This is a genomic window from Klenkia sp. AC732, assembly GCF_979256525.1.
On sequence record NZ_CEEDOS010000001.1, the window covers coordinates 1 to 57671 of the forward strand.

A 57671-nucleotide genomic window follows, 5' to 3' on the forward strand; every position below is an offset into this window, starting at 1 on the left:
GTCGTGGTGGTGCCGGTGGTGGGGGCGCCGGTGGTGGGGGTGGTGATGCCGGTTCCGGTGCCGCCGAGGCCACCGATGCCGTTGCCGCCGATGAGGACGGGGGCCGCGACGTCGATGCCGCCGTCGGTGCCGGCCGCGGGAGCGGCCGGGGTGGTGGGGGTGGTGCAGGTGGCGGTGGCGTCACCCAGGACGCCGATGCCGTTGCCGCAGGCGGTGATCGGTGCGGTGACGGTGATGCCGTCACCGGTGCCACTGCCGGTGGTGGTCCCTGCGGTCGGGGTGGTGGTGCCGGTGGAGGTGGCGTCCCCGCCGATGCCGACGGCGTTGCCGACGATGCTGACCGGGGCGGTCACGTCGATGCCGGAGCCGGTCGAGCCGGTCGAGCCGGTCGAGCCGGTCGAGCCGGTGGAGCCGGCCGGGGCCGGGGCGGTGGTGCCCCCGGTGGAGGTCGCATCACCCAGGACGCCGACGGCGTTCCCGCCGACGGTGACCGGGGCGGTGATGTCGATGCCGCCATTGGTGCCAGCTGCCGGGGCGGTCGGTGCCGAAGGGGTCGTCGAGCCGGTGGTGGCGGCCTCACCGAGGACGCCGATCGCGTTGCCTCCGACGGTGATCGGGGCGGTCACGTCCAGGCCAGAGCCGGTAGATGCGTTCGGGGCCGGTGCGGTGGTCGACCCGGTCGACGTGGCGTCACCGAGCACGCCGATGGCGTTGCCGCCGATGGTGACCGGCACGGTGACGTCCAGCCCTGATCCGGAGTCGGCGCCGGAGTCGGCGGGGACGGGGGTGGCGGTCGGGGGTCCGGTGTAGCCGGTCTCGTCGGCGATCTGCGCGCCACCGGTCACGTCCGGCGCCGGCGCCGGCGCCGGGGCGGGTGCGGGGGTGGTGCTGCCGCCGATGGCGGCGGTGTTGTCCCCGACGGTGATCGGGACCGAGACGCTGGCGGGGCCCAGGTCCAGGGTGAGGTCGGCGTCCAGGGCGGGCAGCTCCAGGCCACTGGTCGCGGTGGCGTCGGTGAGGACGCCCAGGGTGTTGTCGGTGACCGTGACCGGGACGGTCACGTCGATGTTGTCGTCGGCTGAGGCGATCCCGCTGCCGACGGCCAGGAGGCCGCCGGTGAGCAGGGCCGTCTGGAGGCCGCGCTTGACCCACAGGTTCATCACGAGAGTTCCTTCTCCAGGAGTGGTGCTCGACTGAGGTGGACCAGCACCCGCACGAGAGGCGAGGGGCTGGGGACTGCCGGGCTCAGCGCGCAGAGGCTGAGCGGGCGGCGGTGTCAGTCGGGGGAGAAAGAGGGGTCGAACGCGGTGTTGCCCGCAGCGTCGCGGGCGGTGTCGGCGACGGCGGACAGGCCCGCGCCGAGGGCGGCCAGGGTGGCGTCCGACAGGTCGGCCGCCGTCTGGTCAGAGGAGGGAGAACCGCCGGCGGCCGAGCCGTGCAGCGGGGAGACCGGGGCGGCGGGGGCCGGAGCCGACGGCGCGGGGACCGCACCAGCAGGCAGGGTTCCGGCAGCGGCAGCGGCAGCGGCAGCCGCAGCGGGGACGGCGATGGCGGACCCGAGAGCAGCATCGGCCGGCGACGCGCCGGGGGCGGGGGAGGACAGGGCGACGGGGCCCGCGGTGCGAGCCGTCACGAGCTCGATGGTGGACCCGTCAGCAGGGGCGGCCGGGGGAGCGAGGACCACGGCCAACGACCCGATGACGGGGGCCAGCGACCCGAGAACGGGGGCCAGCGGCCCCACGACCGGCCCGACCACCGGCGCCAGCGCACCCGTCACCGGCGACAACGCGCTGGTCACCGGCGAGAGCGCCGACAGGACCGGCGCGAGGGCGTCGGTCACCGGGGAGACGAGGTCGACCACCGGGACGAGGACCGGGGCGGTGACGGGGGCGAGGGAACCGGCCACCGGTGTCACCACCGGCGCCGCGGCCTGCACGACCGGCGTCACCACCGGTGCCGCGGCCTGCACGACCGGCGCCACCACTGCGGCGACCGGCGCCACCACGGGCGCAGCCACCTCGGCGACCGGCGCCACGACCCGCGCCACCGGAAGTGCCACCTGCGTCACCGGTGCCGCGACCTCCGCGACCACGGGGGCGGCCACCGGAGCCACCGGGGCAGCCACCTGGGCCACCACCGGCGCCACCGGCGCCACCGGCGCCGTCACCGTCGTCACCAGGTCAGCGACGGGTGCCGTCACCCCGGCCAGCGCGGAACCCAGCGAGGGGGCCTCATCGGCCTGCGCGGTCGCCTGACCGGCCAACCACACCCCCACACCCAGCCCAGCCACGGTCAGGGCCCGACCGGCGACCCGGGACAGACGCACACCACGACGAGAAGACACAGCGCACACCTCCACCCAGGGTCACGGACGACGACACCCAGTACAACGGAACCAAGGGGTTCCAGGCACGGGGGCGGACGTCCTCCGATGGGGTGGACCGGTGGAACCGGCCGGTCACGTTCCGTAGGCCCCCCGGTGGATCAGCTCCTCGGCTTGGCCATCTGCTTGTGCAGCGCGGCCTTCACGGTGTCCGGCACGACGGCGTTGACGGCCCCCATCACGCGCGTCGGGATCGACGCGGAGAAGACCTTCTTGCGGCCGGCCATGAGCGCCTCGTAGCCGTGCCGGGCGACGTCGGCCGGGTCGTCCTTGGGTCCCTGGCCCATGCCGGTGCCCAGCAGCCCACCGCGGCGGAAGAAGTCGGTGTCCACCGGTCCGGGCATCAGTGCGGTCAGCGTGACCCCGGAGTCCGACAGCTCCGACTGCAGCGCCTCCGTCCAGGACTGCACGAACGACTTGGACGCGTTGTAGACCGCCTGGTACGAGCCGGGCATCGTCGCAGCGATCGAGGACAGCACCAGCACCCGGCCCTGCCCCCGCTCGACCATCGCCGGCAACAGCAACCTGGCCAGGTGCACGGTCGACCGGACGTCGAGGTCGACCACCGAGAGCACGTCCGCGAGATCCTGCTCGACGAACGCGCCGCCGGCCCCGATCCCCGCGTCCAGCACGAGCGCGTCCGGGGGGCGGTCCCCGACCGCGGCCGCCAGCCGTTCGACCTCCGCACCGCGGCGGAGGTCGCCCACCACCTCGGTCACCTGGGCGCCGAGCGCCGTCAGTCGGTGCGCGGCGGTGGACAGCCCGGAGGCGTCATCGGCGGCGATGAGCAGGTCGTGGCCGTGCCGGGCGAACTGGTCGGCGAGTTCGAGGCCGATGCCGGAGGAGGCGCCGGTCACCAGGGCGAGGGTCTTCGTGGGAGTCGTCATCCCCGGCGCCTACCCGTCGTCCCCGACGTCACGACCGCCGTCGGCAGGTTGGCCCGCCGGGGTCAGCCCTCGATGCGCAGGTCGACGAGCCCGGCTCACCACCTGGATGCGCTCGATGCGCGCCGCCGTGGTGGGCAGGTCCTCGTCGGTCGTCCCGCCGTGCCAGGTGGCGGAGAGGTGACCACTCAGCCGGGCGATGCCCAGCGGGGGCGGTGGCCCGGACCCGACCCAGGTCGCGCAGAGGTCGCGCCCGTCCAGGTGGCGGGCTGACCCGGACAGCGCCGTCACCGTCCACACCGTGTCGACGGCGTCCCCGGCGCCCTCGTCCGGGTCGGTCGACAGCAGCAAGCTCCACCCGACCCGGTCGCCGATGCCCAGCGGCCCCCCGCAACAGGACAGCTCGACGTCGTGCACGTCGACCTGCACCCGGTGGACCGTCACCGCAGGTAGGAGGCGCCGTTCACGTCCAGCACCGCTCCGCTGCACCACAGCGCGTCCGGGCCGGTCAGGAACGCGATCGCGGCGGCGATCTCCGGGGGCTCGCCCACGCGGCCGAACGGGCTCTGCGCGCGGATGCCCTCACCGACGGGGCCGGCCAGCAGCGTGGTGGCCATGTCGGTGGCCACGAACCCGGGGGCGACGGCACTGACCCCGATGCCGTGCCCACCCAGCGCGAGCGCGAGGGACTGGGTGAGGGAGTGCACTGCCGCCTTGGACGCCCCGTAGGCCATCGCCTGTGGCTCCCCGCGGAACGCCCCGCGCGAGCCGACCGTGACGATCCGTCCTCCCTCGGGACCCTCGGGCCGGTCGAGCAGGTGCCGGACCACCTGCCAGCTGACGTTCGCCGTCCCGAGGACGTTGACCGACAGCACCCGCTGCCAGGACGCCTGCCACTGGTCGTAGTCGGAGTCCTCGACGACCAGGTGGTCGTGCGCCGCGGCGTTGTTCACCAGCACGTCGACCCCGCCCAGCCCCTCGACGGCCGCGGCCACGAGGTCGGCGACGGCGGCCGGGTCGGCCAGGTCGCCGGACACCAGCACGTGCCCGTCGCCGGGCAGCCCGGCAAGCACCTCGCGGGCGGCGTCGGCGTTGCTGCCGTAGTGCACGGCGACCCGGTCGCCTCGAGCGGCGAGGGCGTGCGCGACGGCGGCGCCGATGCCGCGGGAGGAACCGGTGACGAGGGAACGGGTCCGGGGAACGGTCACCCGGGCACCGTATCCAGCCGGTGGCCTCGCGCGTCCGCCACCGGGGGTGTCGGGGCGCCACTAGGGTCTGGCCTCGTCCACCGTCCCCTCTCCCGTCCGGAGTGGCATGCCGCGCCGTCCCCTCGTCATCGCGGTCCTCACCTACCGCCGTCCCGAGAAGCTCGGCCACGGTCTCCGGCTCGTCGTCGAGCAGGCGGGTGCGCTGTCGGCCGGCGACCGGGGCGTGGACGCGGTCGTGGTCGTCGTGGACAACGACCCCCTCGCCAGCGCCCGGGAGACCGTGGGCACCTGGGCCGACGACGGCGTGCGCTACGTGTGCGAACCGACGCCGGGCATCGCGGCCGCGCGCAACCGCGCCCTCGACGAGGCGGCCGCGGCCGACCTGCTCGTCTTCATCGACGACGACGAGTGGCCCGAACCCGGGTGGCTGGACAGCCTCGTGGCGACCTGGGAGACGACCGGTGCCGCCGCCGTCATGGGGCGCGTCCTGTCCCGCTTCGAGCACGCCGTCCCGCCCTTCGTCGAGGCCGGGCAGTTCTTCCGCCGTCGCCGCATGCCCACCGGCACCCCGATCCCCGTCGCAGCCGCCGGCAACCTGCTGCTGGACGTGCGCCAGGTCCGGGCCAGCGGCGTCCGGTTCGACGAGTCCCTCGGGCTCGGGGGAGGGGAGGACACCCTCTTCTCCCGGCAGCTGGACCGCGCGGGCCTGGCCATGGTGTGGTGCGACGAGTCGGTCGCCGTGGACTTCGTGCCGCCGGACCGGCTCACCCAGCAGTGGGTCCTCATGCGCGCGTGGAGCCACGGGCTCAACACCAGCCGCTTCGACCTCCTGCTGGCCGACGGCCCACGTGCACGTGCCGTCGCGGCCGTCCGGGGCGTCGTCCGGGGCGCGGTGCGGGTCGGCGGGGGGACCGCGCGGTGGGCCTGGGGTCGGGTCTCGGGCTCCATGACGCACCGGGCCCGCGGTCTCCGCGCCGTCCACCGCGGGCGCGGGATGGTCGCCGGTGCCCTGGGCCGGACCTTCGAGGAGTACGCCCGGGGTGGGGCGGCGTGAGGCGCAACCCGCTGCACCGCGTCCTGCGCTCGATGGGCCCGGCGGGTGCGCCGGTGGGGTCGGTCGTCCGGGTGCGCACCGACGAGGCGTCCGTCGTCCTCACCTTCGACGACGGTCCGCGCCCCGGCAGCACCGAGGCCGTCCTCGAGGCGCTGGCCGCAGCGCAGGCCACGGCGACCTTCTTCGTGCTCGCCGGGCGGGTGCGCCGCGCCCCCGAGCTGGTCGCGCGGATCGTCGCCGAGGGCCACGAGATCGGGCTGCACGGCCAGGACCACCGGCCCTTCCCCGACTTCGGCCGGGCCGACCTGCTGCAGCGCACCCGGGACAGCGTGCACGTCCTCGAGGACGCGTCGGGCCGCCCGGTCCGCTGGGTGCGCCCGCCCTACGGGAGACAGACCGTCGGCACCTGGCTGGCCCTTCGCTCCGTCGGGCTCACCCCGGTGCTGTGGAGCGCCACCCTGTGGGACTCCCGGGACATCCCGGACTCCGATCGGCTGGCCAGGGCGACCCGGGGAGTGGGTGCCGGGGACGTCCTGCTCGCCCACGACTCCTTCGCCGACCACACCGACGGCGCCGACGACGGTCCCGAGCCCCGGGTGGACCGCGGCGCCCTGGTCACCGGGCTGCTGGAGGCCTACCGGTCGGCGGGTCTGGCCGGGGTCTCGCTGGAGCACGCCCTCCGCCGTGGGGAGCCGGTGCGCCGGGCCTGGTTCTCCAGCTGAACAGCCGCCCGCCGACCCCCTGACCGACGACGACGGGCGGCCCTCCCGGTGGGGAGGACCGCCCGTCGCGGGTCGGGTGCGGCCGTCAGCTGCGGGCGCCGCCCACGGGGGCACCGTCGGCGACGTCGAGCGCGCCCTGGACGTCGTCGGCGTCAGCGGCCTCGAGGCCGCCGGTCTGGGACACCTCGAAGTCCGGGCCGAGCTTCTCCAGCGCGAGCCGGCCGTAGACCTGCTGCTGGGTGGCCACCCGCTGCGCGCGGCCCTTGCCCAGGAAGGACACGATCCAGCTGAAGGTGGTCACCACGCGGCTCTTGAAGCCCACGATGTAGACCAGGTGGACCAGCAGCCACATCGCCCAGGCCAGGAAGCCGGTGACGTTGAACTTCCCGAGGTCGGCGACCGCGTGGTACCGGCTGATGGTGGCCATCGAGCCCTTGTCGAAGTACTGGAACTTCTCCTTGGCCTTCTTGCCCGAGACCGTGGCGGCGATCCGGTCGGCGGCGAAGCGCCCACCCTGGATGGCGACCTGGGCGACGCCGGGCAGCTTGTCCAGGCTCATCATGTCCCCGACCACGAAGACCTCGGGGTGACCCGGGATGGTCAGGTCGGGCTGGACCTCGACCCGGCCGGCCCGGTCGATCGTGACGTCGGACTGCTGGGCCAGCAGCGCACCCAGCGGCGAGGCCTGCACGCCGGCGGCCCAGATCTTGGTGGCCGCCACGATCCGGCGGGTGGCGCCCGAGGTGGTGTCCTTGACGTCCAGGCCGTTGGCGTCCAGGCCGGTGACCATCGCGCCCAGCTGGACCTCGACGCCGATCTCGTTGAGCTGCCGGTGCGCGTTCTTCTGCAGCTTCTCCTTGAACGGCGGCAGCACGACCGGTGCGGCGTCGAGCAGGATGACCCGGGCGGTCTTCGGGTCGATGTTGCGGAAGTTCTTCTTCAGCGTGCGGCGGGCGAGCTCGGCGATCTGGCCGGCCATCTCCACCCCGGTCGGGCCGGCGCCGACGACGACGAAGGTCAGCAGCCGGTCGATCTCGGCCGGGTCGGTGGCGACCTCGGCCATCTCGAAGGCGCCCAGGATGCGGCCGCGCAGCTCGAGGGCGTCGTCGACGCTCTTCATGCCGGGGGCGTACTGGGAGAACTGGCTGTTGCCGAAGTAGGACTGCCCGGCACCGGCGGCCACGATGAGGTGGTCGTAGGGGTGCTCGGTCTCCCGGCCCAGGAGCCAGGAGGTGATCGTCCTGGCCGACAGGTCGATGTCGACGACCTCGCCGAGGACGACCTTGGCGTTGGCCTGGTTCTTCAGGATGTCCCGGGTGGGCGGGGCGATCTCGCCCTCGGACAGGATCCCGGTGGCCACCTGGTAGAGCAGCGGCTGGAAGAGGTGGTGGCCGGTCTTGGCCACGAGGGTGACGTCGACGTCGGCCTTGCGGAGCCGCTGGGCGGCGAAGAGCCCGCCGAATCCGGAACCGATGATGACGACCCGCGGTCGGTGGCCGGTGGTCTGGTTCGTGGGCACAGCAGCTCCGGATGTCGTCATGATGTCTCCATCGTCCCACGCCGCGCGTGGCGGCACGGGACGTGTGCGACCTGCGCGTCCACCGTGCGTGCGACGTTGCGCACAGCCTGCCCCGCCGCGGTGTGTCGTGCCACCGTCCGCTCTGGTTCCGCCGGTCGTCTAGATTCTCCCCCAGTGACTTCGGGCCACCTCGAGACAGCGGGGCGGGTTCGTGCGTGTGGAGGACTGCATGACCGGCGGGGAGCCCGTCGTCGACGGGTCGGTGGACTTCGGGGACATCCTGGACTCCGCCAGCGACAGCGCGGACTTCCTGCAGCAGCTGCTGCAGAGGGCCGTGGAGACCACGCCCGGGGCCGAGGCCTGCGGGTTGAGCCTGGAGAGAGCCGGCCGGGGCGAGACGATCGCCTACAGCGGTGAACTGGCACGTGTCGGTGACGAGCGGCAGTACGAGCTCGACGCCGGCCCGTGCCTGGAGTCCCTCCGCACGGGGGACATGGTGAGCGTCGCGGACATGGCGACCGAGACCCGGTGGGTGCCCTACCCGGAGCGGGCGGTGCAGGCCGGCATCCGGTCGACGCTCTCGCTGCCGCTGCAGATCGGCAGCACCGCCCGCGGGGCGCTGAACCTGTACGCGACCCGGCCGCGGGCGTTCACCGAGGCCGACGCCTCGGCCGCCCAGGCCTGGGCAGCGCAGGCCACCGGCGCGTTGTCGGTGGCGCTGCGGATGAGCGACCACGACGCCGAGGTCGACCACCTGCAGAAGGCGCTGGTCAGCCGGCAGGTGATCGGGCAGGCCGTGGGCATGCTGATGGAGCGCGCCCGGTGCAGCTCGGACACCGCCCTGATGGCGCTCAAGCGGCAGAGCCAGGAGAGCAACGAGAAGCTGCGTGACCTGGCCCAGCGGCTGGTCGACGCCCACGAGCGTTCGGTGGCCTCCACCGAGCGACGCCGGGGGACCTGGACCATCGGCCCCGGGTGCTGCGGTGCTGTGGTGGGTGCTGCGGCGCTACTTCGCGCGGCGGTCCAGCACGGCCTGGGTCAGCAGGCCCAGGCCGATGCCGAACATCCAGACGTCCTTGGAGACCGGCAGCCCGTCCTGGGTGGGGGCGACCGACTTGCCCGGCTTGGTCATCCCCGGGGTGCGCAGGTAGAGCCCGAGCAGGCCGCCGGAGAAGGCGGTCAGCGCGGCGCCGGCGACGGCGGTGGGCACGAACGGGGTGAGCAGTGCGGCGCCGATGGCGATCTCCGCCGTCGACAGGGCCTTGGCGAAGGTGGCCGGGGCGACCTTGGACAGGAACGGGTAGGTGCCCGTCGCGAAGCCGTGCAGGCCGGCCGCGGTGCCCTCGTCGGCGTTCCGCTTCCCGAGGCCGGAGTTGAGGATGAACGCCCCGGTCGCGATGCGGGGGGCGATCTCGGCGGGGGTGATGGGCAGGCGCATGGGACCTCGTTCAGCAGTGGTGGATCGTCGGGTCCGAGTCTCCCGCACCCCGCAGCACACCGCCCCACGGACCGGAGCGGTCCGCGGGGCGGTGTGGGTGGTGCGGTGCGTGCGTCAGCGGCTCGCGCGACGCGAGCGCCCGGCGGGCTGCTGCCCGGCGCGGGCGGCGAGCTCGGCGCGGGTCCGGGCCGGACCCGAGGAGCGGCCCTGGCCGCCGCCGGAACCCGAGCCGCCGGAGCGCCCGCCGGAGCGGGCACCGGTCGCGCCGCCACCGGCCGGGCTGCGACGTCGGCCGCCGTTGCCGCCACCGCCGCCGCCCTGGGGCTGCTCGACGACGGGCGCCGGCTCCACGTAGGGCGCAGCCGGGCCGGTCAGCGCGACGATCTCGCGGGCGCCGGGCTTGACCGCGGTAACCTCGGGGGTGATCCCGGCCTGGCGGGCCAGCAGCCGGACCTCGCCGGCCTGGTCGGGCGTGGCGATGGTGACGACGGTGCCGCCGGCGCCGGCCCGGGCGGTGCGCCCGGAGCGGTGCAGGTAGGCCTTGTGCTCGGCCGGCGGGTCGACGTGCACGACGATGGCGACGTCGTCCACGTGGATGCCGCGGGCGGCGATGTCGGTCGCGCACAGCACCCGGGTCGAGCCGTTGGTGAAGGCCTCGAGGTTGCGCTCGCGGGCGTTCTGGCTCAGGTTGCCGTGCAGGTCGACGGCGGGCACACCGCCGGCGGTGAGCTGCTTGGCCAGCTTCTTGGCCTGGTGCTTGGTCCGGGTGAAGAGCACCACCCGGTCCAGCCCGGAGGCCAGCTCCTTGACGACCTGGTTCTTGTCCAGGGTGTCGACCCGGAACACGTGGTGGGTCATGGTGGAGACCGGGGCGACGGCGGGGTCGACCGAGTGCGTCTTCGGGTGGTCCAGGTACCGCTTGACCAGGACGTCGACGCCGTTGTCCAGGGTGGCCGAGAACAGCAGCCGCTGACCGACCTTCGGGGTGCGGTCCATCAGGCGCTTGACGCCGGGCAGGAAGCCCAGGTCGGCCATGTGGTCGGCCTCGTCGAGGATGGTGACCTCGATGGCGGACAGGTCGCAGTGCCCCTGCTTGATGAGGTCCTCGAGCCGGCCGGGGCAGGCGATGAGCACGTCGATGCCGCCCATGAGGGCCTGCACCTGGGGGTTCTGGCCGACGCCGCCGAAGACGGTGGTGGTCTTCATGCCCAGGGCGCGGGCCAGCGGGTCGACGACGGCCGAGACCTGGTTGGCCAGCTCGCGGGTCGGCACCAGGATCAGCGCGCGCGGCTTGCGGGGCTGGCGCTTGGCGGTGGAGCCGGCGAGCCGGGCCACCAGCGGGATGGAGAAGGCCAGCGTCTTGCCCGAGCCGGTGCGCCCGCGCCCCAGCACGTCCTTGCCGGCCAGCGTGTCGGGCAGCGTGGCGACCTGGATCGGGAACGGCGAGGCGATCCCGCTGGCGGTCAGCACCTCGACCAGCGGGGCGGGGACGCCAAGGGCGGCGAACGTGGTGTCGGTGGGCAGCACGGTGGCGTCGGCGCCGGCGGGCACCGTCTCCACGCGCGGCTGGACGACCGGCTGCTGGGCGCGCGGGTTGGCCACCGGCGCCTCGGCCGGCGGCGTGGTCGCGGCCTGCGTGCCGGCGCCCTGCTCGGCGGGGGCCGAGCCGGCGGCGTTCCCGCGACCCCGGCCGCCGCGACGGCGACGGCCGGTGCCCGGCTCGCCCTGCACCTCGGGCCGGTGCGGCTCGTGGGTGGTCACCAGCGGCTGCGGCCGGGGGGCCGAGGGCGCGCGGAAGGCGGGGGTGGTGCGGCCGTCGGCGGTGCCGGCGGGGCGGGTGGCGCGGCGGCGGGGGCGCTCGCCTGCGGGCTGTTCTGCGTTCACGTCGGGGGTCCTCACCGTGTGGTGGCCACCGTCCGTCGCCAGGGCGGGGCCCGCGGTGGTCACACCTGGGGCCGCACCGTCCGGTCGGACGTCGGGTCGCCGGCGCGCCTCGGTGGCGCAGCCTGTCGCGCCGACGTCGAGTCCACCTGCTCTCGGATGAGCGGGGGGCAACGCCGGTGATCACCACTCTGCCACGCCCGGGACGCCGGACGGCCCGGTGCGGGGCGAGTCGGTGGTCACACCCGAACCGCCCGAGTCGTCCGCACCGCCGTCGCGGCGTAGAACGGCGGGGTGAGTGCAGCGTGAGCGCGTCCCCCCAGCAGCAGGACCGGCAGGACCCGCCCTACGAACCGGACCCCCGGCGGTGGAAGGCGCTCTCGGTCACCCTGGTCGTCGGGTTCATGACCCTGCTCGACGTCAGCATCGTCTCCGTCGCGCTGCCCTCCATGCAGGACGCCCTCGGGACGACGGCCTCGGGCGTGCAGTGGGTGGTGTCGGGTTACGCGCTGACCTTCGGGTTGGTGCTCGTGCCGGCCGGGCGGCTGGGCGACGCGTTCGGACGACGCCGGATCTTCCTGGTCGCCCTGGTGGTCTTCGTGCTCTCCAGTGCCGCCGCCGGTGCCGCGCCCAGCGTGCTGATGCTGGTGGTGGCGCGGCTGGTGCAGGGCGTGGCCGCCGGCTTCCTGGCCCCGCAGAACTCGGCGTTCATCCAGCAGCTGTTCCGCGGGCCCGAGCGCGGCAAGGCGTTCGGGCTCTTCGGTGCCACCGTCGGTGTCTCCACGGCGATCGGCCCGGTCGTCGGCGGGCTGCTGATCGGGCTGTTCGGGGAGGACCTGGGCTGGCGGGCGATCTTCTTCGTCAACGTGCCCATCGGCGTCGTCGCGTTCGTGCTGGCCACCCGGCTGCTGCCCAAGGCGGAGCCCACGGGCACCAACACCGACATCGACGTCGTCGGGGTGCTGCTGCTCGGTGTCGGCGCGACGTTCGTGCTGCTGCCGCTGGTGCAGGCCGAGTCCGGCGGCATCGCCCGGCTCTGGTGGCTCTTCCTGCTGGGAGCGGTCGCGCTGGCCGCGTTCGCCGTCTGGGAGCGGCGGGTGGTCGCCCGTGGCCGGGAGCCGGTCTTCGACGTCCGGCTGCTGACCGAGACCCGCGGCTACGCCTCCGGGGTCGCCGTCGGCACCGTGTACTTCATCGGGTTCAGCGGGATCTGGCTGGTGTTCGCGCTGTTCTTCCAGACCGGTCTGGGCTGGACGCCCCTGCAGTCCGGGCTGGCGGTGGTGCCCTTCGCGATCGGCGCGGCCGGGTCCGCGGCACTGGCCGGGCGGCTGGTCAGCCGGTTCGGCCGGCTGCTGACCGTCATCGGGCTCAGCGTCGTCTCCACCGGACTGGCCGCCACCGCGGTGGTCGTCTGGCTGGTGCCCACCGAGATCCTGGGCTGGGTCGTGGTGCCCACCCTCTTCCTGGCCGGGCTGGGCGGCGGCTTCGTGATCAGCCCGAACATCACGCTCACCCTGCGCGACGTGCCGGTGCGGATGGCCGGGGCGGCCGGTGGTGGGCTGCAGACCATGCAGCGCTTCGGCGCCGCGCTGGGCTCGGCGGTGCTGCCCGGGCTGTTCTACGTGGTGCTGTCCGGCTCGGGGGAGTACCCGGTCGCGGCCGGCGTCGCCCTGGGGACGGCGGTGCTCGGGGCGCTGGCCGCCCTGGTCATCGCGGTGCTGGACTGGCGCCGGGACCGGCCCTCCCTGCAGCAGCAGGAGCAGCAGGAGCAGGCCGACCGGCGGGAGGACGAGCACGCGCACGGCCACCACGTCCACTGACCCAGTCCACCGACCACGTCCACGGACGAGGTGCACCGACCCTCACCTGCCCGTGGCGACGCTCCCGCGGAACGTGCGCCGGTAGGCCAGCGGGGCGACGCCGATCGCGGCGTGCAGGTGCTGGCGCAGCGAGGTGGCGGTGCCGAAGCCGGCCTGCTCGGCGACCCGGTCCACGCTGGCGTCGGTGGTCTCCAGCAGGTGCCGGGCCAGGTCGACCCGCTGCTGGGTCAGCCACCGCGACGGGCTCAGCCCGGTCTCCTCGCGGAAGCGGCGGGTGAAGGTCCGCACGCTCATCGCCGCGTGCCCGGCGAGCTGGTCCAGGGTGAGGGGCTGGTCCAGCCGCCGGGTGGCCCATGCCCGGGTGGCCGCCGTCCCTGGGCCGGTGGGCTCGGGGACCGGCCGGTCGACGAACTGGGACTGCCCGCCGTCCCGCCAGGGGGAGACCACCCGCCGCCTCGCCACCCGGGTGGCCACGGCGCTGCCGTGGTCCCGGCGGACGACGTGCAGCAGCAGGTCGATGCCGGCGGCGTTGCCGGCGCTGGTGAGGACGTCGCCGTCGTCGACGTAGAGCACGTCGGGGTCCAGCCGGACCCGCGGGTACAGCGCGGCGAAGCGCTCGGCGTGCATCCAGTGCGTGGTCGCCGGGCGCCCGTCGAGGCGGCCCGCGGCGGCCAGCACGAAGGCCCCGGTGCAGATCGACACGAGCCGGGCGGGCCCGTGCAGGGCGGCGGTCAGCTCCTCCGGCAGCCCCTCGCCGCGCATCGCCGGCCCGCCGGCCACCCCGGGGACGACGACGGTGTCCGCGCCGCCCAGCAGCGAGAGGTCGCCGTCGGGGAGCACCCGGTACCCCGCGCTCGTGGTGGCCGGGCCGCCGTCGACCGTGGCGGTGACGACGTCGTAGAGCGCGGCCTCGTGCTCGTCGCGGGCGCCGGCCAGGAAGGCGTGCGGGAGGCCCAGCTCGAAGGCCACGGTGTTCTCCAGGGCCAGCACGACGACCCGGTGGACGGACATGGCCGGATCCTTGCACGTGTTGGCTGTCCGGCCACTGGTCGTGCGGCGTCCCCGGCCGTCATGCTCTCCGCCGTGACCACGCAGGAGACCGCCCCGCAGCAGCGTGCCCGCCGGGTCCACCCCGCCTGGTGGGTGGCCGCGGTGACCTTCCTGGCCCTGGTGGGCGCCGCCGCGTTCCGGGCCGTGCCCGGCGTGCTGATCGAGCCGCTGCAGGCCGAGTTCGGCTGGTCGACCTCGACCATCTCGGCCGCCGTCGGGCTGAACATGGCCCTCTACGGGCTCACCGCGCCCTTCGCCGCCGCGCTGATGGAGCGCTTCGGCATCCGCCGGGTCGTCGTGGCCGCGCTGCTGGTGGTGGCCATCGGGTCGGGGCTGACGGTCTTCATGACCTCTGCGTGGCAGCTGGTCGTGTGCTGGGGACTGCTGGTGGGGCTGGGCACCGGGTCGATGGCGATGTCGCTGGTGGCCACGGTGACCGGACGCTGGTTCGTGCAGCGGCGCGGCCTGGTCTCCGGCGTCCTGACCGCGGGCGGGGCCGCCGGGCAACTGGTCTTCCTGCCGATCGTGGCGCAGGTCAGCCAGGCGTACGGCTGGCGCCCGGCAGCGCTCGGGACGACGGCCGCCGCCCTCGTCGTCACCCCGTTCGTGGCCTGGCTGCTGCGCGACCGGCCCAGCGACGTCGGCGCCGTGCCCTACGGCGGGACCGCCGCCGACGAGCCGCCCCGGGTCACCGGCAACGCCGCGAGGACGGCGCTGGCCGGGCTGGCGCTGGCCGCACGGACCCGGGTGTTCTGGTTGCTGGCCGCGGGCTTCGCCATCTGCGGGGCCACCACCAACGGCCTGGTCCAGCCGCACTTCATCCCCGCCGCGCACGACCACGGCATGCCGGTGACCACGGCGGCGTCCCTGCTGGCGCTGGTCGGGCTCTTCGACATCGCCGGCACCATCGCCTCGGGCTGGCTCACCGACCGGGTGGACCCCCGGTTGCTGCTGGTCGCCTACTACGGCCTGCGCGGGCTGTCGTTGTTCCTGCTGCCGCCGCTGTTCGGGTCGGACCTGCAGGCCTCGATGATCGCGTTCATCGTCTTCTACGGCCTGGACTGGGTGGCCACCGTGCCGCCGACCCTGGCGCTGTGCCGGCAGCACTTCGGGGCCCGGGCCCCCGTCGTCTTCGGGTGGGTGTTCGCCTCCCACCAGGTCGGCGCGGCGATCGCCGCTTACTCCGCGGGCGTGGTCCGCGACGTCACCGGCACCTACGACGCCGCCTGGTACGGCGCCGCGCTGCTCTGCGTCGCCGCCGCGGGCCTGTCCTTCGCCATCGCGAAGAGCCGGACCCCCGCGCCTGCCCCGGCGCCCGACCCCGAGCTGGCCGCCGCGGAGGACGCCGTCACCCGCGGGTGAGGCCTCAGCCCATCGTCCGCCGACCGTCGATCGACTCGCGCAGCACGTCGGCGTGCCCGGCGTGCTGCGCGGTCTCCCCGACCAGGTGCAGGAGCACCCGCCGCACCGAGCGGCCGGCCCCGGGCGGGAACCACGGCGCCTCGGGCAGGGGGTGCTCGGCGTCCAGGTCCAGCGTCGCGGCGAGGGAGTCGGTGTGCTCGGCCACCTCGGCGTACCGGGCCAGCACGTCGGCCAGGGTCTCGCCGTCGGCGAGGTCCCACTGGTCCTCGCGGTCGTCGGTGGTGTCGGCCATCCCCGCCGCGCCGTCGGTCATGAAGCGGGCCCAGCCCGCCTCGGTCCAGGACGTGTGCTTGACGATCCCGGCCAGGCAGAGCGCGCTGGCCGTCGGCCGCAGGCTCGCCTGCTCGTCGGTCAGGCCCTCGACGGTGCGCAGCAGGAACCAGCGGTGGGTCTGCAGCGACTCGACCAGGTCGGCGCGTTCACGGGTGGTCATCGACGGTCCCTCCCCAGCTCGGTGCCGCGACCGTAGGACACCAGCGGTGTGCTCACCAGGGGATCGGGCCGTCGTCGTCGGAGTACGTGCCGGTCGGTCCGCCGTCGGGGAGGGTGGCCAACCGGATGGGCGTGCGCGCACCCTCCTCGGGGGTCCGGGTGCCGCGGAAGCCGTTGAGGTCGGTGGCCACGAAGCCGGGGCAGCCCGCGTTGACCAGGACGCCGGTGCCGGCCAGCTCCTTGGCGTACTGCACGGTGATCGCGTTCAGGTAGGTCTTGGACGGGGAGTAGGCCGCCGACAGCGGGCCGGTCGTGCCGTCGTCGGCGCTCTGCCGGGTCAGCGACCCGACCCCGCTGGACACGTTCACGATCCGTGGGGACGGCGAGCGGCGTAGCAGCGACAGCACCGCGTTGGTCAGCCGGACGACACCCCAGACGTTGACCTCCACGGCGGCCCGGACGGCGTCCATGTCGACCTCGCTGGGGGTCTGCACCCCGCCGCCGGTGACGCCGGCGTTGTTCACCAGCACGTCCAGCCCGCCCCGCTCGGTCAGCAGCGCGGCCGCGGCCGCGACGCTCGCGTCGTCGGTGACGTCCAGCGGGACGCCGAACGCGTCCACCCCGGCCTCCCGCAGCCGTGCCACCGCGGCCTCGCGGCGCTCGTCGTCCCGGGCACCGATGCCGACGGCCCAGCCCAGCCGGCCCAGCCCCGCGGCGATCTCGTAGCCGATGCCCTTGTTCGCGCCGGTGACCAGCGCGGTCGTCTGTGTGCTCACGGGCTCCAGCGTCGTCCCGTCCCGGCCGGGGGGCCAGGACCGGTCCGGTGCCCACCGATGCCCTGTGGGTATCGGTACCGTCGAGGACGTGGAGACCCGGGAGCTGCGGTACTTCGTCGCGGTCGCGGAGGAGCTGCACTTCGGCCGTGCCGCCCAGCGGCTCGGGATGGCGCAGCCGCCGCTGTCCCGGGCGATCGCCCAGCTGGAGCGCAGGCTGGGCGGCGCGCTGCTGGAGCGCACCAGCCGGGTGGTCGCGCTGACCCCGGCGGGCGCGGTGTTGCTGAGGGAGGGCCGAGCCGCCCTGGCCGCCGTCGAGGCCGCCGAGCGTCGCACCCGGCGGGCCGCCCCCGGCCGGGCCGAGGTCGTGCTCGCGGTCAAGGCCGGGGCGTCGGCCGAGCTGCTGGCCGAGCTGCTGGACGCGCACGCCGCCGAACCCGACGCCGTCCCGGTCGAGGTGCTGCTGGTCGGCGTCGGCGAGCAGGGCGCGGTGCTGCGTGACGGTCGGGCCGACGTCGCCCTGCTGCACCGCCCCTACGACGACCTGACCGGCCTCGACGTGGAGGAGCTGGGCACCGAGGGGCAGGTCGCCGTCCTGCCGGCCGGGCACGCGCTGGCCGGGCGCACCGACGTGGTCCTGGCCGACCTCGCGGACCTGCCCGGGCTGCCCGCCCCGCGCTGGTCCGGGCCGGCCGGGCGCCCCGACGGGTCCGGCCCCGAGGTCCGCGACCACGCCCAGCTGCTGCAACTGGTCGCGCTGGGCCGCACCTTCGCGGTGTTCCCGGAGTCGGTGCGCTCGCAGCTGGGGGAGGGCCTGACCACCGTGCCCGTGCTCGACGCCGAGCCGGTGACGACGGTGGTCGCCTGGCCCCCGCACAGCCGGTCGCTCGCCGTCGCCGGGCTGGTGCGCACCGCCCTGCGGCTCTGACCCGTCGGCCGCCCCCTCGGCGGCATGGGAAGCTCTACACCCCCGCGGGGGGCGATGAGGGGGTGTAGAGCTTCCTCTGCCCCGGGCAGGGGGCGCAGGGTGCGGCGACCCTCAGCGGGTCGTGGCCGCGCTCCGGGCGCCCAGGGACGCCGCCACCAGGTCCGCGCCGCGTTCGGCGACCATGATCGTCGGGGCGTTGGTGTTGCCGCGGACCAGCGTCGGCATCACCGAGGCGTCGACGACGCGGAGCCCGGCGACGCCGCGCACCCGCAGCTCGGGGTCCACGACGGCGTCCTCGTCGGTGCCCATCCGGGCCGAGCCGACCGGGTGGTACAGCGACTCGAGGGTCTCCCGCACCCTCTGCCGCAGCGCGGCGCGGGTGGAGACGGTGCCGCCCGGTGACCACTCGTCGGCCAGCACCCGCGCCAGGGGTCCGACGGCGGCGATCTCCCGGGCCTTCTCCACCCCGGTGACGAGCGCCTCGAGGTCGCTGTCCTCGGTGAGGTAGCCCGCGTCGATGGCCGGTGCCCAGGTCGGGTCGGCCGAGCGCAGGGTCACCGACCCGCGGGAGGCCACCCGGACCAGCACCGCGCAGGCGGTGAAGGCGTCCACGTCGGGGTCGACGAGGGCCTGCTGCCAGTACTTCACGGGCAGGAAGTGGTACTGCAGGTCGGGCTCGGCGAGGCCGTCCTGGGAGCGGGTGAACAGCCCGGCCTCGGCCAGGTTGGAGGTCAGCGGGCCGCGGCGGGCGGCGAACCACTGCGCGTACCCGGCGGGGGACTCGCCGCGGAACAGCGACTTCCCGCTCCGGACGTGCCAGATGGTCGGCACCAGCGGGTGGTCCTGCAGGCCCTGGCCGACCCCGGGCAGGTCGTGCCGCACCTCGACGCCGACGGCGCGCAGGTGCTCGGCGGGCCCGATGCCCGAGAGCATCAGCAGCTGCGGGGAGTTGATCGCGCCGCCGGAGAGCACCACCTCTTCGGCGTGCACCTGGTGCACGGACCCGCCGGAGCGGTACTCGACGCCGGTGGCTCGCAGGTCACCGTCGGCACCCTCCAGCAGCACCCGGGTGGCCTGGGCGCCGGTGCGGACGGTGAGGTTCGGCCGGCCCAGCGCGGGGCGCAGGTAGGCGTCGGCTGTCGACCAGCGCCGGCCGCGCTTCTGGGTGAGCTGGTAGAGCCCGGCGCCCTCCTGTGCGGCGCCGTTGAAGTCGGTGTTGCGCGGGTACCCGGCGGCCACCGCGGACTCCACGACGGCGCGGCTCCACGGGTGCGGGCTGCGCGGGTCCTCCACGCGCAGCGGTCCGCCGACGCCGTGGAAGGCGTCGGCGCCGCGGGCGTTGTCCTCCATCCGGCGGAAGACCGGCAGCACCTCGTCGTAGGACCAGCGGGGGTCCCCGGTCAGCTGCGCCCACTCGTCGTAGTCCGCCGCGGCACCGCGGACGTAGATCATCGCGTTGATCGAGCTGGACCCGCCCAGCAGCTTGCCGCGCGGCCAGAACACCGACCGGCCGGCCGCAGCGGGCTGCGGCTCGGTGCTGTAGTTCCAGTCCCGCCGGGTGCGGAAGGTCTTGTAGAGCGCGGCCGGCACCTGCACCTCGAGGACGTCGTCGGACCCGCCGGCCTCCAGCAGCAGCACCTGCAGCGACGGGTCCTCGCTCAGCCGCCCGGCCAGCGCGCAGCCGGCCGAGCCGGCACCCACGACGACGACGTCGAACCGGTCGTCGCTCACCGGTGGCGTCCGTGCACCAGGCCCATGACCCGGGCCAGGGCGTCGGCGGCCGACGCGGGCCGGCCGAAGCTCATCAGCGCCACCGGCAACGGGAAGCGCTGTCGGGTGATCGCCTTGGCCCGGGTGAACTCGCGCAGCCCGTCCTCCCCGTGGATCCGGCCGAAGCCGCTCTCGCCGACGCCGCCGAAGGGCAGCGCGGGCACCGAGGCGAACGTGATCACCGAGTTGACCGACGTCATGCCGCTGCGCATCCGCCGGGCCAGGTCCATCCCGCGCTCCGCGGAGCCGCTGAACACCGAGCCGCCCAGGCCCAGCGAGGTGCCGTTGGCCAGCCGCAGCGCCTCCTCGGCGTCGGCGACCCGGGTGATCGTGATCGTCGGGCCGAAGGTCTCCTCCTGCACCGCGGACGAGGACTCCGGCACGTCCAGCAGCACGGTGGGGGAGACGTAGCCGCCGTCGACGGTGCCGCCGACGACCGCCCGCCCACCGGTGGCCGCGGCGTCGTCCAGGTGGCGCTGCACGACGTCGGTCTGCGCGGGCATCGTCATCGGGCCGTAGGAGGCGCCGTCGTCGGCGCCGGGGCGCAGGCCCTGCACCTGGGTCGTCACGGCGGCGACGAAGGAGTCGTAGACCGCCGACGTCGCGTAGACCCGCTCGATGCCGATGCAGGTCTGCCCGGCGTTGCTCATCGCGCCCCACACGGCCGCGTCGGCCGCAGCGGTCACGTCGGCGTCGTCGTCGACGATCATGGCGTCCTTGCCGCCGCACTCCATGAGCACCGGGGTGAGCGTCTCGGCGCAGGTGGCCATCACCTTCCGGCCGGTCGCCGCGGACCCGGTGAAGGCGATCTTGCCGACCCGGGCGCGGCACAGCGCGGTGCCGGTGGCGCCGAGTCCGGTGACCACCTGGAAGGCGTCCGCGGCATCCGGGACGGCGGCCGACCAGGCCTGCGCGAGCCACGCGCCGATGGCGGGGGTGAACTCGCTGGGCTTGAAGACCACGGCGTTGCCGGCGGCCAGCGCGTAGGCGATCGAGCCCATCGGGGTGAAGACCGGGTAGTTCCACGGCCCGATGACCCCGACGACGCCCAGCGGCTGGTACTCCAGCGTCGCCTGGTGGTTGGCCGCGAGCAGGCCGGGGGCGACCGACCGGGGACCCAGGGTCTTCCTCGCGTGCGCCGCGGCCCAGGCCAGGTGGTCGACGGCGAGGGTGATCTCCAGGATCGCGTCGGCGTGCGGCTTGCCGTTCTCCCGGTGCACCAGGTCGGCGAGCTCGTGCATCCGGCGCGCGAGGTAGCCGCGGTAGGCGGCCAGCCGCTGCTTGCGCCCGGCGAAGCCGAGGGCGGCCCACCGATCGGCAGCCACCCGGGCCCGTGCGACGACGGCGTCGACGTCCTCGGCGGTGTGCACCGGGAACTGCCCGACGCGGGCGCCGGTGGCGGGGGAGGTGGACTCGAAGGTGTCGGTGGCGGCGCTGCCGACCGGCGACTCGACCAGGGTCATGCCGCGGGAGACTACGCCGGTTGTTACCGGTCGGTAACCCGGCTCGCGGCTCGCGGCCCCCTCGCCGCACGGAAGGCCTCCAGGTGCCGGGCCCCCGCCTCGGCCCAGTCCCTCCTGCCCAGGTCGGGCGTGCCGGTGCGGGGTCGGGCGCGCACGTCCGCGAGGGCGGCTGCCAGGGCCCGGGTGTCCAGCTCGCCGGCGAAGCGGAGGACCCACTGCTGGCCCACCTCGTCGGCGAGGGCCCGGTTGAACTCGGTGTCGGGGACCAGGACCGGCCGGTCCAGCGACAGCGCTGCGAGGACGCTGCCCGAGTTGTGCATCTCGTGGTAGGGCAGGACCACCAGCTCGGCCTCGCCCACCTCGCGGACCAGGTCGGCGTCGTCCACGTAGCCCAGGTCCAGGCTGACGCGGGGGTCCCCGGCGGCCAGCGCCACGAGAGTGGCGGCGAGCTCGTCGGTGGACGGGCTCCCGGCGACGTGCAGGGTGGGGACCGGTGCGCCGTCCGGGGGCAGCGCGGTGAACGCCCGGACCAGGCCCTCGACGTTCTTGTACCGGCGCACCCGGCCGATGAACGCCACCCGCCCGGGCGCCGGCTCGGGCCGGGGGTGCTGGGCGAACCAGTCCCGGTAGTGGCCGTGCTCGACCAGCACGCTGCCGGGCCCCGCCGGGGTGAAGGGGTTCAGGACGATCCGGGCCCTCGTCAGCCGCTCCGTCCAGGCGAGCAGCAGGAGCTCGGTGCGGGACAGCCCGGACGGCAGGTCCACGTTGTGCACGGTGCGCACGACGGGGGTGCCGGTGACCGACAGCCGCAGCAGGACCAGGGCGAAGAGCAGGCGCCGCCCGGCGGTCGACACCACGCCCCGGCGCTCGATCAGGGCCTCGGTCCAGTGCGTGTGGAGGACGTCGTACCCACCGCGCAGCGCGGTGCCCCAGCTCCAGCACCGCACCTGCGTACCCGGCGTCGCCCGCAGCGAGGCCAGCAGCTGGGTGATGTAGGGGTTGGTGGAGCTCTTCGGCTCGGCGAAGGACTCCAGCACCCGGACCAGGTCCGGCTCCCGGCGTGCGGTCGCCCGGGCCACGCCCGGCCGCTGCGGCACGGGGCGGCCGGCGGCCAGCGCGTAGGCGGCCAGCACGCCGCGGCCGTACCCGCGCCACGGCCGGCTGCTCTGCAGGAACTGCCGGCGGCCACCGGTGAGCAGCGTGCCCCACGCCGTCCTCGGCACCTGCCGGGTCCACCGCCTGCGGTCCGCGGCTGGCAGCCACTTGCGCGCGTAGAGCAGCCGGTTGCGGATGTTGTACCGGTAGTAGGCCTCGGACTTGGCGCGGTCTCCGCGGCCCCCGGGCTGGGTGCCGCCCTCGGCGTGCCCGGCGACGACCGAGGTGTCGACCCGGACGCGGCCGCCTGCCTCCTGCACCCGGCGGCACAGGTCGACGTCCTCCCAGTAGAGGAAGTAGTCGTCGTCGAAGCCGCCGGTCGCCGTCCAGAGGTCCGTGCTCATCACCATGACCGCACCGGAGACCCACTCGAGCACCGCGGCACCGGGCTGCCGGTGCCGACTGGAGCCGACGGTGCCGTCGTGCAGGCGCAGGTCCATCGTGCCCGACATCCACGGTGCCCCGCCGGCGTCCAGGATCCGCGGGGCGACGAGCAGGGACCGGTCGTCCTCGGCCTGGTCGACCAGGCGGTCCAGGGCCTCCGGCTCGATCCAGGCGTCGGGGTTGAGCAGCACCAGGGACGTCGCCCCCTCGGCCACCGCCCGCGCCGCGCCGGTGTTGCACCCGGTCCCGAAGCCGGTGTTGGTGCTCGGGGTCTCGACGAGCCAGCCGTGCCGCCCGGCCAGCTCGAGGACGGCGTCCCGTTCGGCCTGGTCGGTCCAGCTGTCGACGACGACGACCAGCGGCACGTCCCGGGCGCTGAGGGTCAGGTTGCGGGCCAGCAGTGCGCTGCTGCCGTAGTTGACGACGACCAGGGCCGGTCTCCGGGTGGTTCCTGGGACGGCGTGCGGCACGGGTGCCACGGGACCTCCTGGCGGTGTCGGGACGACCGCAGCGGGGCCGGCGGGGCGCGGCTCCCGCGTCGGTCGAGGCGGCGGCGGACCGTGCCGCCGCGCGGGCAGGCTATCGCCGGGGGAGCGCGGGGTGGGCGGTCGCGCGGTGGCACCCGCCCCGTCCGGGTGACCCGGGCGCGGCCGTGCCCTCGGGCGCCCTCAGGCGCCCTCAGGCGCCCTTGCGGGCCGCCCGCGCCGCCTTGCGCTCCATCGCCGCCCGGTACCGGGCCCGCTCCTTCTCCCGCTTGCCCGAGTTGGCCTGCCGGGCCTCGGCCCGGCGGCGGGCGCGCACCAGTTCCCGCTCCTCGTAGGAGGAGGCGTCCCCCCAGGTGCTGGCGACGTGGCCGATGGTCACCAGGATGCCGCCGAAGACCAGCACCGCGGCGCCCAGGATCGGGTCCAGCAGGAAGGCCCCGACGGTGAGGACGACCCAGGTGACGGCGCCGGTCAGCACGCGCTTGCTCATGCCCTCGAGTATCCGCGCTCCCCGGCGGGCACGTCGGCGGGGACTGCGTGACGATCAGGACATGACCAGCCCGACCGACGGCCCCCCGTTCCGCGCCGACCACGTCGGCAGCCTGCTGCGCCCGGCCTCGCTGCTCACCGCGCGGGCCCGGTTCGCCGACGGCGAGCTGGACGCCGACGGCCTGCGCGCCGCCGAGGACGAGGCCGTCGACGAGGTGGTGCGCATGCAGGCCGACGTCGGCCTGCAGACCGCCACGGACGGGGAGTTCCGCCGCGCGTCGTGGCACATGGACTTCATCTACCGGATCAGTGGGATCACGAAGGTCACCGAGAACATCACGGTGCACTTCCAGAACGCCGACGGGTCCCTGGACTACACGCCGGCCGGGCTGCGGGTCGAGGGTCCGCTGTCGATCGACGAGCCGGTCTTCGCCGACGACTTCGCCCACCTGCAGGGCGCGGTGCAGCCCGCCCAGACGGCGAAGCTGACGATCCCCTCGCCCTCGATGGTCCACTACCGGGGCGGTGCCGCGGCGATCGACCCGGCCGTCTACCCCGACGAGGACGCCTTCTGGGACGCGCTGTCGGGTGCCTACCGCCAGCAGGTCGCCGGCATCGCCGCGCAGGGCTGCCGGTACCTGCAGCTCGACGACACCTCGCTGGCCTACCTCAACGACCCGGCGCAGCGGGCCGAGCTGGCCGGTCAGGGCCGGGACGCCGAGCACCAGCACGAGCGCTACATCGCCCAGATCAACGCCGCGCTGCGGGACCGGCCCGAGGGGCTGACGGTCACCACCCACATGTGCCGGGGCAACTTCCGGTCCAGCTGGGTGGCCGAGGGCGGCTACGACTTCGTCGCCGAGGCGCTGTTCGGCGGGCTGGAGGTCGACGGCTTCTTCCTGGAGTTCGACGACGCCCGCTCCGGCGGGTTCGAGCCGCTGCGCTTCGTCCCCCCGGGCAAGCGGGTGGTGCTGGGCCTGGTGACCACCAAGCGCCCGGAGCTGGAGCGCAAGGACGACCTCAAGCGGCGCATCGACGAGGCCGCCCGGTACGTCCCGATCGAGCAGCTGGCGCTGTCCCCGCAGTGCGGGTTCTCCTCCACGGTGGAGGGCAACGCGCTGACCCACGACGACCAGCGGGCCAAGCTGGAGCTGGTGGTGGAGACCGCGGCGGAGGTCTGGGGCTGATCTGCCGTCGCCGGGGGTGACGGTGCGCGCACTGCTGGACACCGGGTCGTGAGGGGCCCTACGGTCCTGTCCAACGGTTGAGTCGCCAGCCGTCGTCGGGTAGTCCCCGCGGACCGGGTCGGACGACCCGGGGCTCCGCGTCAGTGGAAGCAGTGACCTCATGACGGCTGTACCTGGCCCCCGGACCGTCCCCGGACCCGTCGTCGGTGCGACGACCGCCATGCGTGTCGACGTAGAGGGTGCCGGCGAGGACCTGGTGGTCGTCGTCTCCGGCGAGGTCGACTCGATGACCGCGCCGGGGCTGCGCGAGAGCCTGGCCGAGGTGCTCGCCCGGCCGGGTGCCGTCCGGGTCGTGGTCGATCTGGCGGCGGTGACGTTCCTGGACTCCGCGGGCCTGTGCGCGCTGGCCGCCGCGCACCGCGACGTCCGGTCGACCGGACGGACCCTGCTGCTGCGCGCGGGGGACAACCGGGCGGTGCTGCGCCCGCTGCAGATCACCGGCCTGTGGGACGTGCTGGGCCACACCGCGGACTGACCGACAGGATGCGGGGGTGACCACCCCGCTGCCCCCGCACCTGCACGCCCTCGCCGACCGGCTCGGCCCGCTGCTGGTCCCCTCGGCACGCGAGGTCGGCCTGGACGCCGCGCGCGCCCGGTTCGCCGAGGTGCTCGCCCTCGGCACGGCCGGCGCCCCCGCGGTGACGACGACGGCGCTGGACCTCGGGGACGGGCCGGCCGCCACGCTGACCCGACCGGCGCAGCGGGACGGCGCGACGGTCGTGTTCTGCCACGGCGGCGGCTGGACGGTGGGCACGGTCGCCGAGTACGCCGGGCTGGTCGCCCGGCTCGCGGTGGGGCTGTCCGCCGACGTGGTGGCCGTGGAGTTCCGGCGGGCCCCGGAGCACCCGTTCCCGGCCGCCGTCGACGACGTCGTGGCTGCTGTCCGGTGGGCCTTGGCGCACGCCGGTGAGCTGGGCGGGGACGCCGGACGGGTCGTGGTGGCCGGCGACAGCGGCGGGGGCAACCTGGCCGCCGTCGCCTGCCAGCTGCTCCGGGACGCCGGGGGACCGCAGCCGGCCGCACAGCTGCTGCTCTACCCCTCGGTGGGGGCCGGCGCCGACTGGCCCTCGGTCGCCGAGTGGGGCTCCTCGCCGTTCCTGGCACTGGCCGACATGGGCTTCTACAGCCGCTCCTACGTGCCGCGCGGCACCGCGCTCACCGACCCGCGGATCAGCCCGCTGGAGGGCGACCTGGCCGGGCTGCCCCCGGCGCTGGTGGTGACCGCCGCCGTCGACGCGCTGCGCGACTCCGGGCGCGCCTACGCCGAGGGGCTCGCGGCCGCGGGGGGCGCGGTCACCGCACTGGAGCTGCCCGGCGTCCCGCACGGGTTCGCGCACCTGACGGCGCTGGACCCGGCCTGCGCCGCCGCCCTGGAGACGACGCTGGCGGCCGCACGCGAGCTGCCCGGGGTCCGCTGAGCGACCGCACGTGCTCCACCCGAGACGGCCCCGTGCCGTCACTCCGTCGTGGATAACGGGCGCATAACGAAACACCCCTCCGGATGCCGAACGGCGCGTCGGGTCTTCCGCTCCGTCACAGGTGGCACTTAGTGTCCTGCCTCACGCCGACCCCGTGAGTCACCTCACAGCGTCGGTGCGTGCACCTCCATCGACGAAGGGCGGCACGTGCTCGCAGTCAGCAACCTCGAGGTCGTCTACGACGACGTCGTGCTGGTGCTCCGGGGGGTGAGCCTCGAGGTCCCGGAGGGACAGGTCGTGGGCCTCCTGGGCGCCAACGGCGCCGGCAAGACGACCCTGCTCCGGGCCCTGTCCGGCCTCCTGGACATCCACCACGGCTCCGTCACCCGCGGGCAGGTGACCCTGGACGGCGAGCGGATCGACCACCTCGACCCCCAGCAGGTCGTCGCCCGCGGGGTCAGCCAGGTGCTCGAGGGCCGCCGGGTCTTCGGGGAGTTCTCCGTCGAGGAGAACCTCCGGGTCGGCGCCCACACCAAGCCCAAGGACCGCGCGGCCAACCTGGAGCGCGTCTACACGCTCTTCCCCCGACTGCTCGAGCGCCGCACCCAGGCTGCCGGCTACCTCTCCGGCGGTGAGCAGCAGATGCTCGCCATGGGCCGCGCGCTGATGAGCAACCCGCGTTACCTGCTGCTGGACGAGCCCAGCCTGGGTCTCGCGCCGCAGCTGGTGGCCAACATCCGCGACCTGATCACCACGATCAACGAGCAGGGCACCACGGTGCTGCTGGTCGAGCAGAACGCCTCGATGGCGCTGTCGATCTCCGAGCACGGCTACGTGCTGGAGAACGGCCGCGTGGTGATGGACAAGCCGGCCGCCGAGCTGCTCGACGACGACGACATCAAGGAGTTCTACCTCGGCCTGGGTGCCGAGGGCGCAGAACGCAGCTTCCGCGACGTGAAGCACTACCGACGCCGGAAGCGGTGGCTCTCATGACGCACGCGACCACCGAGAACGTGCTGGAGGTCTCCGACGTCACCCTGCGGTTCAAGGGCGTCACGGCGATCAACGGGGTCTCCTTCACCGTCGGCCAGCAGGAGCTCTTCGCCGTCATCGGCCCCAACGGCGCCGGCAAGACCTCGATCTTCAACGTGCTCTCGGGCGTCTACCGCCCGCAGGAGGGCAGCGTGCGCTTCCGCGGCGAGGACGTGCTGGGGCAGCGCCCGCACGTGCTGGCCGGCAAGGGCCTGGCGCGCACGTTCCAGAACATCGAGCTCTTCGAGAACCTGACCGTCGTCGACAACCTCATGCTCGGCCGGGCCCACCAGGTCTCCTACGGCGTCTTCAGCGCCGCGGCCTGGTTCGGCAAGGCCCGCCGCAGCGAGCTGCGCGACCGGGCCGCCGTCGAGGACATCGTCGACTTCCTGGAGCTCGCGCCCTACCGGCGGATGCCCGTGGGCCTGCTGCCCTACGGCGTGCAGAAGCGGGTGGAGCTGGGCCGCGCGCTGGCCATGGAGCCCACCCTGCTGCTGCTCGACGAGCCGGTGGCCGGGATGAACCTGGAGGAGACCGAGGACATGGCCCGGTTCATCCTCGACATCCGCGACGAGCTGGCCATCTCGATGGTCATGGTCGAGCACGACATGGGCCTGGTCATGGACCTGGCCGACCGGATCATGGTCGTCGACTTCGGCGTCCCGATCACCACCGGCGTCCCCGCCGAGGTCCAGCGCAACCCCGACGTGGTCAAGGCCTACCTGGGCGAGGACCACGACACCGGCGGCCGGCGCAAGAAGAACGCCGCCGAGCCCGTCCCGACCGGAGGCGACCAGTGACGGCCACCCTCGACACCACGACGCAGGGCACCACCACCTCCATCGTCACCCGGGTCCGCGACCGGGCCCGGCAGACGCCGACCGGCGTGGCCATGCGCAGCAAGCAGCTGGGCCTGTGGCGGGAGACCTCCTGGGCGCAGTACTGGGACGACGTGCAGGACGTCGCCCATGCGCTGATGGCCCTGGGCGTCGACCGCGGGGACCGGGTGGCCATCCAGTCGGAGAACCGCCGGGAGTGGCTGGCCGCCGACCTCGGCACCGTCGCCGCCGGTGCGGTGACCGTCGGGCTCTACCCGACCAACCCCGCGGCCGAGGTCGTGCACGTGCTCGCCGACTCCGGCGCGGTCGTGCTGGTCGCCGAGGACCAGGAGCAGCTGGACAAGGCCCTGGAGGTCGCCGACCGCACCCCGGCCCTGCGGCACCTGGTCTACCTGGAGCACCGCGGCATCCGCGGCCGCTACACCGACCCGCGGCTGCTGCACTGGGACGACTTCCTGGCCCTGGGCCGGGAGCACCGCGCCGCCCACCCCGACGCCGTCGACCGCTCGCTGGCCGCCACCGCGCCCGGGGACCTGATGACCCTGATCTACACCTCGGGGACGACGGGGCTGCCCAAGGGAGCGATGCTCTCGGTGGCCAACGCCGAGGCCACCATCGCCTCCTTCACCGGGGACGGCGGCCTGCTCGACCCGCCGGCCGGCCCCAAGGACCTCACGCTGTCCTACCTGCCGCTGTGCCACGTGGCGGAGCGGATCTTCACCACCTGGAACAACGCCGCCACCGGCATCCAGGTGAACTTCGCCGAGTCCATCGACACCGTCCCGGAGAACCTGCGGGAGATCCAGCCGACCTTCTTCTTCGCCGTCCCGCGGATCTGGGAGAAGCTGCTGGCCACCGTGCAGGTGCGGCAGGCCTCGGCCAGCCCGCTCAAGCGCAACGTCGGCAACGCCGGCCTCGCGCTGGCCCGACGGGTGGGGGAGACCCTGGTCCGCACCGGCGGCACGCACACCCTGGGCAGCCGGGTGCAGCACGCGCTGGCCTGGGTGCTCGTCGTCCGGGCGCTGCGCGACCGCCTCGGCCTGCGCCGGGTGCGCTGGGCCGGCTGCGGTGCCGCCCCCGTCGCCACCGACGTCCTGCAGTTCTTCATGGGCCTGGGCGTCCCGGTGCACGAGGTGTACGGGATGACGGAGAACACCGCCTCGGCGACGGCCAACCGGCCCGGCCGGATCCGGCTGGGCACCGTGGGGGAGCCGCACGACTCGGTCGAGCTGCGGATCGCCGAGGGCACCGGTGAGGTGTTGACCCGCGGGCCGGCCACCTTCCTGGGCTACTGGCAGCGCCCCGACGCCACCGCCGAGGCCGTCGACGCCGAGGGCTGGCTGCACACCGGGGACGTCGGCGTCCTGGAGGACGGTCGGCTGCGGATCACCGACCGGATGAAGGACATCCTGATCACCGCCGGTGGCAAGAACATCGCCCCCTCGGAGATCGAGAACGCGGTCAAGGTGAGCCCGTTGATCAAGGAGGCCGTCGTCATCGGCGACCGGCGTCCCTACCTGGTGGCGTTGATCGGCATCGAGCCCGACACCGTCTCCGACTGGGCCCAGCGGCACAAGATCTCCTTCACCACCTACCGCGACCTGACCGAGAAGCCCGAGGTCGTCGCGCTGGTCCAGGAGCAGGTGGACAAGGTCAACGCGACCCTGGCCAGCGTCGAGCAGATCAAGGCGTTCCGGCTGCTGCCCAAGCTCCTCGACCACGAGGACGGCGAGCTCACCGCCACCCAGAAGGTCCGTCGTTCCGCACTCGCCGAGCGCTTCGGTCCCCTCGTCGAGGGGATGTACGTCGGTGCTGCAGCCACGAGAGGTGCCGCCCGATGAGGGACGTCCTGCTGACCACCATCCGCGGGCTGGGCTTCGGCTCGGTCTACGCGATGCTCGCGGTCAGCTTCGTGATCATCTACAAGTCCTCCAAGGTGATCAGCTTCGCCCAGCCGGCGCTCATGCTGGCCGGTGCGGTGCTCGTCTCCTACCTGGCCGGACCGGTCGGCTTCTACCTCGCCGTGCCGCTGGCCGCGCTCGGCATCGCCGCCCTGGGACTGGGCCTGGAGCGCACCACCATCCGGCCGATGATCGGCCGGCCGGTGTTCGTCGTCGCGATCATCACCCTGGGCCTGGACATCGCGATCCGGGTCGTGGTGAACGTCTTCATCGGAACCGACGTCCGCAACGTCGGTGACCCGTGGGGGCTGGACACGGTGAGCGTGGCCGGGCTCCCGATCCAGGAGCGCTACATCGCGATGGTCGTCGTGCTGGTCGTGGTCGTCGGCGCGCTGTTCGCCTTCTTCCGCTACAGCCGCTACGGCCTGGCCATGCGTGCCGCCTCGCTGGACCAGGAGACGGCGCTGGTGCAGGGGGTCTCGGTCGGTGCCATGACCGCCCTGTCCTGGGCGATGGCCGGCGGTCTCGCCGCGGTCGCCGGGGCCTTCGTCGGTGCCGGTGGTGGCGTGGACCAGTCCACCTGGGTCATCGCGCTCAAGGCGCTGCCGGCGATCATCATCGGCGGCCTGGACTCCATCGAGGGCGCCGTCGTGGGCGGTCTGCTGGTCGGCGTCGTGGAGTCCTTCTTCGCCACCTACCAGGGCGAGTACCTGCCCTGGCTGGGCCAGAACTTCTCCCTCGTCTCGCCCTACGTGCTGCTGCTGGTCGTGCTGCTGGTGAAGCCCTACGGCCTCTTCGGCACCCGAGAAGTGGAACGCGTGTGACCGCCCACCTGACCCTGACGCTCCCCGGGGGGACCGCGTGACCACCACCGACGACCGGCCGACGACGACGTCGCCGTCGCGCTCCGCCGCACCGGGTGCCAAGGGCCGCCGGCCCTGGGGCCGCCCGGCGCTCTACACCGGCTACGGCCAGGACATGGCGCTGCTCAACACCGGTGCCAAGAAGGCCGCCCTCGGCGTGCTGATGGTGGTGGCGCTGCTGCTGCCCTTCGTCCTGGAGGACGACCTGCTGCGGCTGCTGGCCACCGGCGCCGTGCTGGCCATCGGCGCGATCGGGCTGAACCTGGTCACCGGGTACGCCGGGCAGGTCAGCCTGGGCCACGCCTTCTTCCTGGGCATCGGGGCCTACACCGCGGCCGTGGTCAGCGGCGAGACCGGCGACGAGGACCTCTACGGGTTCGGCATCACGTTCCTGCCGGTGTGGCTGCTGGCCGGTGGCGCCATGGCAGCACTGGTCGGGCTGGTCGTCTCCCCGCTGGCCTCCCGACTGCGCGGGCTGTACCTCGCCATCGTCACCCTGGGCCTGGTCTTCCTCGGCGAGCACGTCTTCCGCGAGTGGGACGCCGTCACCGGCGGCGTCGGCGTGGGCCGCCCGGCCGCGGACCCGGTGCTGTTCGGGGTGGACCTGTCCCGCAGCACGGCGTCCTTCTCCGCCGACCAGCAGCTGTACCTGCTGATGACCGGGCTGCTGGTGCTCTTCGCGCTGCTGGGGCGCAACATCGCCCGCTCGGCCATCGGCCGCAGCTTCGCCGCCGTCCGCGACCGGGACATCGCCGCGGAGGTCACCGGCGTCGACGTCCGCAAGGCCAAGCGGCTGGCGTTCGTCATCTCCGGCTTCTACGCCGGTTGCGCCGGGGCGCTGCTGTACTCGATCTCGGGCTACCTGGACCCCAGCTCGTTCGGGCTGCTGGTCAGCGTGCAGTTCGTCGCGATGGTGCTCATCGGCGGGGTCGCCACGATCTCCGGCTCGATCATGGGCGCCTACTTCATCGCGATCCTGCCGCGGCTGACCCGCGAGCTGCCGGAGTACCTGCCCTTCCTCTCCTCCTCGGCCACCGAGTTCCCCAACGTCTTCCAGGTGGAGACGCTGCTCTACGGGTTGCTCATCGTGGCCTTCCTGATCTTCGAACCCCGCGGCCTGTTCGGCGTGTGGGTCCGAGCCCGGAACTACTGGAAGTCCTGGCCCTTCTCCTACTAGAAGGACCCCCTCGCCCCCCGCGACGTGCTCCGCACGCCGCGGGACCCTGCGACGGGGCCGCCCCTGAACTCCCTCTCGGCGACGACGCCGGGAGGGTCACCCGACCGGCACCGACGCCGGCACGAAGGGAGCACGACAGATGAGCAGCACCACGACACGCCGGCGGGTGGCGGCGGCCTCCCTGGCCGGTCTCGCCGTCTTCGCCGCGGGCTGCCGCGGCGGCAGCGAGGACCCGGGTGACGGCGGCGGCGAGGGCGGCATCGCCACCGACGTCGGCGTCACCAGCGAGGCCTGCCCCGAGGCGGTGAACCCGGACAACGGGTGCATCTACCTGGGCACCCTGTCCGACCTCACCGTCGGCCCCTTCGCCGCGGCCGGCCCGACGATCGTCGCGGGCCAGGAGGCGTTCTGGGCCCGGGTCAACGAGGCCGGCGGCATCGGTGGCTACGACGTGGACGTCAGCGAGTACGTGCGGGACAACCAGTACAACCCGCAGGTCACCAACCAGGTGTACCAGGAGATCAAGCCCGACATCCTGGGCCTGGCGCAGACCCTCGGCTCGCCCCCCACCGCCTCCATCGTGGAGGACCTGGCCGCCGAGGACATCGTCGCCGCACCCGCCGGCTGGACGTCGCTGTACCTCTTCCAGGACGTCATCTTGGAGTCCGGCCCGACCTACTGCGCCGAGGCCATGAACGGCGTCGACTACGCGGCCGAGACCTACTCCGCGGAGTCGGTGATGGCCGTGCACTACGCCGGTGACTACGGCGGGGACGCCGCCGCCGGTGCCTCGGTCGCGGCCGAGGCCAACGGCCTGGAGTTCGCCAACGTCGAGACGACCGCCGGCACCGACAACCAGTCGGCCGCCGTCGCCGCCATCGTGGACCAGGCCCCCGACGTCGTCGTCGTCTCGACCGGCCCGGCCGACATGGCCACGATCGTCGGCCAGTCCGTCGCCGCCGGCTTCCAGGGCCGCTTCCTGGGCTCTTCGCCCACCTGGAACGTCGCCCTGCTGCAGAGCCCGGCCGCCCCGGCGCTGACCGCGGCCTACCAGCTGCTCGGGCCGTGGGGTCCCTGGGACACCGAGACCCCGGGCCACGAGGCCATGCGTGAGGCCGCCGGCGACACCACGCCCAACGAGTTCTTCCTGTCGGGCTGGGTCTGGTCCTACCCGATGAAGGCCGCGCTCGAGGCGGCCGCGGAGAACGGCGACCTCACCCGCGCCGGTCTGGCCGAGGCCTCGGCCGCGCTGGAGTCCGTGGACTACGAGGGCATCCTGCCCGAGGGCTCGGGCAACTACGCCAACGGCGGGGACGCCGCTGCGGTCCGCACCACCCAGCTCTCCGACGTCAGCGCGGACGCCTCCACCGGCGTCACCGTGGCCGAGGCCGACCTGGAGGGCTCGACCGCCGAGGGCTACGAGTTCACCGGCCCCTGCTACGAGGAGGTCGACCTGGGCTGACGCCCCGGTCCGCACCACCACGACGGCCGGTCTCCCCTCGGGGAGGCCGGCCGCTGTGCTGTGCGGCGGCGGCGGCGGCGGCGCGCGGGGGTGGTGTGGCTGCGTGCCCAGGCCGGGGGAGCGGACCGTCGGCGCGCGCAGGCGCGCACTCCCGCCGCGGGTGCGCGCCCGGGCGGGTGACGGGAGGTCGAGGGCCGTGTCGGCGCGCGCAGGTGGCACGGGTGCGCGCTGCTGCCGCCGGGGACGGGCGGGGGTCGCAGCGGACCGCCTGCGCCGCAGCCTCAGCTGCTGGGGTCGCGGTCGGGGTAGCGGGCGCGGGCCAGGGCGTAGACGCCGAACGCGGCGAAGCCCAGGGCGACCGCGGTCAGCAGCCACTGGCCGGTGGGGACGGCGCCGATGGCGTTGACCGCCCCGTCCAGGCCGGTCGCCGTCGCCACGTCGGAGGTGACGGCGGCGAAGACCAGCAGGCCGCCGGCGACGGCGAAGGCGGCGCCCTTGGCCAGGTAGCCGACCCGGCCCAGGCCCTCGATGGTCGGCTCGTACCGGTCCGGGGCGGCGTGCAGGTCGACGTCCTTCATGAAGCCGCCGGTGACCCCGCGGACCACCAGGTAGCCGCCGACACCGATGACGACGAGGCCGGCGGCGCCGACCAGCCAGTTGCCCAGCGGGACGCCGAGGACGTCGTCGGTGAGCTCCTGGGTGTTCTCCGCGGCGTCGTACTCGGCGCCGACGGCGAACACCAGCGCGAGCAGCCCGAACGCCCCGTAGACGGTGGCCTTGGCCAGGCACTTGACGCAGACGAACGCGGCACGGAGGCGGTGGTCGGGGTCCAGCAGCCCGGTCCACCAGCGGAGCACCTCACCGGCCTGCCAGACGGCCAGGCTCAGCAGTCCCAGGCCCAGCACCCACAGCAGCAGCAGCCCGCCCGGGCTGAAGCCCAGGGTGCTCAGGGCGCCGGCCTGGTCGGCGTCGGCCGCGTCGGGGTCGATCCGCCAGGCCACCGTGAACGCCAGCCAGGCGATGGTGAAGTGCATGACCGCGTAGGCGACCAGCCCGACGCGGGCCAGCCGCTCCAGCCAGGGGTGGTCGGTGACCTCGCGGGCGTGCGCGACGGCGGTGCGCACCCGGTCCAGGACCCGGGGGAGCACCCCGGGGTGGAGCCGGGGGCTCACGTGCGCTGGGGCCAGCGGGCGCGGGCGAAGCAGAAGACGCCGAACGCCGCGATGCCCAGCGCGACCAGGGTGAGCAGCCACGTGCCGAAGGGGGCGTCGAGGATGGTGCGCATGGCGCCGTCCAGCCCGGTGGACTCCGAGGCGTCGAAGGTGATCGCGGCGTAGGCCAGCAGCCCACCGACGACGACGAAGGCGATGCCCTTGGCGACGTACCCGACCTGGCCCAGCCGCCGGACGACCCGGACCTGCGAGCCGGAGGCCTCGGAGGTGTCGATCTCCTTCATGAACGAGGCCTGCACGCCCTTGACCACCTGGTAGACGCCGACGCCGATGACGACCAGGGCGGCGATGCCCACCAGGTAGCGGCCGCCGGGCAGGGCGAAGACCCCGGACGTCGTCTGCTGCTGCTGGTCGGAGCTGGAGGAGCCGCTGCCGGTGGCGAACCGGAGCGCGGTGAAGGCCAGGAAGCCGTAGACGACGACCTTGGCGACGCACTTGACGATGCCGGTGACGGCCTTCTTCTTCGCGTCACCGCCGCCGCCGAGCCGGCCGACGAAGGCCAGCACCGACCCGGCCTGCCACAGTGCCAGGGCGATGAGACCCAGCCCGAGGACCCACAGCAGCGGCGTGCCGTAGGGCTCCTGGGCGAGGGTCTGCATGGCGCCGGACTGCGAGGCCTCGCCACCGCCGCCGCCCCAGGCCAGCTGGAGGGCGAGCCAGGCGATGAGCAGGTGGACGACGCCGTAGGCGATCAGGCCGACCCGCGCCAGGCGCTCCAGGGTGTTCGACGACGCGGCGCGCTGGGCCGACTGCTGGGCACTCATCTGTGGTCCTCCTCGAACGGCCCCGTGCCGTGGGCGAGCGTGGCACAGCGGGCACCCAGCCGCCCGGCGACGGGCGGGCCGGGGTGGGACAGTGGACACGTCGCCCGGTCGGGTGGCGCCGCTCCCAGTCCCGAGGACCCCGTGCGATCCACGCGCTTCGTGTTCACCTGTCACCGCGATGGCGAGGGGCGGGTCACCGACCTGTGCGGTGGAGCCCACCAGGACTGGTCGCCGCGCCCGGTCGCCGGGGTCATCGACGACATCGGTGCCGGGCTGTCCTACGCGGTGCCGTGGTCCCAGGGCCCCATCGCGGTCACCGTGCGCGGGGACGAGGCGACCGGTCGGTGGTTGCACAGCAGCGGCCGCCGGGACGACGCCAACGAGCTCGACGCGCTCGCCGCCTGCACCCGGCACGCGGCGACCGGGCGCACCCCGCAGTCCACCGTCGACGTCCGTTCACCGGCCGACCGCCGCCTGGACGAGCAGCGCCGCCGGGGCTGAGGTCCGGGTGGGTCCGGGTGGCCCTCAGGCCCCCAGGACCCGGCGCAGCTCGTCCGGGGTCACCGTCACCGACGGCCCGGCCGGGTCCAGGACGAGCCCCGGCCGCCCGACGGCCAGCAGGTGCTCCAGGTACGCCCGCAGCGGCCGGACGGCGGAGGCCGACCCCGGCAGCACGGCCTCGACCTCCAGTGCGGAGCTGAACGCCAGGGCCGCGGCCCGCCCGTCGGGCAGGTGCGTCGTCACCACCGGGGCGCTGGGGGTGGGCGCGGTGACCGCCTCCAGCAGGACCGCGTCGCCGGCCAGCTGGGCCGCCAGCACCCGCAGCAGCAGGTCGCGGTCGCCCAGGACGAGGGCCTCCTTGACCGGGCCGTTCCGGTGGCTGCGCAGCACCGCGGCGAGCTCGGCCGGGTCGACCACCAGGCCGGCGCCGGCCGGGTCGACGGCGAGACCGGTGCCGGGACCGGCGGCGGCCGCCAGCTGGAGGGCCCCCACCGCGGTGACCGGGGCGACGTCGGGCCGGGCCACCCCGGTGTGCGCCACGACGGCGGACAGGTCGGTGTAGGCGAACACCACGGGCACCCCGCCGGTGGTCCGGCCGCCGCTGACCGAGGCCGGGGTGCCGTCCTCGGGGTCGCGCACGGCCTGGGTCACGTCGGTGAGCAACCGGCCCTGCAGCAGGGTGCGGACGGCGAGCACCCAGTGCTGCCGGTCGCGGTGGGCGGCGAAGGCGGCCAGGGCCTGCTGGGCCGGCACGTTGCGCACCGCGTCTGCGTCGTCGGGGGTTCGCATCGTCACCCAGTCTGCCCCGCCGGGAGCGACCTGCCATGGGGGACACTGGCCGGGTGAGTACGTCTGCCTCGAGTACGTCTGCCTCCGCGCGCGCGACCGCAGCCACCGCGCCGGTCACCCCCGAGCAGGCCGGCCGGGCCTGGCCCTGGCTCGCGGTCCAGGGCGCGTTCCTGGTGCTGCTGGCCGTCGTCGCGGTGGTGTGGTCCGACGGCGGTCCGCGGGTGCTGCTGGCCGGGCTCGGCCTGGTCGGCGTGGCCCGTGGGGCGGCCGCGCTGCGGGGCGCGCGGGCCGGTCGCGTCGACCGGCAGGGCGCGGTCGTGGGCGCCGGCGCGCTGTGGCTGGGCCTGGTCGGCCTGGGCCTCTCGCTGTTGGGTGCTGCCGTCACCGGCTGGACGTTCGTGGTGCTCGCCGCCCTCGCGCTGGGTGCGATGGTCGCGCGCGCCGGTGCCCGCCGGGTACGGGTCGGGGTCCTCGTCGCGGTGGTCGCGGCCGCGGTGGTCGCCGGTGCCGTGCTCGCCGGTCCGGGCTGGCTGACGCAGGTCGCGACCGTCGCGGTGGCCGCCGCCGTCCTGGTGCTGGGTGTCGCGACCGGCGTGGCCGCGGTCAGCACCCTGCGGCTCTCCCGTCGTCCCGCCCCGGCCGCCCCCGCCGGGTGCGGCGGCTGTGCGTGCGGTGCCGGCGGCTGCGGCGGCCTGCAGCGCATCTGACCCCTCGGTACGACCCGGGGGTGAGGCGGCTCAGCCCAGCGTCCAGAGCACCGTCGCCCCGTCGCAGGTCCCGAGGACGACGAACCCGTCCCCGGTCGCACTGACCGACAGCGCGTCCCCGGCGTCGGCGCACAGCTGCAGGGTGGTGGCCGGCGACCCGTCGGAGGGCACCACGGCGACCGTCGGCTGCTCCTGGTCCAGCAGCGCGACCACCGCCCGGTCGGCGTCCGCGGCCAGCGAGCCTGCGCGGGTGGCCACGTCCGCCCCGGCGACCTGCTCGTCGGTGGTGGTGCCCGCGTCCAGGTCGGGGTCGACGAGCCGCAGGCCCGACCGGGCGTCGGAGACCACGGCCAGCGGGCCGCCGCCGGCGTCGGCGGTCACCGCGAGGACCTCGGCGCGCTCGGCGCCGTCCTGGGTGTCGACCGGGACGCCGCTGGGCCGCAGGTCGGCGTCCAGGCGCAGCAGCGGCGCGGCCGTGCCGCCGCCGGCCAGCGGGTCGTCGCTGTCCAGGCTCAGCCCGACGACGAGGTCGCCGTCCCCGGTCACGGCCAGGCCGCCCAGGGCCAGTGCGGTGACGTCGGTGAAGCCGGTGTCCACCCCGGCGGAATCCTGCAGGGCGCCGGTGGTCGGGTCGACGGCGTAGACGGTGGCGCCGACGGCGTCGGTGGACTCGGCCAGCACGTAGAGCACGTCGCCGCCCGGGGACAGGGCCGCGAAGACGGGGAGCCCGCGGGGGGCGGTCTGCTCGGGGGACAGCGGGACCGGGGCGGCGGTGACGCCGTCGCCGTTGGGTGCCTCGGCGGCGGCGAGCGGCAGCACGCCGAGCACCGGGTCGGTGGGTGCGGCCTCCGCGGTGAGGGTGACCGCGACGGTGCCCCGGGCGGTGGCGACGAGGTCGGCCAGCACGGTGCCCTCCACCAGCGTGGTGGTGCCCCCGGTGCGGACGGCGGAGGTCGAGGCACTGACGACGAGCGTGGTGGGCGTGCCGTCCGGGGACACGACGACCCGCGCGGCCGTCACGCCGGTGGCGGCCGTGCCCAGGTCGGTCTCGTCGAGGACCTCGAGGTCGCCCGCGGGCGTCGTGGGGGTCGTGGGGGTCGCGGTCGTCGTCGCCGACGAGCCGGACGGGGTGCTCGCGGCGGGGCTCGAGGCGGCGAAGGAGGTGCAGGCGGCGAGCGGCAGCACGCCGGCCAGGAGCAGGAGCGGGGGTCGGCGCATGGGCCCATCCTCGCTGGCCCGGGGGCGACCCGCGGGGCGGACGGCGCCGGATCGCAACCGTGGGTTCACTGATTCGTCATGACGAGTGCCTACCGTCGTGCACGTCACACCCGACGTCGACCCCCAGGGGGACCCCGTGGCCGTACGCACGCTCGAGCGCGGCGCCTGGACCTGCGCCAACTGCCCCACCACCAACGAGGTGCACCGCAAGCGCTGCACCGAGTGCGGCACCACCCGGCACTGACGCCGCGGGAGGTGGACCCGCACCGCGGCGGGCCCACCTCCACACCACCTCAGCGGCGCAGCAGCGCCGTCCCGGCCAGCAGCAGCTGACCGCCGACCAGCACCAGGCCGCCCACGACCAGGGCCGAGGGCCCGGAGGCCGCCGTGTGTGCCCCGTGCATCCCGGCATGGCCCGTCCCGACCACCATCGGCAGGTGCACGGCCAGCATCCCGAGGTCGACCAGTGCGGCGAGCCCCCAGACCGAGGCCGTCGGCGCCCGCCACAGGTGCAGCGCGCACGGCAGGCAGACCAGCGCCATCAGCGCCATCGCCAGCGCCGACAGATCGCCGGACCCCGCGAGGGCCAGGTGCACCCCCGCCGAGCCGACCGCCAGGACGGCGGCGGCCCGGCCCAGCGGCAGGACGCGGGGGGCGACCCCGAGGGCGCTCACCCCCGGCCCGCGCAGTGCGAGGACGTCGAGGCGGGCACCCCCAGCGCCGGGTTCTGGTCGAAGAAGCCGACCGGCTTGAGCACGAAGCCGGCGTAGTCGGTGGGCATGACCGGCCAGTCCTCCGGGCGTGGGAAGTGGGTGAGCCCGAAGGTGTGCCAGAGGACGACGTCGGTGTCCTCCAGCGGGGCGTCGCCCTCGATGAACGCCGGGATCCCGGCGGCACCGGGGTGCTGGTTCACGAAGTCACCGGCCGGGTAGCGCTCGGCCGGGTCGTACCCGGTGACCCACAGCGACCTCGTGGAGAACGTCGCGCGCTGGTGGATGGAGCTCCCCTCGTCGGCGAGCAGCACCGGCGCGTTCTCCGGGTGCAGCGCGTAGCCCACCGGCTGGCCGAGCCGGTTGGTCTTGCCCGGGTTGACCACGTGCCAGGTCCGGCCCTTGGTGGCGTCGGTGAGCCGGCCGCCCTCGGACTCCCGGGTGATCGGGGTCAGCGAGCGGGTGAAGGCGTTGCCGTGGGGGTTGGTGTCGCTCATCGGCACCCGGACGGCGTCCACCTCGTGCACGGTGTTGCCCGAGCCGTCGGCGGCGTCCACGGCCATGTCCAGCCGGGCGGAGAACAGGTGCTGGTGGAACGGGGCACCCAGGCCCGGGGCGATCTCGGTGGCGTAGGGGTGCTCCTCGCCGCGGTAGGCCGAGGTGAACACCACGCCGGTCGCCTTGGACTCCAGCTGGATGGTGCCGTCGGTGTAGAGGTACCAGTAGAAGCCGTAGTCGTAGTTGCCGATCGTGGTGAAGAAGCTGATCACCAGCCGCCGCGAGCGCCGGGTCTCGGCCATCCCGGTGAACAGGTCGGTGTGCTTCCAGCCCACGCCGAAGTCCTCCTCGTGCAGGCAGATCGCGTTGCGCATCAACCGCGGGGCGCCGGTCTCGTCGGCGATGGTGGCGTCGAAGTACTGGATGTCGCCCAGGCAGTCGCAGCCCAGCTCCAGGCTGTTGGTGTAGCGGGCGAAGAGGTACTCGCCGGTGTCGAAGTAGTTCTGCCAGAACCGGACCGGTGACGGGTCGGCGTAGGGCACGACCATCTCGGCGATCGAGGCGCGGTGCACCACCGACCGGCCGTCGATGGAGAGCTGGTTGATCGTCAGCCCCTCGCGGACGTCGAAGCCCACGCGGAACTCCCAGCCGGCCCAGCGGACGACGTCGTCCTCGACGGTGAACGAGCGGCCCTGCGGCTGGGTGATCTCGATCGGCTTGAGGTCGCGCGGGGTGCCCTCCAGGGACACCCGCTCGGCGGGGACCGGCAGGTCGAAGTGGTCGTGCACCGCCGTCGTCACGCCGCGGGTGATGTCGACGTAGGCCACGACGCCGTCCACGGGGTGCGCCCAGGGCAGGTCGTCGGGGTCGGCCTGGTGGAAGCCGAGCACCCGGACGACGCGGTGCCCGTGCTCCTCCGGGTAGTACGAGCCGGCGGACAGCGGGACGGCCCGGACGTCGGCGACGTCCAGCCCGCGCTTGGCCATCGCGGTGACCCAGCCCGCATCGGCGGCCAGGATCGGCTCGATGGCCTCGAACTCGGTGTCGGTGATCGGCAGCTGCCCGTCGGCCACCCCGTCGATCTCGGTGTCGAGGACGACGGTGCCGCCGGTGACGGACACGAGCACGTCGCGGCCGTCCCCCGTGGCCCGGTCCAGCAGCAGCAGGCGCAGCCGGCGCTCGACCGGGCTGCCGGGGGTGAACTCCTGCACGTCGCGCCGGTGCGGCTCGGCCAGGCCGACGTAGACGAACACGGTGCTGGGCTGCACCAGGCCGGCCTCGGTGACCAGCGCGCGGGCGATCTCGATCTCCTCGGCGGTCATCCGGGACAGGGGGTGGGTGGCGGTGCGGTTCTCGGTGGTGGTCATCGCTGGTCTCCTCAGATCTGCGGGGCGGCGTCCGCGCGGGTGGCGCGGACGAGGTCACGGGCGGCGGACGGGCGGGCCTTCGCCAGGACGAACCCGGCGGCGAGGGCGACGAGCAGCAGGACGCCGGCGCCGATGCCCAGGGCGGTCGAGCCGCCCATCAGCAGCGGCAGGTTCTCCACCAGCAGCACGAGGATCGCGGTCAGCCCGACGACCCCCAGGACGGGCGCGACCAGGGTCTGCCACGGCCGGCGGTCCACCCCGGTGCGCCGGAAGAAGACCAGGACCGCGACGCAGGCCAGCAGCATCAGCGCGACGATCCCGACGCTGGCGATCCCGGCGAGCCAGGTGAAGACCTCCAGCACCGGGTCCAGCCCGGCGATCGCGCTGACCGCCATCACGGCGGCGCCGACGACGCTGGTGACCAGCGAGGCGACGTGCGGCGAGGAGTGCCGGGGGTGGCTGCGGCCGAAGGAGGCCGGCACCACGCCGGTGTTGCCCAGGGAGAAGAAGTACCGGCTGAGCACGTTGTGGAAGCTGAGCACCGCGGCGAACAGGCTGGTGATGAACAGGACCTGCAGCACGTCGCCGGCGGCGGTGCCCAGGTACTCCTGGGCGGTGACGACGAGCATGTTGCCGGGGTCGGCCGCGGCGACGGCGACCACCTGGCTGTCGCCCCAGGCGCTCACCACTGCCCACGCGCTGACGGTGTAGAAGACGCCGATGATGGCCAGTGCCGCGTAGGTGGCCCGCGGGATGGTCCGGTCGGGGTCGCGGGCCTCGTCGCGGAAGATCGCGGTGGCCTCGAAGCCGATGAACCCGGCGATGGCGAACATCAGGCCCAGGCCGGGTGCGCCGGACAGCACCTCCGAGGGCGTCAGGAACGCCGTCGACAGGCCCTCGTCGGTGCCCCCCTTCCCGACGACCACGGCGTCGAGGACCAGCACGATGGCGACCTCGGCGACCAGCAGGACCCCGAGGACCTTGGAGGACAGCTCGATGTGCCGGAAGCCGAGCAGCCCGGTGACGGCGAGGACGACGAAGGTCCACAGCCACCAGGGCAGCGAGGGCCCGCCGTAGGACTCGACCAGCCCACCCAGGGCGAAGCCGAGGTAGCCGTAGACGGCGCCCTGCACGGTCACGTAGCTGACCAGGGCCACGAGGGCGCTGCCCAGGCCCCAGCCGCGGCCCAGGCCGACGCCGACGTAGGAGTAGAAGGCGCCGGCGTTCGGCACGTGCCGGGTCATCGCGGTGAAGCCGACGGCGAAGAACCCGAGCACGATCGCCGACACCAGGTAGGTGGCCGGGAAGCCGGGTCCGTTGCCGGCGGCGATGCCGATGGGCACGGTGCCGGCGACGACGGTCAGCGGCGCGGCCGCGGCGACCACCATGAAGACGATGGCGCCGACGCCCAGCTTCCCGGTGAGTCGGTGGCCCCCGGGGCCGTCACCGGAGGACGTCGTCGGTGGGGGAGCGGGGTCGGAGACGGTGGCCACGGGGGCTCCTCGGGGACGGCGGGTGGTGGCTGCCGAGACTGGCCCTCCGAGGCGTGACCCCGGTTACACGCCCGTCATCTGTGCGCAACATCCCCGTGACACCGAACGGGACGGCGGGGCACGGTGATTCTCATTCGGGGACACGCTGGGGGACACCTGTCCGCGCCCCGGGCTGGCTACGCTGCGCCTCCACCCGGCTGCCCCCGGGGTCGTCGCCGTGCCGCCCGGAGGAGGACCGTGACCCAGCGTGCTCCGCTCGGTGAGCTCCCCGTCCACTCGCCCGTAGCGGGTCTGCGCCGGCGCGGGCTGAGCGTCGCGGAGGTGCTCGCCCAGTCGGTGAGCGCGCTGGCCCCCTCGGCCGCCGTGGTCGCGGTGCCCTCCATCGTCATGGTGCAGGCCGGCGCGGCCACCCTGCCGGTCATGCTGGCCGGGACGGCGCTGGTGGTGCTGGTCGGCTGGTGCCTGACCCACTTCGCCCGCCGGATGGCCGCCGTCGGCGGGGTCTACAGCTACACGGCCAAGGGCCTGGGCCCCGGTGGTGCGCTGCTGGCCGGGTGGGCTCTGGTCGTGGGCTACGCGGCGGTGGCGGTGTCTGCCCTGGTCGGCTCGGTCGCCTACCTGACCTCGGCCACCGGCCTGCCGCCGACGGGCTGGTCGCCGGCCCTGCTCGCGCTGGGCATCGGGGCGCTGGCCACGCTGACCACGGTGCGCGGCATCCGGCTGTCCGCGCGCGTCGCGCTGGCCCTGGAGGTCGTCTCGGTCGCGGTGGTCGTCGTCGTCCTCGGGGTGCTGCTGGTGGCCCACGACGGCGGCACCGGCACCGGTGCCGCCGTCGTGGAGGGCCCGGTGACCGCCGGTGGGGTGGCGACCGGGGTGGTGCTGGCGGTGGCCGCCTTCATGGGCTTCGAGAGCGCGGCCACCCTGGGCGTGGAGGCCCGCCGGCCGCTGGTCGTCGTCCCCCGGGCGGTGCTGTGGACGCCGGTCGCCGCGGGCGTGCTGTTCCTGGCGGCCGGGCTGGCCCAGGTGGTCCTGCTGAGTGCGGCCCCGGTGGAGGTGCTCACCAGCGACGTGCCGGTCGCCCGTCTCGCCGACGCCGAGGGTCTCGGCGCGCTGTCCCGGCTGCTGGACGCCGGCATCGCGGCCTCGTTCTTCGCCTGCGTCACCGGCTCCACCAACGCGCTGTCCCGGGTGCTGTTCTCGATGTCGCGGGAGGGCGTGCTGCCCCGGGCGCTGGGGCGCACGCACCGCCGCTTCAGCACCCCGGCGTTCGCGCTGGCGGTCGTGCTGCCCGTGCTGGTCGGGGTGCCCGCGGTCGCGCTGGGCAGCGGTGCCCGGGCCCGGGACGTGCTGGCGGCCTCGTTGACCGTCTCGGCGCTGGGCTACGTGCTGGCCTACGCCCTGGCCGCCGCCGCGATGCCGCTGTTCCTGCACCGGATCGGCGAGCTCACCCGGCCGGCGCTCGCGGGCGGGGTGACGGCCGCCGCGCTGGCCAGCGGGGTGCTGGTGGTCGCGCTGACCGGGGCGTCGTGGGCCGGCAGCGGTGCGATGGTCGTGGTCTTCGCCGTGGCCTGGCTGCCCGGACCGGTGCTGTGGGCGGTGCTGGCGCGGCGGGCCCCCGAGCGGCTGGCCCGGGTCGGCGTCTACGACCAGGCGACGGCGTCCTCGCTGCTGCCCGGGCAGGGGGTACGGCGGTGACCGACGTCGACCGCGGTGTCACCGGCCGCCAGCCCCAGGCGGTGCGCTCGGCGCTGGCCGTGCTGGAGGAGGTGGCCCGGGCCGGTGCCGGGGTCAACGCCAAGGAGGTCGCCGAGGCCCTCGGCATGCCCCCGGCCACCACGTACCGGCTGCTGAACCTGCTGGTCGGCGAGGAGTACCTGGTCCGGCTCCCCGACCTGCACGGCTTCGCGCTCGGCGCCAAGGTCGCCGGGCTGGCCGGCGCCATCGCCCCCGCCCGGGTACCGACGGCGGCCCGCGACGTCCTCGGTGGCCTGCGCGGGCAGGTCCGGGCCGGCGTCCACCTGGTGCTGGTCGCCGGGGCCACGCTGCGCTGCGCTGACGTCGACCCCGACCTGCCGCTGGCCTCGGTGGGCCTGGTCGAGGGCCACCTGCACGCCACCGCCGTGGGCCACCTGGTGCTGGCCGAGGAGGACGACTGGCGGGACGCGGTGCACCACCCGGGCCGGCTGGTCGCGCTCACCGGCGCCACTCCGACCCGCTCCGCCGACGTCGAGGCCTGCCTGGGTCAGGTGCGGGCGCACGGCTGGGCCGGGCAGAGCGGTCAGTTGCACGAGGGGGTCGCGTGCCTCGCGGTGCCCGTGCGCGGGGCCACCGGCCTGCTGGTCGCCGCGGTCGCGGTCAGCTCCGCCCGCGGCGTCGTGCCGGTGGAGTACCTGGCGGCGGCGCAGGAGTGCGCCGCCGCCCTGGCCCCGCTGCTGGACTGAGCCTCAGTACGAGGTGGAGCCCCCGGCGCCCTCGGACTCCGGGACCTCCTCGCCCGCGGCCACCGGCCCGGGCGGGGTGCCGTCGCCGAACGGCGAGCCGCCCAGCTCCTCGCGCCCGTGCGGGGTCAGCCACACCGAGGTGTCCGGCCCGACCGGGACGATCTGCGTCGGGTTGATGTCGGCGTGCACCACGTAGTAGTGCCGCTTGATCTGCGGGAAGTCGGTGGTGTCGCCGAACCCCGGGGTCTGGAACAGGTCCCGGGCGTAGCCCCACAGCACCGGCATCTCGGTCAGCTTGGTCCGGTTGCACTTGAAGTGGCCGTGGTAGACGGCGTCGAAGCGGGCCAGCGTGGTGAACAGCCGGACGTCGGCCTCGGTGATCGTGTCGCCCATCAGGTAGCGGCGGGTCTCCAGCCGCTCGCTGACCCAGTCCAGCGCGGTGAACAGCCGGTCGTAGGCGCTGGCGTAGGACTCCTGGGAGCCGGCGAACCCGCAGCGGTAGACACCGTTGTTGATCTCGGTGAACACCCGCTTCATGACGTCGTCCATCTCGTCCCGCAGGTGCTCGGGGTAGAGGTCGGGGGCGCCGTCGCGGTGGAACGCCGTCCACTCGGTGGAGAAGTCCAGCGTCATCTGCGCGAAGTCGTTGGTGACCACCGCCCCGGTCGGCAGGTCGACCATCGCCGGCACGGTGATGCCGCGCGGGTACTCCGGGTCACGGGCGAAGAAGGCCTCCTGCAGGCGCTCGTAGCCCAGCACCGGGTCCCGGCCGCCGGGGTCCAGGTCGAAGGTCCAGGACCGCTGGTCGTGCGTGGGCCCGCAGATCCCCATCGAGAACGCGGACTCCAGGCCCAGCAGCCGGCGCACGATGGTCGCCCGGTTCGCCCACGGGCAGGCCCGGGCGACGACGAGGCGGTACCGGTCGGCCGCCACGGGCCAGCCCTGCGACCCATCGGCCAGGATCCGGTCGGGGATGTAGTTGGTGTCGCGCTCGAAGGACTTCCCGGGCTCGACGTAGCCCTTCTCGTTGCTCACCGGCCCAGCCTGCGCGATGACGCGCGGACCTGCAGGTCGAGCCCGGGAACGGGCTCAGTCGGCGTCGGGGCGCTGGGCGAGGTGCTCCTCGCTGACCTCCCACAGCCGCTGCGCGTTCCCGGGGTCCAGGGCGTACTCGCGGACCCCGGCCCGCACGCCGGTGGCGTCGTCGGCGACCGTCGGGGCCTCGACGCAGTCCTCCAGGTAGTGCCCGCCGGTGGCGAACTCCGGGGCGACGGCGGCGACCAGCGTCGTCGCGGCGCCCTGGGCGGGGGTCTTCAGGGTGATCGTGCCCTCGCGGTCGGCCTTCTCCCAGCCCTCGACGACCTCTGCGGAGACGTGGCGCTGCAGGTTGGTCATGATCCCGCCGGGCATCAGCGCGTTGGCCACGATGCCGTCGTCGGCCCAGCGGCGGGTGGCCTCCACGGCCAGCAGCACGTTGGCCGTCTTGGACTGGCCGTAGGCCGCCCAGGCGTCGTACTCGCGCCGGGCGAAGTGGAGGTCGTCGAAGTGCACGGGGGAGCGCAGGTGGCCCGCGGAGGACACCGACACGACGCGGGCGCCGTCGGCGGCGGCGGCCAGCGCGCCGTGCAGGCCGGTGGTGAGCGCGAAGTGGCCCAGGTGGTTGGTGGCGAACTGGGTCTCCCAGCCGCGGTCGGTGAGGGTCAGGGCGGGCAGCGCCATGACGCCGGCGTTGTCGACCAGCAGGTCCAGCGGGCCGTCCCAGTCGGCGACGAACGCCGCGACCGAGTCCAGGTCCAGCAGGTCCAGCCGGGCGACCCGCAGCGTGGTGTTGCCCGTCGTGCCCACGACGTCCTGCGCGGCGGCCGCCCCCTGCTCGGGGTCGCGGACGGCGATGGTGACCTCGGCGCCCGCGGCGGCCAGGGCGCGCACGGTCTCCACGCCGATCCCGGACCCACCGCCGGTGACGACCGCGCGGCGGCCGGTGAGGTCGTGCCCGGCGACGACGTCGAGGGCGGTGCTGGTGGCGTCGAACTGCGTGCTGATCAGGGGCATGGGCTCAACTGTCCCCCGGGCCCCCGCCGAGCGCGACGGCGTGGGTCAGCCGCAGGCTGCCGGCCAGCCAGACCAGCACGTCGTGCAGCCGCAGCGGGGTCAGCCCGGTGTCGCCGGACAGCTCGGCGAAGGCCGCGGCGTTGGCCTGCAGCTCCCGGTGGACGACGGCGTGCAGGTCGCTGTCGCCCTCCTCCACGTGCGGCAGCAGCTGCAGCCGGGTCACCCGGTCCACGTGCGGCAGGAGACCCGGGTGCCGGTGGTGCAGGGCGGCGCTGACGTGGGGGTACAGCACCTCGCGCTGCACCTCGCGCAGCGCGGCGCCGACCGTGCCGGGCTCGCCGAGGACCGAGAGCTCGTCGGGCGGGAGCTGCTCGAAGGACCGTCCCGCGGCCCGGTCGACGGCGGCGTCCACCCGGGGTCGCAGCCGGGTCAGCGCGTCGGTCGCGGCGGCCCAGCCCGCCGGGTCCAGCCGGCCGTGCAGGCCCTCGGCACCCAGCAGGTCGGCGTCGTCCGTGCCGGTCGGGGCCTGGTCGAAGCGGGCCCAGCCGAACGCGGGCAGCTGCACCCAACGGCCCTCCCGGGTGCCCGGTGGGCGGAACCACAGCGGGCGCCGTCCCTGCTGGTAGCCGCGCACCGCGGCGCGGGCGACCGCGGCCGGGAGCGGGTCGGGCCCGGCGCTGGGCAGGACGAGGTCGGCGGCCACCCCCTGATCGTCCTCCTCAGCGGCCGGCGTCGACCTCGGCCCGCTCCTGCTGCAGCAGGTCCTTGCTGCGCACCAGCCGCAGCAGCGTGACCACGAGCAGCCCGCCCGCGGTGTTGCCCAGGGCGGTGTACCAGAACCAGGCCAGCCAGTCTCCGTAGCCGAACGGGGCGCCGGCGATGAGCGCGGCGAAGACCAGCAGGCTGTCCAGGACCGAGTGGAACAGCTGCAGCCCGGCCAGCACGAACGCCCCGGCGACCGCCGCGACGATCTTGGCGCCGTCGGAGGTGGTGCCGTGCTGCATCCGGGTCATCAACGTGAGCGTGCTGCCGGCCAGCACCGCCAGGCACACCGACCGCAGGTCCATCGGGGCGTCCACGAAGTGCACCGCGGACTCCACCGCGGTGGCGTGCAGGTCCGGGAAGGCCTGCACGACCAGCCACATGACCAGCCAGCCGCCGGCGAGGTTGGCGACCAGCGTGCCGCTCCACAGCTTGGCCAGCTGCGCCCCGCTCGCCCGCTTGGCGGCGACCGCGGTGACCGGGACCAGGAAGCCCTCGGTGAACAGCTCGCTGCGGGCCAGCAGCAGGGCGATGAAGCCGATGCTGAACGCCAGTCCGGCCAGCAGGTGGCTGTCGGTCTCGGCCAGCACGGCCAGCAGCGCCAGGACGCCGGTGCCCACCTCGAGGCCGCCGGCCAGGCCGGTGGTGAGCACCTCGCGCCAGGTCCGGTGCAGGCGCTGGGCGCCCTCGCTGACGATCGCGTCGAACGCGTCGCCCAGTTCGTCCTCGACCGGGTCGTCGGTGCTGCCGAGCTCGCGACGGGTGTCGCTCATGGGGCCTCCAGGGTCGGCCGGGCCCCTACCCGGTGCGCTCCGGGGCACGCCCGCCCCGGCGGTGCCGGGGCGGGCGGCAGCTCAGACCGCGACCTCGGCGACGTCGAAGTGCACCATCGTCGCCCCGCCGGAGGCGAAGGTGGCGACGTCGGCACCGGCCGCCCGCCCGGCCTCCGAGCCCATCCCGGACGCCATCGCCTCGGCGGACTCGAAGTCCAGCTCGGCGACCAGGTAGGCCGGGGACGGCGAGCCGTCCATCGTCTCGGCGTGCCCGGTGCTGAACCGGACGAGGCCCGGGATCGCCTGGGCCAGGCCGGCGTGCACGTCCCGGTAGTGCGTGTCGAAGGCGGCCGGGTCGGTGGGCTGGCCGTAGGTCACGAGCAGGCGGTGGGTCACGGGTACCTCCGGTCTCCGGGCCGGCGTCGGTGCCGGCCCCTGCGCTGATCAGACCACCGCGCGGGCGGCCCGGCCAGGTGCCAGGGTGCGAGGCGTGAACGGTGCCCAGGCAGTCATCCGCACGCTCGTCGACGCCGGGGTCGACGTGTGCTTCGCCAACCCGGGCACCTCGGAGATGCACTTCGTGGCGGCGCTCGACGACGTCCCGGAGATGCGGGCGGTGCTGACGCTCTTCGAGGGCGTGGCCACCGGGGCCGCCGACGGGTACGCGCGGATGGCCGGGCGGCCGGCGGCCACCCTGCTGCACCTGGGCCCGGGGTTCGCCAACGGCTGGGCCAACCTGCACAACGCCCGCCGCGGCGGGGCCCCGGTGGTGGTCGTCGTCGGTGACCACGCGCTGGCCCACAAGCGGCTGGACGCCCCGCTGGAGTCCGACCTCGACGCGCTGGCCGGCGCGGTCGGCTGGCTCCGCCGCTCGCTGACCCCCGGCACGGTCGGGGACGACGTCGCCGACGCGGTCACCGCCGCCGGCCGTGGCCAGGTGGCCACCCTGGTGTTGCCCGCCGACGTCTCCTGGTCCCGCGGCGCCTCGCCCGGCGTGGCGCCCCGGCGGCGGGCCCGCCCGCAGGTGCCCGACCCGACCGCGCTGGCGGGCACGCTGGACCGGGACACGGTGCTCCTCCTGGGCGGGGACGCGCTCACCGCCGAGTCCCTGCACGCGGCCGCCCGGGTCGCCGCCGGCACCGGGGCGCGGCTGATGGCCCAGACGTTCCCGGCCCGGATGGCGCGCGGCGCCGGGCTGCCCGACGTCCCCAAGCTGCCCTACCCGCCGGGGCCGGCGCTGGCCGCGCTGGACGGCGTCCGGCAGCTGGTGCTGGTGGGCGCCCCCGCCCCGGTGGCCTTCTTCGCCTACCCCGACGTGCCCGGGTCCTTCGTGCCCGAGGGCTGCCGGGTGGACGTGCTCACCGAGCCGGGGGAGTCGGCGCTGGCCGCGCTCACCGCGCTGGCCGACGAGGTGGGCGGGGACCCGGTGCTGGCCCAGCCCGCCGTCCCCGAGGTGCCGGACCGGGCGCTGGACCCGGAGGTGCTGGCCGCCGTCGTCGCCGCCGTGCTGCCCGCGGACGCGGTGCTGGTCGACGAGTCGCTGACCAGTGGTCCCGCGCTGTTCCCGGCCACAGCGGGGGCGGCCCGGCACGACGTGCTGTCGTTGACCGGTGGGGCGATCGGCGACGGCCTGCCGATGGCGGTCGGTGCGGCGGTGGCCTGCCCGGACCGGCCGGTGCTCGCGGTGCAGGCCGACGGCTCGGCCATGTACACCGTGCAGGCGTTGTGGACGATGGCCCGCGAGCAGCTCGACGTCACCGTGCTGGTCTGCGACAACGGGGCCTACGCGATCCTGGCCGGCGAGCTGGAGAACGTCGGGGCCACCGCGGGTGGCGAGCGCGCCGGCCGGCTGCTGGACCTGGGGTCGCCGTCGCTGGACTTCGTCGCACTCGCCGCCGGGATGGGCGTGCCGGGTGAGCGGGTGACGACCGGCCCGGAGCTCGCCGACGCGCTGCGCCGGGCGTTCGCCGAGCCGGGCCCGCACCTGGTCGACGCCGTCCTGAGGTGATGCTGGTCTCAGCGTCCGCGCGGCCCTAGGGTCGGTGCGGGCCGCAACGGTGCGGCCCGGTGGAGGTGCTGGCCCGTGGCCGCTGACCCGCTCGCGCACGTCCCCGGTGACCGGGGGTGGCCCGTCGTGGGCCACACGCTGATGTTCGTCCGGGACGCCGCGGGGTTGATCGACCGCCGCCGCCAGCAGCACGGCGACGTCTTCCGGATGCGGGTGCTGGGCCGGGAGGGCGTCACCTTCCTGACCCCGCAGGCCACCCGCGAGGTGTTCCTGGACCCGGGCAAGGTGCTCTCCAGCGAGCAGGGCTGGTCGAACACGATCGGCGAGCTGTTCCGCAACGGGCTGATGCTGCGCGACTTCGACGACCACCACCGGCACCGCCGGGTCATGCAGCAGGCGTTCAGCCGGGCGGCGCTCACCGGGTACGTCGACGCCATCCACGACGTCACCGACCGGCACCTGCGCGCACTGCCCGACGGGGACGTCGACGTCTACCTGCTGATGAAGCGGCTGACCCTGGACATCGCCGCGGAGGTCTTCGTCGGCGTCTCGCTGGGGGAGGAGTCCGAGCGGGTCAACCGGGCCTTCGCCGACGCCGTCGCCGCCTCGATCACCCCGCTGCGGATCGCCCTGCCGGGCACGCCGTACCGCCGGGGGCTGCGCGGCCGGGCCGAGCTGACCCGGGTCTTCGGGGACCTGGTGGCCGCCCGCCGCCGGGAGGAGCCGCGCACAGACCTGCTGTCCCGGCTCTCGCACGCCACCACCGACGACGGTGAGCTGCTGCCGGTCGGCGACGTCGTGGACCACATGGTCTTCCTGATGCTGGCCGCGCACGACACCACGACGTCGACCCTGGCGGTGCTGCTCTGGCAGCTCGCACTGCACCCGGCCGAGCAGGACCGGGTCGCCGAGGAGGTCCGCGCGCTGGACGGTGCCCCGGTCACCCCGGCCGACCACGGCGGGCTGGTGCACACCTCGCGGGCGATGTCGGAGGCGCTGCGGTTGAGCCCGCCGGTGCCGTTCTCCCCGCGGCGGGCGCTGGCCGACGTGGAGATCGCCGGGGTGCACGTGCCGGCCGGCACCGGCGTCAGCGTGTCCAGCCTGGCCCTGCACCGGCACCCGGACTGGTGGACCCGCCCGGCGGCCTTCGACCCCGACCGCTTCGCCCCCGGCCGGGAGGAGCACAAGCAGCACAGCCACCTCTTCGTCCCCTTCGGTGGCGGCGCGCACCTGTGCATCGGCAACCACGTGGCCGAGGTGATGGTGAAGGCGATCGTCGCCCGGCTGCTGGCCACCCGGCGGGTGACCGCGGACCCGGCGGCCGGCGTCGTCATCTCCCCGATCCCGATCCCCAAGCCGAAGGGGCCGATGCTGCTCACGGTGCGGTGAGCGTCGTGGTTCCATCGGCGGCATGCCGTCGACGCTGACGCTCGCCCCCGCCCCACCCTCCGAGGCCGCCGAGGCGGTGCGCCTGGAGGTCCGTGAGTTCCTGGCCGCCGAGCTCGCCGCGGGCTCGTTCAGCACGCACGTGGACACCTGGCTGTCCGGTGTGGACCCGGAGTTCAGCGCCAAGCTGGGCGCGCGGGGCTGGCTGGGGATGACCTGGCCCGAGGAGTACGGCGGCCACGAGCGCACCGCGATGGAGCGCTACGCCGTCACCGAGGAGCTGCTGGCCGCCGGCGCCCCGGTCGCCGCGCACTGGATCGCCGACCGGCAGTCCGGGCCCAACCTGCTGCGCTACGGCACCGAGGCCCAGCGCAGGGAGATCCTGCCCAAGATCGCCGCGGGCGAGTGCTTCTTCGTGATCGGCATGAGCGAGCCCGACAGCGGCTCGGACCTCGCCTCCATCCGCACGAAGGCCGTGCGCAACGGCGACGGCGACTGGGTCGTCAACGGCGCCAAGGTGTGGACGTCGAACGCCCACCACAGCCACTACGCCATCACCCTGGTGCGCACCGCGCCCGCGGACCCGACCAACCGGCACGCCGGGATGAGCCAGCTGCTCGTCGACCTGTCGACACCGGGCATCACGATCAACCCGATCCGCATCCTGGACGGCGGCCACCACTTCAACGAGGTCGTCTTCGACGACGTCGTGATCCCCGGGGACATGCTGCTGGGCGAGGAGGGCGCGGGCTGGCACCAGGTGACCGCCGAGCTGGCCTTCGAGCGCAGCGGCCCGGAGCGCTTCCTGTCCACCTTCCCGTTGCTGGCCGAGTTCGCCCGCCGGGCCGCCGCCACGCAGGACCCGGCCCAGCTGGCCACCCTGGGCCGGCTGTCCGCGCGGCTGCTGGCGCTGCGCCAGCTCTCGCTGCGGATCGCCGCCGCGCTGGACCGCGGCGAGCTGCCCGACATCCCGGCCGCGCTGGTCAAGGACGTGGGGACGACGTTCGAGGCCGACGTCGCCGAGGAGGTGCGGAAGGTGGTCGACGTGCCCGCGTCGCTGGACTCACCGGACCCGCTGGGCAGGGCGTTGGCCGAGGCGGTGCTGCACGCGCCGGGCTACACGCTGCGCGGGGGCACCAACGAGATCCTCCGCGGGATCGTGGCGCGCGGGCTGGGTCTCCGATGAGCGACGACGTCTACGACACCGACCTGGTGGTCTCCACCGTGCGCGAGATCCTCACCGGGCACGAGCCGACCCAGCTGACCCCCGAGCGCCGCTGGGACGCCGCCCTGTGGACCGAGCTGGCCGAGGCCGGGCTGACCGGCGTCGGGCTGCCCGAGGAGGCCGGCGGCTCCGGCGGCGAGCTGGCCGACGCGGTCGCCGTCGTCGCCACGCTGGCCTCCGGCGCCGGTGCGGTCCCGGCCGCCGAGCAGCTGCTGGTCGCCGGCCCCGCCGTGCTGGCCGCCGGACTGCCGCTGCCCGACCCGTCGCAGCCGCTGTCCGTCGCGGTGTCCGGCGCGCTGACCGTGGACGACGGGGGCCGGCTGACCGGCACCGCCACCGACGTGGCCTGGGCCGGGGTCGTGCACTGGCTGGCCGTCGTCGCGCAGGGCCGGGACGGCGAGGTGCTCGCGCTGGTCGACGTCTCCGGGCTGGAGGCGACGCACGCCGCCAACCTGGCCGGTGAGCCGCGCGGCTCCTACGTCTTCGACGGGGTGCCGGCCCAGGTCGGACCGCTGCCGGCCGATCTGCGCGCCCGGTACGCGCTGGCCCGGGCGGTGCAGCTGTCCGCGGCCGCGGAGACCGTGCTGGCCTGGACCGTGCAGTACGCGGGGGAGCGGCAGCAGTTCGGCCGCCCGCTGGCCAGGTTCCAGGGCATCCAGATGCAGCTGGCGCAGATGGCCGGCGAGGTCACCGCCGTCGCCGCCCTGGTCGACGCCGCCGTGCAGCGCCTGGACCGCGGCGAACCCCTCGAGCTGGCCGCGGCCGCCGCCAAGGTGCGCGCCGGTGCCGCGGTCGAGGTCGTCGCCCGCCAGGCGCACCAGGTGCACGGCGCGATCGGCTTCACCCAGGAGCACCGCCTGCACCACCTCACCAAGCGGATGTGGTCCTGGCGCGACGAGGCCGGCAACGAGCTGACCTGGGCCCGCGTGCTGGGCGCCGCCGTAGCCACCGAACGCCCCTGGGCGGTCCTGACCACCCTCGTCTGATGCGAGCGCGTCCCCCGGTGATCATGGGGTTCTCGCCGGGGACGCGCCGTCGGCCGGCGCGTCGACCGGCACAACCCCATGATCACGGAGGAGACACGTGACCGACTGGGTGCAGGACGCGATCTGGTGGCAGGTCCACCCGCTGGGGTTCGTGGGGGCGGAGCGGGACGCCGTCCCCACGGTCAGCCACCGACTGCCGCGGATCACCGGGTGGCTGGACCACCTGCTGGCGCTGGGCTGCAACGGGCTCGCGCTCGGGCCGGTGTTCGCCAGTCAGACGCACGGTTACGACACCGTCGACCACCTGCGCATCGACCCGCGGCTGGGTGACGAGCAGGACGTCCGCGACCTGGTGACGGCGGCGCACGACAGGGGCGTCCGGGTGCTGCTGGACGGCGTGTTCAACCACGTCGGCCGCGCACACCCCGCGTTCACCGACCCCGCCCGCCGGCACTGGTTCCGCTGGGAGGGTGACCGGCCCGCCGTCTTCGAGGGCCACGACGCCCTGGTCGCGCTGGACCACAGCCAGCCCGACGTCGTCGCGTACGTGGTGGAGGTGATGTGCCACTGGCTGGAGCGCGGCGTCGACGGCTGGCGGCTGGACGCCGCCTACGCGGTGCCGCCGGCGTTCTGGGCGCAGGTGCTGCCGGCGGTCCGGGAGCGGTTCCCCGACGTCTACGTGGTCGGCGAGGTCATCCACGGCGACTACGCCGGCATCGTCGACGCCTCGACGATGGACGCCGTCACCCAGTACGAGCTGTGGCAGGGCCTGTGGCACGGCATCTCCGAGGCCAACCTGTTCGAGACCGCGCACGCGCTGCAGCGCCACGACGGGTTCCTCGACGCCTTCGTGCCGTGGACGTTCGTCGGCAACCACGACGTCACCCGGATCGTGGACCAGGTCGGTCGCCCCGAGCACCTGCCGCACGCGCTGGTCGTCTGGGCGACCGTCGGCGGCACGCCCGCGGTCTGGTCGGGTGACGAGTTCGGCTGGCACGGGATCAAGGAGCACCGCGCCGGTGGCGACGACGCGATCCGCCCCGAGTTCCCGGCCGACCCGCTCTCCGTCGCGGGCGGTGAGGTCCTGGCCCTGCACCAGGAGCTGATCGGCCTGCGCCGCCGGCACCGCTGGCTGCACCGCGCCCGGACGACGCAGCTGCACCTGACCAACACCGCGCTGGTCTACCGGGCCGCGGCCGACGGCGAGGCGCTGGTCGTGGCGTTGAACCTGGCCGACGCGCCCGCCGTCGTGCCGGCGTCCGGGACGGTCCTGGCCGGGCAGGCGACCCCGCGCGGCCGCGGGCTGGAGCTGCCCGCGCACGGCTGGGCCGTGCTCAGCCCCTGACGTCGACCGGCCGGCCGGTGCGGTTGTCGTACCAGTGGGCCCGCCCGGCCAGCTGCACGAGCTGGACGTCGGCGCCCACCGGCAGCGGGTAGACCGCCAGCACCGCCGGGCTGAGGTGCACGACCGTGTTGACGTCCACGACGACGGCGTCCTCGGCACCGAGCTCGCCGGTGTCGGCGGCGGAGAAGAACCGCCACCCGCAGTCCTCCGGGGCGACCGAGGGCTCGCGCTGGGCCCACAGCACCGGGACACCGGCCAGGACCGACGGGGTGGCGACGCAGCCACCGGGGCTGCTCAGGTACCGACCGGCCGAACCGGTCCGGGCCGGCCGCCCGGCGAAGCCGACCTCGGTGAGGAGCCGGGCCTGCACCTCGGCCAGCCAGGCCGACCTGGCCACCGTCCGGGCGGTGTTCGACCGCTCCTCGGTGCGGAGCAGCTCGAAGGAGCCACCCTCCTCGCGCAGGGTCCAGCTCGGGCCGGTGCTGCCGTTGCCGCCCAGCTGCGCGGACCGGCCGTCGCCGTACCGGCCCGCGGGCGACCCGGTGCACTCCTCGACCACCCGCACCAGGTCCGGGGTCAGCAGGTGCAGTGCGATGCCCTCGGCCAGCACGTCGAGGACCCCGTCGCCGCGCTCGGACAGCAGGGCCGTGGCCAGCACGTCCAGGGGCACCCCGGACACCCGGGCCAGCTGCTGCTCGCGGCTGAGCCCCTCGGGCAGACCGAGCCGGGGCGCCCCGAACCAGCGGTGCCGGTCGCCGGACGCCAGCTCCAGGAGCAGCAGCCGGTGGGCGTCCGCCACGCTCGGGACGGGGACCCGCACCGCCGTCGCCACCTCGGGCCGGGAGTTGCGGGCCCGCAGCTCGACCGCACCCCCGACCTCGGCGACCCACCACGACTCGTCGCGCCGGGTGGCCAGGAACGGGTTGCCGAACAGCGGGGGGCGCGGCGGCGCTCCGCAGATGTCGGCGAACCGGGTCAGCAGGTCCGGCGGCGGACCGACGAGCCGGTGGGTGCCGGGCGGGGACTCCCGGGTGACGAGCTCCCACAGCAGTGCGCAGCCCTCGGCCTCGTCGGCCACCTCGACCGGCTCGGGTCCGGTCCTGTCCGGCGGGTACTGCGGTGGTCGACCCAGCTCGCGCACCGTCACGAGGAGCCGGCCCTGGTGCTCCAGCAGGTTCCAGGCACCCCGGCAGTGCCGGGTCGCCGGCAGCCCGTCGTGTCGCGGGGACCAGGCCAGGTGCGGGTCCGAGCCGACCGCACGCAGCCGGTCCTGCAGCTCCAGGAAGTCCACGTGCCGCCCCTCGCGTCGTCACCAGGTCGGTCCGGACGCTACCCACCCAGGGAGCAGGTGCAGGATGCAACGAGGTGGCGACGGCGCTGCCGGGACGGGGACCACGTGGACGACGACGCAGGCTCTGACGGCACTGGCTCCGACGGCAGCGGTTTCGACACCAGCGGCATCCAGCGCGGGGAGGACGGGGTCGCCCGCTACGTCGGTCTGCCGCGCAACGCCGTCGCCCTGCTGCTGGACACCGCGGTCGGGCACCCGGAGCGGACCGCGGTCGTCGAGCTCGGCGGGGAGTCCGTCACCTACGCGCAGCTGCTGGCCCGGGCACAGCGGGTGGCCGGTGGTCTGCGGGCGGCGGGGGTGCAGCCCGGGGACCGGGTCGCGGTGGGCCTGCCGAACGGGCTGGCCTGGATGCTCGCCTTCTGGGGCGCCCAGCTGGTTGGGGCCGTCGTCGTGCCGCTGAACACCCGGCTGTCCCCGGCGGAGTCGGCGTTCGTCGTGGCCGACAGCGGCGCCCGGCTGACCCTGGGCGAGCTGCCCGACGGCGACCCGGTCGAGCCCGCCGACCCCGCACCCACCGACCTGGCCGCGCTGTTCTACACCTCGGGCACCACCGGCCGACCCAAGGGCGCGATGCTCACCCACGAGGCGCTGGTCAGCTCGACGGAGAACGTCCTGCGCTGCCGCGGTCTGGACCCCTCGGCGCGGAACACCACCCTGGTCTCGGTGCCGCTGTTCCACGTCACCGGCTGTTGCTCGCAGATGGTCACCCAGGTCCGGATCGGCGGGACCAGCGTGCTGATGGCGCGCTTCCGGCCCGAGGCGTTCCTGGCGGCCGTCGCCGAGCACCGGGTCACCCTGCTGACCAGCGTGCCGACGATCTACGAGCTGGTGCTGCGGCACCCCGACGTCGCGACCACCGACCTG

General features: G+C 74.8%; 51 protein-coding genes and 2 pseudogenes (1 of these 53 running past the window's edge). 25 read left to right on the plus strand and 28 right to left on the minus strand.

Translation table 11 applies throughout. From position 1 onward, the window contains the following. The 5 genes and pseudogenes from AC0IVP_RS00005 to AC0IVP_RS00025 form a co-directional block, all read right to left on the minus strand. Positions 1-1160 (minus strand): annotated as a pseudogene (locus AC0IVP_RS00005) (hypothetical protein); the annotation flags it as partial. 116 nt (positions 1161-1276) lie between these two features. Next, the gene (locus AC0IVP_RS00010; RefSeq protein WP_471753643.1) at positions 1277-2344 is read right to left on the minus strand and encodes a hypothetical protein; all 1068 of its coding nucleotides are present in this window, start codon (positions 2342-2344) and stop codon (positions 1277-1279) included. Positions 2345-2484: 140 nt separating this feature from the next. Next, on the minus strand, positions 2485-3270 hold the full coding sequence (locus AC0IVP_RS00015) for an SDR family NAD(P)-dependent oxidoreductase (protein WP_471753645.1): 786 nt from the start codon (positions 3268-3270) through the stop codon (positions 2485-2487). A gap of 9 nt (positions 3271-3279) precedes the next feature. After that, positions 3280-3711 carry a DUF6578 domain-containing protein gene (locus AC0IVP_RS00020; protein WP_471753647.1) on the minus strand — a complete coding sequence of 144 codons (432 nt, stop codon included), beginning with the start codon at positions 3709-3711 and terminating at the stop codon, positions 3280-3282. Further along, positions 3708-4475, minus strand: a complete 768-nt coding sequence (locus tag AC0IVP_RS00025; protein WP_471753649.1) for an SDR family NAD(P)-dependent oxidoreductase — start codon at positions 4473-4475, stop codon at positions 3708-3710. The genes AC0IVP_RS00020 and AC0IVP_RS00025 overlap by 4 nt, the downstream gene beginning before the upstream one ends. A gap of 106 nt (positions 4476-4581) precedes the next feature. Here AC0IVP_RS00025 and AC0IVP_RS00030 point away from each other — a divergent pair, with 106 nt between their 5' ends. Continuing rightward, positions 4582-5529 carry a glycosyltransferase family 2 protein gene (locus tag AC0IVP_RS00030; RefSeq protein ID WP_471753651.1) on the plus strand — a complete coding sequence of 316 codons (948 nt, stop codon included), beginning with the start codon at positions 4582-4584 and terminating at the stop codon, positions 5527-5529. Beyond that, positions 5526-6251: a polysaccharide deacetylase family protein gene (locus tag AC0IVP_RS00035; RefSeq protein ID WP_471753653.1), complete on the plus strand. Its 726-nt coding sequence runs from the start codon at positions 5526-5528 to the stop codon at positions 6249-6251. Before AC0IVP_RS00030 ends, AC0IVP_RS00035 begins: the two co-directional genes overlap by 4 nt. An 85-nt stretch (positions 6252-6336) precedes the next feature. Here the strand turns inward: AC0IVP_RS00035 and AC0IVP_RS00040 are convergent, their stop codons facing one another. Continuing rightward, positions 6337-7791 (minus strand): NAD(P)/FAD-dependent oxidoreductase, encoded by a 1455-nt coding sequence (locus tag AC0IVP_RS00040; RefSeq protein ID WP_471753655.1) that lies wholly within the window; start codon positions 7789-7791, stop codon positions 6337-6339. Between the two features lie 208 nt (positions 7792-7999). On the opposite strand from AC0IVP_RS00040, the pseudogene AC0IVP_RS00045 reads away from it, so the two are divergent. Further along, positions 8000-8620: pseudogene (locus AC0IVP_RS00045) on the plus strand (GAF and ANTAR domain-containing protein); the annotation flags it as partial. Between the two features lie 156 nt (positions 8621-8776). On the opposite strand, the gene AC0IVP_RS00050 reads toward AC0IVP_RS00045, so the two are convergent. Then, on the minus strand, positions 8777-9208 hold the full coding sequence (locus tag AC0IVP_RS00050) for a hypothetical protein (protein ID WP_471753657.1): 432 nt from the start codon (positions 9206-9208) through the stop codon (positions 8777-8779). Between the two features lie 114 nt (positions 9209-9322). Then, a complete protein-coding gene (locus AC0IVP_RS00055; protein ID WP_471753659.1) occupies positions 9323-11092 on the minus strand; it encodes a DEAD/DEAH box helicase in 1770 nt (589 codons plus the stop codon). A 302-nt stretch (positions 11093-11394) separates the two neighbouring features. Here AC0IVP_RS00055 and AC0IVP_RS00060 point away from each other — a divergent pair, with 302 nt between their 5' ends. Further along, entirely contained in the window at positions 11395-12909 is a 1515-nt protein-coding gene (locus AC0IVP_RS00060) for an MFS transporter (RefSeq protein ID WP_471753661.1), read from the plus strand. Positions 12910-12951: 42 nt separating this feature from the next. Here the strand turns inward: AC0IVP_RS00060 and AC0IVP_RS00065 are convergent, their stop codons facing one another. Beyond that, positions 12952-13920, minus strand: coding sequence for a GlxA family transcriptional regulator (locus AC0IVP_RS00065; RefSeq protein ID WP_471753663.1), 969 nt, complete (start codon positions 13918-13920; stop codon positions 12952-12954). A gap of 72 nt (positions 13921-13992) precedes the next feature. On the opposite strand from AC0IVP_RS00065, the gene AC0IVP_RS00070 reads away from it, so the two are divergent. Then, on the plus strand, positions 13993-15321 hold the full coding sequence (locus AC0IVP_RS00070; RefSeq protein ID WP_471753665.1) for an MFS transporter: 1329 nt from the start codon (positions 13993-13995) through the stop codon (positions 15319-15321). A 4-nt stretch (positions 15322-15325) separates the two neighbouring features. Here the strand turns inward: AC0IVP_RS00070 and AC0IVP_RS00075 are convergent, their stop codons facing one another. Continuing rightward, a complete protein-coding gene (locus AC0IVP_RS00075; protein ID WP_471753667.1) occupies positions 15326-15814 on the minus strand; it encodes a DinB family protein in 489 nt (162 codons plus the stop codon). Positions 15815-15866: 52 nt separating this feature from the next. After that, positions 15867-16589: an SDR family oxidoreductase gene (locus tag AC0IVP_RS00080; protein ID WP_471753669.1), complete on the minus strand. Its 723-nt coding sequence runs from the start codon at positions 16587-16589 to the stop codon at positions 15867-15869. Positions 16590-16677: 88 nt separating this feature from the next. Between AC0IVP_RS00080 and AC0IVP_RS00085 the strand changes: the two genes are divergently transcribed. Beyond that, positions 16678-17514, plus strand: coding sequence for a LysR family transcriptional regulator (locus tag AC0IVP_RS00085; protein ID WP_056292251.1), 837 nt, complete (start codon positions 16678-16680; stop codon positions 17512-17514). Between the two features lie 111 nt (positions 17515-17625). Here AC0IVP_RS00085 and AC0IVP_RS00090 read toward each other — a convergent pair whose 3' ends face one another. From AC0IVP_RS00090 to AC0IVP_RS00105, 4 genes are all read right to left on the minus strand, one after another. Beyond that, entirely contained in the window at positions 17626-19245 is a 1620-nt protein-coding gene (locus tag AC0IVP_RS00090) for a GMC family oxidoreductase (protein WP_471753671.1), read from the minus strand. After that, entirely contained in the window at positions 19242-20747 is a 1506-nt protein-coding gene (locus AC0IVP_RS00095) for an aldehyde dehydrogenase family protein (protein ID WP_471753673.1), read from the minus strand. The genes AC0IVP_RS00090 and AC0IVP_RS00095 overlap by 4 nt, the downstream gene beginning before the upstream one ends. Positions 20748-20770: 23 nt before the next feature. Next, a complete protein-coding gene (locus AC0IVP_RS00100; protein WP_471753675.1) occupies positions 20771-22765 on the minus strand; it encodes a glycosyltransferase in 1995 nt (664 codons plus the stop codon). A gap of 199 nt (positions 22766-22964) precedes the next feature. Beyond that, positions 22965-23261 carry a hypothetical protein gene (locus AC0IVP_RS00105; protein WP_056292206.1) on the minus strand — a complete coding sequence of 99 codons (297 nt, stop codon included), beginning with the start codon at positions 23259-23261 and terminating at the stop codon, positions 22965-22967. A 61-nt stretch (positions 23262-23322) separates the two neighbouring features. On the opposite strand from AC0IVP_RS00105, the gene AC0IVP_RS00110 reads away from it, so the two are divergent. From AC0IVP_RS00110 to AC0IVP_RS00150, 9 genes are all read left to right on the plus strand, one after another. After that, on the plus strand, positions 23323-24447 hold the full coding sequence (locus tag AC0IVP_RS00110) for a 5-methyltetrahydropteroyltriglutamate--homocysteine S-methyltransferase (RefSeq protein ID WP_056292203.1): 1125 nt from the start codon (positions 23323-23325) through the stop codon (positions 24445-24447). A gap of 220 nt (positions 24448-24667) precedes the next feature. Continuing rightward, the gene (locus tag AC0IVP_RS00115; protein ID WP_056292201.1) at positions 24668-24982 is read left to right on the plus strand and encodes an STAS domain-containing protein; all 315 of its coding nucleotides are present in this window, start codon (positions 24668-24670) and stop codon (positions 24980-24982) included. Between the two features lie 16 nt (positions 24983-24998). Continuing rightward, a complete protein-coding gene (locus tag AC0IVP_RS00120) occupies positions 24999-25925 on the plus strand; it encodes an alpha/beta hydrolase (RefSeq protein WP_471753677.1) in 927 nt (308 codons plus the stop codon). A 207-nt stretch (positions 25926-26132) separates the two neighbouring features. After that, complete coding sequence (locus tag AC0IVP_RS00125; RefSeq protein ID WP_056292190.1) at positions 26133-26918, plus strand: ABC transporter ATP-binding protein; 786 nt, start codon at positions 26133-26135, stop codon at positions 26916-26918. After that, positions 26915-27757: an ABC transporter ATP-binding protein gene (locus tag AC0IVP_RS00130; protein ID WP_056292189.1), complete on the plus strand. Its 843-nt coding sequence runs from the start codon at positions 26915-26917 to the stop codon at positions 27755-27757. The genes AC0IVP_RS00125 and AC0IVP_RS00130 overlap by 4 nt, the downstream gene beginning before the upstream one ends. Further along, positions 27754-29637 (plus strand): AMP-dependent synthetase/ligase, encoded by a 1884-nt coding sequence (locus AC0IVP_RS00135; RefSeq protein ID WP_471753679.1) that lies wholly within the window; start codon positions 27754-27756, stop codon positions 29635-29637. Before AC0IVP_RS00130 ends, AC0IVP_RS00135 begins: the two co-directional genes overlap by 4 nt. Next, positions 29634-30521 (plus strand): branched-chain amino acid ABC transporter permease, encoded by an 888-nt coding sequence (locus tag AC0IVP_RS00140; protein WP_056292182.1) that lies wholly within the window; start codon positions 29634-29636, stop codon positions 30519-30521. Before AC0IVP_RS00135 ends, AC0IVP_RS00140 begins: the two co-directional genes overlap by 4 nt. Before the next feature lie 37 nt (positions 30522-30558). Then, complete coding sequence (locus tag AC0IVP_RS00145) at positions 30559-31737, plus strand: branched-chain amino acid ABC transporter permease (RefSeq protein WP_471753681.1); 1179 nt, start codon at positions 30559-30561, stop codon at positions 31735-31737. Positions 31738-31876: 139 nt separating this feature from the next. After that, positions 31877-33199, plus strand: a complete 1323-nt coding sequence (locus AC0IVP_RS00150; RefSeq protein ID WP_056292170.1) for an ABC transporter substrate-binding protein — start codon at positions 31877-31879, stop codon at positions 33197-33199. Positions 33200-33480: 281 nt separating this feature from the next. On the opposite strand, the gene AC0IVP_RS00155 is transcribed toward AC0IVP_RS00150, so the two are convergent. Both AC0IVP_RS00155 and AC0IVP_RS00160 read right to left on the minus strand, forming a co-directional pair. Then, positions 33481-34371: a DUF1206 domain-containing protein gene (locus AC0IVP_RS00155; RefSeq protein WP_471753683.1), complete on the minus strand. Its 891-nt coding sequence runs from the start codon at positions 34369-34371 to the stop codon at positions 33481-33483. Continuing rightward, positions 34368-35195, minus strand: a complete 828-nt coding sequence (locus AC0IVP_RS00160) for a DUF1206 domain-containing protein (RefSeq protein ID WP_056292167.1) — start codon at positions 35193-35195, stop codon at positions 34368-34370. The genes AC0IVP_RS00155 and AC0IVP_RS00160 overlap by 4 nt, the downstream gene beginning before the upstream one ends. A gap of 141 nt (positions 35196-35336) precedes the next feature. Between AC0IVP_RS00160 and AC0IVP_RS00165 the strand changes: the two genes are divergently transcribed. Beyond that, complete coding sequence (locus AC0IVP_RS00165; RefSeq protein ID WP_471753685.1) at positions 35337-35696, plus strand: hypothetical protein; 360 nt, start codon at positions 35337-35339, stop codon at positions 35694-35696. 24 nt (positions 35697-35720) lie between these two features. Here AC0IVP_RS00165 and AC0IVP_RS00170 read toward each other — a convergent pair whose 3' ends face one another. Further along, positions 35721-36485 carry an SseB family protein gene (locus tag AC0IVP_RS00170; protein WP_157519171.1) on the minus strand — a complete coding sequence of 255 codons (765 nt, stop codon included), beginning with the start codon at positions 36483-36485 and terminating at the stop codon, positions 35721-35723. A 53-nt stretch (positions 36486-36538) separates the two neighbouring features. On the opposite strand from AC0IVP_RS00170, the gene AC0IVP_RS00175 reads away from it, so the two are divergent. Next, positions 36539-37192 (plus strand): hypothetical protein, encoded by a 654-nt coding sequence (locus AC0IVP_RS00175; RefSeq protein WP_471753687.1) that lies wholly within the window; start codon positions 36539-36541, stop codon positions 37190-37192. Positions 37193-37222: 30 nt separating this feature from the next. Here the strand turns inward: AC0IVP_RS00175 and AC0IVP_RS00180 are convergent, their stop codons facing one another. The 4 genes from AC0IVP_RS00180 to AC0IVP_RS00195 form a co-directional block, all read right to left on the minus strand. Next, positions 37223-38410 (minus strand): hypothetical protein, encoded by a 1188-nt coding sequence (locus AC0IVP_RS00180; RefSeq protein ID WP_471753689.1) that lies wholly within the window; start codon positions 38408-38410, stop codon positions 37223-37225. Between the two features lie 293 nt (positions 38411-38703). Continuing rightward, the gene (locus AC0IVP_RS00185; RefSeq protein WP_471753691.1) at positions 38704-39084 is read right to left on the minus strand and encodes a hypothetical protein; all 381 of its coding nucleotides are present in this window, start codon (positions 39082-39084) and stop codon (positions 38704-38706) included. Next, entirely contained in the window at positions 39081-40985 is a 1905-nt protein-coding gene (locus AC0IVP_RS00190) for a primary-amine oxidase (protein ID WP_471753693.1), read from the minus strand. Before AC0IVP_RS00190 ends, AC0IVP_RS00185 begins: the two co-directional genes overlap by 4 nt. An 11-nt stretch (positions 40986-40996) precedes the next feature. Then, the gene (locus AC0IVP_RS00195; protein WP_471753695.1) at positions 40997-42478 is read right to left on the minus strand and encodes an APC family permease; all 1482 of its coding nucleotides are present in this window, start codon (positions 42476-42478) and stop codon (positions 40997-40999) included. A gap of 237 nt (positions 42479-42715) precedes the next feature. On the opposite strand from AC0IVP_RS00195, the gene AC0IVP_RS00200 reads away from it, so the two are divergent. Next, the gene (locus AC0IVP_RS00200; protein ID WP_471753697.1) at positions 42716-44173 is read left to right on the plus strand and encodes an APC family permease; all 1458 of its coding nucleotides are present in this window, start codon (positions 42716-42718) and stop codon (positions 44171-44173) included. After that, positions 44170-44919, plus strand: a complete 750-nt coding sequence (locus AC0IVP_RS00205) for an IclR family transcriptional regulator (RefSeq protein ID WP_471753699.1) — start codon at positions 44170-44172, stop codon at positions 44917-44919. The genes AC0IVP_RS00200 and AC0IVP_RS00205 overlap by 4 nt, the downstream gene beginning before the upstream one ends. Positions 44920-44922: 3 nt before the next feature. On the opposite strand, the gene AC0IVP_RS00210 is transcribed toward AC0IVP_RS00205, so the two are convergent. From AC0IVP_RS00210 to AC0IVP_RS00230, 5 genes are all read right to left on the minus strand, one after another. Next, positions 44923-45954 carry a glutathione S-transferase family protein gene (locus AC0IVP_RS00210; protein WP_471753701.1) on the minus strand — a complete coding sequence of 344 codons (1032 nt, stop codon included), beginning with the start codon at positions 45952-45954 and terminating at the stop codon, positions 44923-44925. Positions 45955-46008: 54 nt separating this feature from the next. Beyond that, positions 46009-46971 (minus strand): SDR family NAD(P)-dependent oxidoreductase, encoded by a 963-nt coding sequence (locus tag AC0IVP_RS00215; RefSeq protein ID WP_471753703.1) that lies wholly within the window; start codon positions 46969-46971, stop codon positions 46009-46011. Positions 46972-46975: 4 nt separating this feature from the next. Next, complete coding sequence (locus tag AC0IVP_RS00220; RefSeq protein WP_471753705.1) at positions 46976-47674, minus strand: DUF6308 family protein; 699 nt, start codon at positions 47672-47674, stop codon at positions 46976-46978. A gap of 16 nt (positions 47675-47690) precedes the next feature. Then, positions 47691-48506: a formate/nitrite transporter family protein gene (locus AC0IVP_RS00225; RefSeq protein ID WP_471753707.1), complete on the minus strand. Its 816-nt coding sequence runs from the start codon at positions 48504-48506 to the stop codon at positions 47691-47693. Positions 48507-48587: 81 nt separating this feature from the next. After that, entirely contained in the window at positions 48588-48902 is a 315-nt protein-coding gene (locus tag AC0IVP_RS00230; protein WP_056292125.1) for an EthD family reductase, read from the minus strand. 94 nt (positions 48903-48996) lie between these two features. Between AC0IVP_RS00230 and AC0IVP_RS00235 the strand changes: the two genes are divergently transcribed. The 5 genes from AC0IVP_RS00235 (at position 48997) to AC0IVP_RS00255 (ending at position 55456) form a co-directional block, all read left to right on the plus strand. Continuing rightward, complete coding sequence (locus tag AC0IVP_RS00235) at positions 48997-50514, plus strand: acetolactate synthase large subunit (RefSeq protein ID WP_471753709.1); 1518 nt, start codon at positions 48997-48999, stop codon at positions 50512-50514. A 75-nt stretch (positions 50515-50589) separates the two neighbouring features. Continuing rightward, entirely contained in the window at positions 50590-51903 is a 1314-nt protein-coding gene (locus AC0IVP_RS00240; protein WP_471753711.1) for a cytochrome P450, read from the plus strand. A 22-nt stretch (positions 51904-51925) separates the two neighbouring features. After that, the gene (locus tag AC0IVP_RS00245; RefSeq protein ID WP_471753713.1) at positions 51926-53086 is read left to right on the plus strand and encodes an acyl-CoA dehydrogenase family protein; all 1161 of its coding nucleotides are present in this window, start codon (positions 51926-51928) and stop codon (positions 53084-53086) included. Next, entirely contained in the window at positions 53083-54111 is a 1029-nt protein-coding gene (locus AC0IVP_RS00250; protein ID WP_471753715.1) for an acyl-CoA dehydrogenase family protein, read from the plus strand. Before AC0IVP_RS00245 ends, AC0IVP_RS00250 begins: the two co-directional genes overlap by 4 nt. Before the next feature lie 97 nt (positions 54112-54208). Beyond that, positions 54209-55456, plus strand: coding sequence for an alpha-amylase family glycosyl hydrolase (locus tag AC0IVP_RS00255; RefSeq protein WP_471753717.1), 1248 nt, complete (start codon positions 54209-54211; stop codon positions 55454-55456). On the opposite strand, the gene AC0IVP_RS00260 is transcribed toward AC0IVP_RS00255, so the two are convergent. Beyond that, positions 55446-56747 carry an immunity protein Imm33 domain-containing protein gene (locus tag AC0IVP_RS00260; RefSeq protein ID WP_471753719.1) on the minus strand — a complete coding sequence of 434 codons (1302 nt, stop codon included), beginning with the start codon at positions 56745-56747 and terminating at the stop codon, positions 55446-55448. The genes AC0IVP_RS00255 and AC0IVP_RS00260 overlap by 11 nt on opposite strands. Positions 56748-56852: 105 nt before the next feature. On the opposite strand from AC0IVP_RS00260, the gene AC0IVP_RS00265 reads away from it, so the two are divergent. After that, positions 56853-57671 carry the 5' portion of a class I adenylate-forming enzyme family protein gene (locus AC0IVP_RS00265; RefSeq protein ID WP_471753721.1) on the plus strand. 708 nt of this gene lie beyond the right edge of the window, so 819 of the gene's 1527 nt are visible here — the first part of the coding sequence; it begins with the start codon at positions 56853-56855; its stop codon lies off the right edge, out of view.

What these genes read in the sequence shown, in the direction of transcription:
- AC0IVP_RS00130 (WP_056292189.1), top strand. Translation starts at nt 26,915, where the DNA reads ATGACGCACGCGACCACCGAGAACGTGCTGGAGGTCTCCGACGTCACC.
- AC0IVP_RS00245 (WP_471753713.1), top strand. Translation starts at nt 51,926, where the DNA reads ATGCCGTCGACGCTGACGCTCGCCCCCGCCCCACCCTCCGAGGCCGCC.
- AC0IVP_RS00215 (WP_471753703.1), bottom strand. Translation starts at nt 46,971, where the DNA reads ATGCCCCTGATCAGCACGCAGTTCGACGCCACCAGCACCGCCCTCGAC.
- AC0IVP_RS00225 (WP_471753707.1), bottom strand. Translation starts at nt 48,506, where the DNA reads ATGAGCGACACCCGTCGCGAGCTCGGCAGCACCGACGACCCGGTCGAG.
- AC0IVP_RS00110 (WP_056292203.1), top strand. Translation starts at nt 23,323, where the DNA reads ATGACCAGCCCGACCGACGGCCCCCCGTTCCGCGCCGACCACGTCGGC.
- AC0IVP_RS00160 (WP_056292167.1), bottom strand. Translation starts at nt 35,195, where the DNA reads ATGAGTGCCCAGCAGTCGGCCCAGCGCGCCGCGTCGTCGAACACCCTG.
- AC0IVP_RS00065 (WP_471753663.1), bottom strand. Translation starts at nt 13,920, where the DNA reads ATGTCCGTCCACCGGGTCGTCGTGCTGGCCCTGGAGAACACCGTGGCC.
- AC0IVP_RS00140 (WP_056292182.1), top strand. Translation starts at nt 29,634, where the DNA reads ATGAGGGACGTCCTGCTGACCACCATCCGCGGGCTGGGCTTCGGCTCG.
- AC0IVP_RS00190 (WP_471753693.1), bottom strand. Translation starts at nt 40,985, where the DNA reads ATGACCACCACCGAGAACCGCACCGCCACCCACCCCCTGTCCCGGATG.
- AC0IVP_RS00050 (WP_471753657.1), bottom strand. Translation starts at nt 9,208, where the DNA reads ATGCGCCTGCCCATCACCCCCGCCGAGATCGCCCCCCGCATCGCGACC.
- AC0IVP_RS00170 (WP_157519171.1), bottom strand. Translation starts at nt 36,485, where the DNA reads ATGCGAACCCCCGACGACGCAGACGCGGTGCGCAACGTGCCGGCCCAG.
- AC0IVP_RS00115 (WP_056292201.1), top strand. Translation starts at nt 24,668, where the DNA reads ATGCGTGTCGACGTAGAGGGTGCCGGCGAGGACCTGGTGGTCGTCGTC.
- AC0IVP_RS00150 (WP_056292170.1), top strand. Translation starts at nt 31,877, where the DNA reads ATGAGCAGCACCACGACACGCCGGCGGGTGGCGGCGGCCTCCCTGGCC.
- AC0IVP_RS00105 (WP_056292206.1), bottom strand. Translation starts at nt 23,261, where the DNA reads ATGAGCAAGCGCGTGCTGACCGGCGCCGTCACCTGGGTCGTCCTCACC.
- AC0IVP_RS00180 (WP_471753689.1), bottom strand. Translation starts at nt 38,410, where the DNA reads ATGCGCCGACCCCCGCTCCTGCTCCTGGCCGGCGTGCTGCCGCTCGCC.
- AC0IVP_RS00015 (WP_471753645.1), bottom strand. Translation starts at nt 3,270, where the DNA reads ATGACGACTCCCACGAAGACCCTCGCCCTGGTGACCGGCGCCTCCTCC.
- AC0IVP_RS00250 (WP_471753715.1), top strand. Translation starts at nt 53,083, where the DNA reads ATGAGCGACGACGTCTACGACACCGACCTGGTGGTCTCCACCGTGCGC.
- AC0IVP_RS00040 (WP_471753655.1), bottom strand. Translation starts at nt 7,791, where the DNA reads ATGACGACATCCGGAGCTGCTGTGCCCACGAACCAGACCACCGGCCAC.
- AC0IVP_RS00030 (WP_471753651.1), top strand. Translation starts at nt 4,582, where the DNA reads ATGCCGCGCCGTCCCCTCGTCATCGCGGTCCTCACCTACCGCCGTCCC.
- AC0IVP_RS00075 (WP_471753667.1), bottom strand. Translation starts at nt 15,814, where the DNA reads ATGACCACCCGTGAACGCGCCGACCTGGTCGAGTCGCTGCAGACCCAC.
- AC0IVP_RS00095 (WP_471753673.1), bottom strand. Translation starts at nt 20,747, where the DNA reads ATGACCCTGGTCGAGTCGCCGGTCGGCAGCGCCGCCACCGACACCTTC.